Raw genomic sequence first — 57,671 nt, forward strand, 5'->3', positions numbered from 1 at the left:
AGCAACCCTCGTTCAACACCGCCAGTGTAGGGCGAACCACCTCACCGCCGGCATCCAGAAAGGACATACGGTCTTACAACAGAACGACGCTGTTGCCACGACCTCATTTTCAGCGGCATCGCCTCAGGCCAAATAACGTGCCGCAAGCTCGGAATAGCTGTAGCGCCTGGCGACCGCGATACGCTCAGCTGGCGGACGCCCTGGGGCGGCAAGGGCGGATGCAAGCGCCCTGGCAAGCCCAGCAGCATCATCCGGCTCGCATCTTGTAGTCACCAGCTCGCCAAGGCCAGACAACGCGGTGGCCTCGCACGCAATCACGGTGCGCGGCGCGAACAAGCAATAATCGAAGAGCTTGTTCGGGCTGATGCCGTAATCATAAAGTGAATTCTTGTGGAATGACACGACAGCACAATCCGACGCATGCAGCATGGCGTGGACAACTGATCGATCTACTTCGTCCAAGAATTCGACGTTCGGCAGATCTGCGGCCCGCTGCTCAAGCGATTCCCGCGAGCCACCGGAACCGATCAGGACAAACGAGATGTCCGGGTTTGTCTTGGCTGCAACGCGGGCCGCATCGACTATGACTTCCATTGCATTCGGAGGACCCATCCCGCCTGCATAAAAGACGACCCGCCGACCCTGCGCCTTTGCTCGGGTAATTCGAGTGAGTTGCGAATGCGTTACCGCCGTGATCTCAAGGGCCCTTTGTATCTCCTCATCGGAAACCCCGTTTGGGATCCAAGTGAACTTGTTTGCCGCCAGCCCACGTGATCTCATATGTACTTCCGCATTGGCAAGCAGGCAAACAACATGGTCTGCCGACCGATAGGCGCGGCGCTCCTCCCAAGCGAGCACCTTCACGAGCGGATGCCAAGCCGGCGTCATGCCGAGAGCGACAATGCTCTTCGGCCACAGATCGCGCACTTCCACCCAAAATTTAGCATTGAACCTCCGAGCTACTTTTTCAGCGGCCCGAACGAAGAAAAGATGCGGACTTGAGGCGATGACAAGATCCGGCTTGCCGAAAAGATTCGCGATCCCGTTCGCGTTGAGGCGAAGGCGAGGTCCGAAGTACAAGTTGTTCCGCAGCCGGCCCAGACTTTCGTTGCCATACCGGGGCGTATCCAGAAACCAGAAGTCGACCCTCCCGATACGCTGCGCTCCCGGAGTTCGTGGCTCCATATGCAGATGATGAAAGGCCGCGCTCACCACGACCACCCGATGGCCCATCTTTGTCCAGGCATCGGCCAACCAGAACGGCCGCCAATGACGTCCGAGCCCCGGTCCTCCCGCGAAAGGATGCACCATCCAAATGTTCATGTTCGCTTTAGCAAAAGGAAAAGGCCTATCTTGCGAAGGCAGGACTCTTCATTGCTGTCCCCTCGCGCGGTCCTGTTTGATTGACTTGGAGTCAAGAGATGCTGCAAACCTTATGAAGCTTCGACCTCGAAGTGCTCACCCCAGAGCGCCACACAGTAAAGCCTCCAACGCATGCCGAGATCGAGACGATGGAAGCGCCCTTTGAGCGCCTTCATATTGACGTAGCGGGTCAGCAGACGACTGTCCATTACCTTAGCATACATAACGGGAGAATGTCGGGTGAGCCAAAGCTGGTCGGGTGCGGCGAAGCCGATTTTATCCTTTCGCCAACGGATGGTTGTCGGTAATTCGTCCCGCATGGCCTCGCGGAGTGGCCACTTTGTCCAGCCGCGATGCAGCTTTACGCGCAGGGGAAGGCCAAGCGCAAATTCAACGAAACGATAGTCCAGGAACGGCAGTCGCGTCTCGACGCCGAAACGCATGGAATTCTTGTCCTCAAATCTGAGCAGCATAGGTAGGTTCGATTCCGTTATCTCCAGAATCTGCATCGCCAACGCATCCCTCGTATGGCGCGCAAAGCGACGCAAAGCTTGCGGCAATTGCGGCTTCTTCAAAAACCTGTACTGCCAGCGGTAAAAGGCCTCCCGGATTCCAGCCGAACTGACGCCAAGCAGATATATAGTTAGCCAGCCAATCGACGTACCGGCCTTCACAGCATCGGCAAATCCGGAACAGAACCCTCGTATGCCGTCGCGCCTCAAATACTCCAGCAGCCAAGCGGCATAATACCGGCGGTATCCCAGCAAGGTCTCGTCTCCGCCCTGGCCGTCCAGCAGGACGATGACGCCGTTCGCGCGAGCGGTCTGCATGACCTGATACTGCATCATGATCGAAGGACCGCCAAACGGCTCCTCCTGAACTTCGAGCAATTTTGCTGCCGTCGACGCAAAATCTTCGTAGGTAGGTTCGGTGCATAACCAGCTCAGCTTGGACTTGGTTGCGATTTCGGCGGCGTAGTTCATCTCGTTGTTGCTCGCCTGCTGGCTTACAGCCGTGATAGCAAAAAAGGCTTCGTTGGAGCCCAGCGCGTAGTGCCGTGCGGCAAGCGTCGCGACGCTCGAACTGTCCAGCCCGCCTGAGAGACAAGTTCCCACCCGCACGTCAGAGCGTAGGCGTAACTTCGTTGCGTCATCGAGCAGGTCCCTCACTGCACCGGCCACTTCATCGCGCCTGACATCAACGATGCGGGTGGCGAGCGAATAATAACGCTCAACGCGCAGCCGCCCTGTTGCGACATCGACGCGCATCAGATGCCCGGGTAGAAGTTTGTCGATGCCCTTGAAAAAGGTGCGACTGGTGTGATCGGTCAAGCCGCAAACCAAGAAATCGTTCACGAGGTCGTCGTCAGCAATCGGCCGCCCGATTAACGGAAGCAGTTGGCGGATCTCCGACCCAAATGCGAACTCGCTATCGGTATCGAGATAGTAGAACGGCTTAACACCAAAGCGATCGCGCGCGCAAAAGAGCGTGTTGTCACGCTCATCGAAAATGGCGAAAGACCACATCCCGTTGAAGCGATCGAGACACTTTTCGCCCCAACAAACATAGGCTGCGAGCAGGACCTCGGTATCCGAACCTGTCTCAAAAGCAAATCCGAGCCGCTGCAACTCGCCGCGCAGCTCAAGGTAATTGTAAATCTCGCCGTTATAGGTGATCCAGATCGGATAGCGCCTATCCCGCATGGGCTGGGCGCCGCCCGCGCTCAAATCGATGATCGCCAGCCGCCGGTGACCAAGGCCAACATTTCCGCAGACCCTCACGCCACGACCGTCAGGGCCCCGGTGAGCGACAAGGTCCGTAAGCCGATCGACCAGGTCGACATCGACAGCCCCAATTTTGCTAACAAGGCCAAATATGCCGCACACGCGTCCGCCCAATCAAAATCGAAAGCTCGCAAAGCGAGTGGCGCTGCCATGAGCGGCGCCCCGAAGCTCTCTATTCCGGTCCAGCACAATGCCTGTCAACCACCGCTCAAAACGACTTCTAGCGTGTTCACACGATGAACGTCAACAGGTAGACCGAGAAGCGCCCTTCGTTGGCGAACGGTTCATTCGCCGGGATTGAGGCTTATCATGCCGGTTATGATAAATTACAGGTTTCAAAAAAAGGAAGCGCCTCACTAGAGCCGCCACAGCCGATGTTCGGACCCGAACTACTACATTGGAACTAGGACATCCGAATTTGTGTGAGGAGTGCCCACAACGGGGCAAATACTGCATCTGCACGACGGAGCAGAGGTGCGTGCAAGGCGACTTTGATCTTCAAACCATCGGTCTCAATGGTCGTGGAAAAGCACTATAGCTTGGAAGCCGTCGCGGCTAGGCTCGGCGAGCTGTACGTTGAAACAGCAGGCCTACCGCATCACCTGAACGCGGAGCTAAAGATCCGGATTAAAAACCTGAAGGCGCACTGTTTAGAAGCTACAAGGAAGCTTCAGTAAGAAACCATATCAAGCCAGACATTCTTGGCCTCGATAGAACACCTCTAACGGTATAAAATGCGAATACTACACGGCCCCGTCAACGTGGGTAACCAACCTTGGGTCTTGTCGCGCGCCGAACGTCGTCTCGGCGCGTCGAGCGATTTGGTCACGCGCAGCGAAACGTGGCTAAGATACCCTGCAGACACAGTACTGTCACCGCTCGGAGCACGATTTGGCGAGACTGCAATGCGCAGCGTCGGCTTCGGACTACGACATCAATGGAATTACGACGTCCTTCATTTCTATTTTGGCCAGACGTTCTTGTCACCGGGATTTCCCCTCTCTGAGAATGCAGCACTGAACAAATTCCTGAGTTATCTAACGACGAGCGATCTTCGCGCAGCACGCCGTTTGGGCAAGAAACTATTCATGACCCTGCAAGGTTGTGATGTCCGCCTTGCGAAGGAGGGTAACGCAAGAAATGCCTGGACAATGTGCGCTCCAGAGCACTGCGATATGTATCAGCGATGTGTCGACATCCTCGACAACCGGCGCCGCTACTTAGTGAACGAGGTACTACCGCTTTTCGATCACGTCTTCTATCTCAACCCGGAACTCGGCCATGCCGTACCGAATGGCCAATTTCTGCCCTACGCAAATGTGGAAATCGAGAAATTCGCAGTCGAACCGCCTTCTCGCTTCGGTAAGCCGCGAATTGTCCACGCTCCGAGCAATGCGTCGATCAAAGGCACCCCAATGATCTTGGAGGCCTTGAGACAGTTGCAATCAAGTCATGACTTCGAGTTAATTTTGGTAGAAAAAAAGACGCACGAGGAGGCTCTTGCTCTCTATCGGTCCGCTGACCTAGCGATCGATCAGGTATTAGCGGGTTGGTACGGAGGTTTTGCCGTCGAAACGATGGCTATGGGCAAGCCTGTCGCCTGTTACATTCGCGATAATGATTTGAGGTTCGTTCCCGAAGCTATGAGGCGAGAAATGCCGATCTTTCACGTAACCCCTGCTAATCTCGTCAAGGACCTCGGTGCCATTCTAGACCGACGATCGGAATGGGAAGCCCGTGGGCAAGATGGGCGTCGATACGTCAAGAGGTGGCATAATCCCGAACACATCGCCAAAGCAATGCTTCGCGCCTATGCAGCCCGCGACAACGGTTTTCAGCTAGAGCCGGATAACACTTGAGACCGCTACATATATTGCCGCGGCAAGCGAATTGGCGACCATTTTGGGTTGTTGGCGCTCTGTGCAAGGACCCGGACATGCGGTTACGCGCGCCGCGCGCCGCACACCACGATCCAGTGCTCTGAACGATGATAGTGCTTTTGCAGTGAGGGACGCCGGCTCGGCTTGACGATGCTGCGCTTGACTTGGTGTCGCTCGCCATTGTTGACCGACTGGTAGCTACCCCAGGGACGGTGCACCTTGAGGTGATCTACGGTGACCTGTGGTGCCGTCGTCGTCAGGCTCGCCACCAGGCGCTCCAGACCGTTGGCATCCTTTTGGCGCGAGACCAACACGGCGTCCTGGGTCGCGAATACGGCGAGATCATCGACGCCTTTCAGCGCCACCAGCGCGCTTTATCGGTGGAGACACTGCAGTTGCGGGAATCCTCGAACACCGCCGGGCCTTGCGAGGCGTTGCCCTGTCCATCCTTCTGCGACAATTCCCACACTGCATGCCACTGACCTGCCACTGAATTTTCATCCAGCGGCAGTTAGAGTCTCGGGGTTTTGTACGCCAAGTGGCGTGGTGGGCCGACATCCGACCACAACCGGCACGACGGCAGCGTGCGCGGCTTTTTCCATCACAGCATAGTCGATCGAAATCACTTTGGCAGTCCCAAAGGCATCGGTGTTCAGCGCTATAAAGCCGAGATCGCACCCCGCCTTGGCGACGGAATGCACGACGGCCTCTACGCTTCCACTGTCGAGCCACGATGCCTCGAAAGCTGTCTGCGGCATAGGCAAGAGAGAAGCAGCATGCTGCGATGTGCACGCAGAGAAGCAGAGCGAGGGCGACCGGGAATTACGACCACGGGGACGCCGAGGTTGGGTGGACGGCAGGCGGATTGTTCATGATCGTTCTTTGGCCCACCGGGACAGGGTGCGAGATTGTCGGACCAAGGCTATTGAAGAGCAAGACCTTGGAAGTTTGAACAAACCCCTAAGTGATGTGAGTTCGGCGGAAGGCGGAAGCACGCTCCAGTACTTGCTACACGCTAGCCGTCGAAATACGATGCTGCCCTGGTGTAGGCAAATATCAAGCAATCCGAGAGGGGCAGTGGCTTGAGCGTGGAACTGCCGTTTTCCCGCGCCTGAAGATGGCCAGCGAAACAGACCCGAAGCTTCCTGATCGACTTGATCTATCGAGAGTTTTGTGAATATGACAGGTCGAAATCGTGCGCATGCTCTACAGTTTCTTCTTTGATCTCGCCTCTAGGAGTTTCGATGATAAGATTTGGCTTGCTCGGCTGCGGTCGCATCGCCAAGCGTCACTCCGACCTACTGGGTGGCAATAATATTGAAGGTGCGAGCCTCGTGGCGGTCTGCGATCCCATTCGCACGCGCGCCGATGCGATCGCTGGGAAGTTCGGAGTTGTGGCGCACTACGACATTAACGAGATTCTCGCGCGCAAGGACATCGATGCAGTCGCCGTGCTGACGCCGAGTGGCTTGCACCCGCAGCATGTGATTGCCTGCGCCAAGGCGGGCAAGCATGTGGTTGTCGAGAAGCCGATGGCGCTGCGGCTGCAGGACGCCGACGACATGATCCGGGCCTGCGACCAGGGTGGCGTCAAGATGTTCATCGTCAAGCAGAACCGTTTCAATGTGCCTGTTGTCAAGGCGCGCGAGGCGCTCGATGCTGGGCGATTCGGCAAGCTCATCCTGGGCACGGTGCGCGTGCGCTGGTGCCGTGATCAGGCCTATTATGATCAGGACGGCTGGCGCGGCACCTGGGCCTATGACGGCGGCGTGCTAACCAATCAGGCGAGCCACCATGTTGACATGCTGGAGTGGTTCTTCGGCGATGTCGTCAGCGTGCATGCGCGCGCGACCACGGCGCTTGTCAATATCGAAACCGAGGACACCGCCGTCGCAACACTGAAGTTCCGCAACGGCGCGCTCGGAATCATCGAGGCGACGACCGCCGCGCGGCCGACCGACCTCGAGGGCTCGCTCTCGATCCTCGGCGAGAGGGGGGCAGTCGAGATCTCCGGTTTCGCCGTCAACCAGATCCGGCACTGGCGCTTTGTCGAAGAGCTTCCGTCGGACAAGGAGGTCGTCGAGAAGTTCTCGGTCAATCCGCCGAATGTTTACGGCTTCGGCCATCAGGCCTACTACCACCATGTGGTCGATTGCCTTGTCAACCAGCGCGCGGCGCTGGTTGACGGCCTCGAGGGCCGCAAGAGCTTGGAGTTGATCTCCGCGCTCTACGAGTCGATTGAAACCAGTGAGGAAATAGCGCTGCGATTTACGCCGAAGCTGGGCCGGCTGGGTATCGCGTCGTGAACCGTCCGGACGTGCATCAGGTCGGCGTTCGGGACGTCGAGTTCGGCTCGCGTATCAAGATCGTCGAGCCGTGCAACCTTTACGGCTGCAGGATTGGAGACGATTGCTTCGTCGGTCCTTTCACCGAGATCCAGAAGGGCGTCGTGATCGGCGCGCGCACGCGAGTGCAGTCGCATGCCTTCGTTTGCGAGCTGGTGGCCATCGGTGAAGACTGCTTCATCGGCCACGGCGTGATGTTCGTCAACGACACGTTCTCGACGGGCGGTCCGGCGCGGGGGCGCAAGGAGTTGTGGCGCGATACCGCGATTGGAAACCGGGTTTCGATAGGGTCCAACGCCACGATCATGCCGGTCAGGATCGCCGATGATGTCGTCATCGGCGCCGGATCGGTTGTCACCAAGGACATCACCACGGCCGGCACCTATGCTGGCAATCCCGCGCGACGGCTTCTAGCGGGCCGATAGGGGACGACCGATGCCGGTGCCGTTTGCCGACCTGCAACTGCAATATCAGACCATTAAGGTCGAGATCGATCGTGCAATCGCCGGCGTGATTCGCGACAATGCTTTCATCCGCGGCAGTTATGTCGACGCCTTTGAGCGGGAGTTCGCCGAAGCAGCCGAAGTTGCACACTGCGTCTCGTGCGCCAACGGCACCGATGCGCTTTATTTCGCGTTGAAGGCGATGAAGGCGAAGCCGGGTGACGAGGTGATCACCTCGGCGCATTCCTGGATCTCGACCGCGGCGATGATCACGCATTCGGGCGCGACGGTCGTATTCTGCGACACCGACGCCGCGACCTTCACGATCGACCCGGTGGCGATCGAGGCCGCGATCACGCCGCGCACGGTTGGCATCATTCCGGTGCATCTCTACGGCCAGCCGGCCGACATGGATGCGATCATGGCGATCGCGCAGAAGCACGAGCTCTGGGTGATCGAGGACTGCGCACAGGCGCATCTCGCCCGCTACAAGGGGCGCATGGTCGGAACGTTCGGCGAGGTCGCGACCTATTCGTTCTATCCCGGCAAAAATCTCGGGGCGATGGGCGATGCCGGCGCCGTCGTCACCAACGATGCAGCGCTCGCGGAGCACATGACGATGCTGGCGCGCCACGGTGGCCTCGTGAAGCACCAGCACAATATCGAGGGCGTCAACAGCCGGCTCGACGGGATGCAGGCGGCCATCCTTTCGGCCAAGCTGCCGCATCTCGCCGCCTGGACCGTGGCGCGGCAAGATGCCGCGAAGATCTACGATGCCGGCCTCAACCAGATCGCGGACATCGTGGTTCCCGAGGTCGCGTCCTCGCGCGATCACGTCTACCACCTCTACACGATCCGCCATCCGCGCCGCGACGCGCTGGCGGCGCACCTCAACGCCAACGGCGTGCAGACCGCGATCAACTACCCTACGGCGCTGCCGTTCCTGCCGGCCTATGCGCGCTTCGGCCATCGTCCCGAGCAGTTTCCGAACGCGCATCTCGATCAGGGCCAGATCCTCTCGTTGCCGATGTTCGCCGAGATCACGCGTGAGCAGCAGGACGAGGTGATCGAGCTGGTTCGCAAGTTCTAGGGGCTCGCTCGAAAGCGCTCTCTAGCGGCTCGCCCGGATTCTTGCGACCATGTCGCGGTAGCCCGCCAGCGCAGTGTCTCGGCTCGGTATCGAGACGCCGGCCATTTTGCGGCGATAGGCAATGGTCCAGACGTTCGCGGCGGCCAGGAGCTCGGTCAGGTGCTCCGCGGACACAGGATCGAGCAGCGTCACGTTGGGCAGCCTTTCGGCCGCCTGAAGGTCCTTGAGCAGGTCCAGCCCACGCCCCAACCGGACAGCATGAAGTGGATGTTGGCTTCATTCCGGAGGACTCTGGCAGCTTCGAACACGGTGCGCGGATCGTGCGTAAATCCGAGATTGCCCGACAGGCCGACCACCGATGCGCAGCGTCGCGCGGCCTGAATTGATTGGATGGCGCCAGTTCTTCTCGGGCGCAACGCCAGGATATTTTCACGAGCAGCGGAGGAACATCGCGGCCGACCGCCACGATGCCATCCAGCGCCCTGAACACGATGCCGTTGAAGAGGCGCAACAGCCTGTTGATCGGAGATCTCGCGCCGATGAAGCCGGCCGCCTCGAGCGCCTGGGGGGGCAGGTCGTAGATCAGCAGCGCGGTCGCCGCGCCGCGCAATCTGGCGGCGAGCACCACGGCGTAGGGCAGCGTAAAGGGCGTCGTCACGCAAAACACCAAGTCGTCCCTGTGCGCCCGTCGCAGCACGGAATAGAACATCGAAGCGGCGAGAGCGACGACGGCGAGCGCCCGCCACACGATGGCATGCTTTCCGGACGGCTCGCTGCTCAGCTCGATCACGAACGGATTCGCAGCCGAGGGGGACACGGATCCCTTCATTGCCGATAACAGGACGGCTCCGAGTCGGCCGCGAAGGCGCCCGCGATCTTGCCGAGATAGGTTGCGGTCGAGCTGGGCTCCGGCGGACAGACTTGGGTGGCGCCATGATCACCCTCTTGAACGTCTCCCGATGGGGCGGCTTGTCGGGCTTGGGCTCGGACGGCATCGTGTCAAAAAAATGCTTTCGGTCGTGATCTGGAGACCGCTGTGTAGGTGATCGCGTCACGGGCCTCAAGCACCTTGACCGTTTGGTCAGGCCCGGCGCCGGCCGCTCTCAGCCTGTCGGCAGCAGCGGCTTCAGGAACAGTTCCAGATTGTGACCCGAAAACAGATAACCCTTCAGACCGGCGGCGCGCGCCGCTTCGAGGTCGGTCGGCTGATCGCCGATCAGGAAGCTTCGTCCGGTGTCGACGGGAAAGCGCTGGAGCAGGTCGGTGATCATGCCCGGCGAGGGCTTGCGTCGATCGCTCGCTTGTCGATACCGCTTCACGGTGCCTTCGGGATGGTATGGGCAGTATTCGAAGGCATCGATGCGGGCCCCGATCTTGGCGAGCTCATCCGCCATCCAGTCGTGCAGTGCGCGGACATGCGCCTCCTCGTAGAGGCCTCTTGCGACGCCTGACTGATTGGTCACGACAAAAGCGAAGTAGCCGAGATCGTTGACGGCCTTCACCGCCTCGCGCGCACCGTCGATCCAGACCAACTTGCCGGCTTCGAACAGATAGCCGATGTCCTTGTTGAGGACGCCATCGCGATCGAAGAAGACGGCCGGCCGGCTTGCCTTATCTTCGGGAGAACTGTTCATCTGATCGTGCTGGTTGGGGTGGGGGGCTGCTGCCGATCTCCAATAGCACAATGTGACGCCATCGCCGTTCCCGGGCAGCGAGTGCTTCGAGCCCGTCCAATTGTCAGGGGAGGGGCTGGAAGCGCTTGATTTCGAAGTTCTCGAACAGGATCATCAGAGACGAGAGGTTCGACGACAGCCTCCGGATGTTCCAGTCGAGCATGATGTTCTTTGCGCCGACCAAGCTTGGTGGAAGCCGATCGCGCGCCAGGCGGTTCAATAATAGGCCTTGGCAGGATCTGTATCGATCAGCAGCCGCGCCAGTTCGTGCATGGCGTGGGCGTGGCCGCGCTCGGCGGCGTATCGGAACAGGGAGATCGCCTTCGTCTCGTCGCGCTTGACGCCGATGCCGTGGCTGTAGGCCAGGCCCAACGTGTAGCTGACTTCCGCGATCGCGGCGGTCGGTTCGGTCTTCAGCAGCTGAACCGCCTTCGTTTGGTCCCTGGGGACGCCTAGCCCGTATAAATAGAGCTTCGCCAATTCAAGCCGCGCCCCGGGGACAGTTATCGCCTTCTGCACGTGATCTACCGCTCCACAATAATCTTGCTTGCCCCCGCGAGGTCGCAGCACGTCAGGGCCCAATCGGTCTCCTGCCGGGGGAAATCGGGATCGGTGTCTTTCCGCGGTAACTGCCTCGTCAACCACCAGAGCGGTCGGGCTCCGTTCAGCAGGTGTGAGCGCGGAGCCGGTTCGTGAGCTCGGACTGGTCGAAATCGACGGATTCTGGTCCTCCGACTGCGGTGACGCGCAGATGTGCAAGCAGCCACAACGGGCCGATGCCATCCAGATGATTGGCGTCCAGCGTTCCCGGCAGTTTCATCTGCACGCCGTCCGGCGTGCGTTCGACCGGCATCCACGATGCCCACGGCGCCAGCCCGTTTTTCATGTCGAAGACGTAGCTGGACTCAGCGTGCGCCGGCACCGTCGTCAACATGATTGCCGCAGTGAGCAGCAGGTGTTTCATTCTCGACTCAGCCGGGGTGATGCAAGGGGCAGTCAGTAGGGCGTAAGCGGAACGGTCGGACAACTTAAAGAATGTCAATGTACATTGCTGGAATGCGGCGCATTCGAGGCATTCGCGTCTCGATTGCAATATCCTGAAACAATCGGAGGTAGAGTGATGTCGAATAATCATGAATGTGCACGGAGGCGTGCACACACAGGCGATCCTCAGCGTCTCTCGATCGCGACCAGGTTTGAATCCTGCGCGTTTGAATCATAGTGGAACGTCTTGCCACGGAGCTGGGCCGGCCTCTCGACGAACCGATAGAGTGCGAGACAGAACAGGATGGCCACGGCTGCGGAGACGATCATGAGCATCGCATCTGATACCGTCTGCAATCGTTCCACCGATCCTCGAAACAGGTAGAAAACCACACCCTTGGCCGGCGTGTGGAACAGGTACAGCGAATAGCTGATCATTCCAAAGAACCCGAGCACCCTGGAGCGCAGGAGCGATTTCGTTCTTCCGTCTCCAGGCTGCGTCGCCAGGATCAGGATGAGGCCGTACATCAAGGCCAGATAGAGATGCGACATAATAGAGCACCTGGTGACCCGTGGCCGATCGCAACGACCATGCATAGAAGGGCGCGACCGATGCCAGCAGCACGCACGTCCATCGGATCGCCTTGATCTGCGCGAAAATCCTGACCCGCACGGCGTCGCTACGGTAAGCGACGGCAATCACTGCTCCGATTGCAAGGCCGTCGAGGCGCAGCGGTGTCATCACGTAAGGCCCATACAGATCGCTCGGATTGGCCCAGAAATAGAAGGCACGCGCAGAAGCGGAGGCGAGGCCGATTGCAAGCAGGATGGAGAGCAGATGTCGGCGCGGCACGCACCAGACGAGAAGGGGAATGACGAGATAGAACTGCTCTTCGATTGCCAGCGACCATGTGCCGGTGATGGTCGCGGCCTCGGCTCCCTGGGTCGAGACGAAGAACCAGTTCTGGATGAACGTCAGCAAGGCCCATACCGGAACCTGCGAGCCGAGGTAGTAGCCCGTGCCGAAGATCCGTGTGAGCAGATAGAAGCCGAGGATCAGGATGAGATAGGGCGGCAGGATTCGAAGGGCCCGTCGCGCGTAGAAGGTGGAAAAATAGCTGCCGCTCTCCCTGTGATCACTCAGAATGCCGACGATCAGGAATCCGGACAGGACGAAGAACAGGTCGACGCCGGACTGGCCGAAGATCGAGAACCTCCATATCAGGTCGCTGATCGCACCCTTCGTGGGATCGATCAGCATCACCGAGTGCCAAACAGTGACCAGGAGGATCGCGCAGCCGCGCAGTCCGTCGAGTTCGGGTATTCGTTTCTCTGCGTTCATGCCTGCCCGCGTCAACACCGGCGGAACCTACCCCGCAAGAATCGCGTTGATCAAGCTGAATAGCGGAAGGCCGGCGTCCGTCCTACCGCTCGTCCGCGATCACCTTGCCGTCGTTCGGCAGCGAGCCTGCACCGACCAGTTCGACATTGCCGCCGAGCTTGGTCACCGCGCGCAGGGTTGCTGCAAGATCCGTCTGCAGGGTGCCAGACGAGGACGCGCATTCGGCCTTCAAGATCATCGCGTCGGTCTCGCCGGCGCGCGTGACCACGAGGCGCAGCCGTCCCAGCTCGGGATGACGCTTGCCGATCTCGGCGATCTGCTCGGGGCGCACGAACATGCCCTTGACCTTGGTGGTCTGATCGGCGCGGCCCATCCAGCCCTTGATACGCATGTTGGTGCGTCCGCACGAGCTCTTGCCGGGCAACGCCGCGGTCAGGTCCCCGAGCGCGAGGCGAATCCAGGGATGATGCGGATCGAGCGAGGTGACGACGATCTCGCCCACGTCGCCTTCGGCCACCGGATCGCCTGTGCCGGGCTTGACGATTTCCAGGATCAGATCCTCGTTGACGGTCATGCCCTGGCGCGATGGCGTTTCGAACGCGATCATGCCGAGATCGGCGGTGCCGAAGGCCTGATAGGCGTCGATGCCGCGCGACCTCATCTCCTCCTGCAATGATTTCGGAAACGCCGCGCCGGAGACGAGCGCGCGCTTGATCGAGGAGACATCGCGGCCAGCCGCTGCGGCGGCGTCGAGCAGGATCTTCAGAAAGTCGGGCGTGCCGCTGTAGCCGATTGGGCGATAGGCCTCGATCAGCTCGAACTGCTGCTCGGTATTGCCAGGACCGGCCGGGATCACCGCGCAGCCAAGCGCGCGCGCGGAGGAATCGACGATGAAGCCACCCGGGGTGAGGTGATAGCTGAATGCGTTCAGCACCACGTCGCCCTGGCGAAAGCCGGCGGCAAACAGCGCCCGCGCGCCGCGCCAGGGATCGGCCTGGCACCCCTCCGGCTCGAAGATCGGTCCGGGTGAGGTGAACAGCCGGGCGAATGAGCCGGGCCCGTTCGCCACGAAGCCGCCGAAGGGCGGCGCAGCCTTGTGCAGGGCGGGCAGTTCGGACTTGCGCAGCACCGGCAGGCGCGCCAGTGCCTCCCGGGTGGTCACGGACCCCGGGTCGATGCCCTGGAGCCGCTCGGCGTAAGCGGAGGCGACGATCGCGTTGCGCAGCACCTCCGGCAGCCGGGCGAACAGCGCAGCCTCGCGCTCGGCCGGATCGCGCGTTTCAAAGGCGTCGTAATGCTCGGTCATGGCGGGTCCTTCAGAAGATTCGCACGGGTTGCGCGCCGCCCGGCGCGTGCTATCAGACGGCGACCATCGCTGTCGGGACCGACCCAGGGAACACAATGGCCGACGTACACAATGTTGCAGCGGACGAAGTCGCCGGCGTCGTCGCAAGGTTGAAGCGCCGCATGATCGATCATGCGCTGCCGCTGTGGTCGACGACGGGGTGGGACAGCGCGGCCGGCGGCTTCGTCGACCGGCTGCACCAGGACGGGAGCGCAGATCGGGCCGCGCCGCGCCGCGTGGTCGTGCAGGCGCGCCAGATTTATTGCTACGCCAAGGCCGCGCAGATGGGCTGGTACCCGGAGGGCCGCGCCATCGCGCTGAAGGGGCTGGACTACCTGCTGGCCAGGGCCAAGGCGCCGGATGGCCGGCCGGGCTTCGCCTACAGCCTGACGCCGGAAGGCGGCGTGCTCGACCCGCTCCGCGACACCTATGGCCACGCCTTCGTGCTGCTCGCTCTGGCGACCGTCCACGGTCTCGACCACGATGCCCAGGTTCGCGCGGAGATCGACGCCCTGCTGTCGTTCCTTGACACGCAATTGCGCTCGCCGCACGGCGGATTCCAGGAAGGGCTGCCGCCCGCGATGCCGCGCCGGCAAAACCCGCAGATGCACCTGTTCGAGGCGATGATCGCCTGCTTCGACGCGACCCACGATCTGTCGTTCCAGAACCGCGCCGGCGAGTTCTTCGCGCTGTTCCTCGCCAACCTCTACGACAAGCAGACCCGCGTTCTGGGCGAATATTTCGAGGAGGACTGGTCGAAGATCCAGCCGGTCAGCGTCGAGCCGGGACACCAGGCGGAGTGGGTGTGGCTGTTGAAGGGCTTTGAACGCATCACCGGCTGCCCGACCGGGCGGCCGCGCGGCGAATTGCTCGCATCGGCGCTGCGCTATCGCGATGCGGCCACCGGCTGCCTGGTCGACGAGGGCAACGCCGAGGGCGGCATCCGCCGCGACACGCGGCGGCTGTGGCCGCAGACCGAGCTGGCGAAAGCGTGGATCGCGCAGGCCGAGGCGGGCGAGAGCGATGCGGCCGACGAGGCGCGCAAGGCGCTCGTGCTGCTCGAGCGGCACTACCTCAGCCACCCCGTGACCGGCGGCTGGTATGACCAGTTCGACCGCGAAGGCAAATCGCTGGTCGCCACGATCCCTGCGTCGTCGTTCTATCATTTGCTCTGTGCGGCCACGGAAGCCGAGCAGGTGCTGGGCTAGAACCAACGCGTTGTCCTGACGCATCTTCACGTCGATCGATCCCATCTGGCTCGACTGCCTGCGGCCTCACAGCCAGCGCTTGCGCCGCTTGAAGCTCTTCAGGTTCTTGAAGCTCTTGCGCTGGTCGCCGGCGCCGCCGAGGTAGAATTCCTTGACGTCCTCATTGTCGCGCAATTCGTCGGCGGAGCCGTCGAGCACCACCTTGCCCTGCTCCATGATATAGCCGTGGCTCGCGACCGAGAGCGCGGCGCGTGCGTTTTGCTCGACCAGGAGGATGGTCACGCCGAGATCGCGGTTGATCTCCTTGATGATGGCGAACACTTCCTTCACCAGCAGGGGCGACAGCCCCATCGACGGCTCGTCCATCAGGATCATCTTCGGACGCGCCATCAATGCGCGGCCGATCGCGAGCATCTGCTGCTCGCCGCCCGAGAGATAGCCGGCAAGTCCGGTGCGCTCCTTCAGGCGCGGGAAATACCTGAACACCATGTCGATGTCGCTGGCGACCTCGTTGTCGCGGCGGGTGAAGGCGCCGAGCCGCAGGTTTTCCAGCGACGTCATGTCGGCGACGATGCGGCGCCCCTCCATCACCTGGAAGATGCCGCGGCGCACGATCTTGTCGGGATCGATGCCGTTGATGCGCTGACCCTCGAACAGGATTTCACCACGCGTGACCTCGCCGTCCTCGGTCTTGAGCAGGCCGGAGATCGCCTTCAGCGTCGTCGACTTGCCGGCGCCATTGGCGCCGAGCAGGGCCACGATCGCGCCCTTCGGCACTTCGAGGCTCAGGCCGCGCAACACCAGGATGACGTCGTCATAGACCACCTCGATGTTGTTGATGCCGAGCAGCGGCGGCGGCGGGACGGCCGTCGGCGTCGGGCGCGTGGCTGTTGCGATGTCAGTCATCCTTCGATCACCCTCGGCTGTCGTCACCCGCGAAGGCGGGTGACCGAGTATTTCAGAGACGCCAGCGATCAAACGCGGAGCCGCGGCGTTCTGGGTCCCCCGCTTTCGCGGGGGATGACGACTTATCTTGAGGCTGCGCTGGCGGCAGCCTCACCAACCTCACCACCCGAACCATTCCGGCTTCCGCGGGAGCTCGACCGTCTTCACCTTTTCGAGCTTGATCGTGCCCTTGGCCATCAGGTCGTTGATGTTGCCATCGGTCGCGCCCGAGACCTTCGCGCGGTAGAGATCGACCTTGAGCGTGCCGCGGTGGTCCTTCTCGGTCCAGGTCGAGGGATTGCAGACATCTTCCATGCCTGCCGGCACCCAGTCCTTCTTCTGGTAGAAGGCCTTGGCGACGTTCTCGCCGGTGGCGCCACCGTTCTTGGCGGCCCAGTCGAGGGCTTCCTTCATGTACAGCGCGCTGCACACCGCGGCGATGTAGTGCACCGGGCGATAGACCTTGCCCGACGGATCCGACATCCTGGAGATCTCCATCACCGTCTTCATGCCCGGGGCGTTGCTGGCCCAGGCGACTGCGGTACGCAGCGGGAAGATCACGCCGTCGGCGGCATCGCCCGCGGTCTTGGCGGCATTCTCATCCATGCCCCAGACGTTGGAGAGGAACTGGACGTCGACGCCGGCGGTCTTGCAGGCCTTCATGACCGAGATGTTGGAAGCTGCGGTGTTCCCAAGATAGGCGTAGTTGGCGCCGGAGCTCTTCAGGCTCAGGCACTGCGCCGAATAGTCGCCGGGCGCGAGCGCGAACACCAGCGGCGGAAGCACCTCGAAGCCGAGTTCGGTCGCGAGCGCTTCGCCCGCTGCCTTCGGGGCGTTCGGGTAGGGATGGTTGGCGCCCATGTGGACGAACTTCGGCTTGCCGGGCTTGCCCTTGGCCTTCCAGTCCTCGGCCGCCCAGGTCAGTTCGGCGCGCAGCGCGTCCGAGTAGCTCGGGCCGTAGAAGAAATTATACGGCGCCGGCTTGGCCTTGCCGCTGGTGCCTTCGGGGTCGGTCAGCGCCGCGGCGTAGGAGCCGGAGATGTCGGGGATCTTGTCCTGGGCGAGGAAGCCGGTGAGCGCCTCGGTATCCGCGGTGCCCCAGCCCATGATCGCCGCGACCTTGCCGTCGGGCGCCGACCACTTCTTGTACAGCGCAATCGCGCGCGGCACTTGGTAGCCATAGTCGGTGCTGTCGACGTTGAGCTGCTTGCCACCGACGCCGCCGTTCTTGTTGACCCACGCGAAGGTGTCGACCACACCCTGGCCATAGGGCGTGCCGACATCGGACGTGCCGCCCGAGAGGTCCTCCAGGTGACCGATCGCGATCTGCGCCTGTGCCGTCGCGGCTGCGCTGCCGATCACGAGCGCAAGGGAGACCGAGCTCAAAAGGGACTTGATCTTCATATTTCGTTTCCTCCTGTTATTCGTTGAATCGAGCTTATCGGTTGTGTCGCGCTCAGTGCGAGAACGGGTAGAGTTTCCAGTAGGTCTTGATCTGCCGCCAGCGATGCGCGAGCCCGTCGGGCTCGAACATCAGGAAGCCGATGATGATCAGGCCGATCGCGATCTCGCGCAGGAAGGTGATGTTGTTGTTGAGCTGCAGCGCCTTGTCGATGGCGCCGCCCTTCAGTGCCGCGCTCAGCCATTCCATCGATTCCGGCAGCAGCACCACGAAGGCTGTGCCCATCAGCGTGCCCATCACCGAGCCGGTGCCGCCGATGATGACCATCGCGAGGAACAATACCGAGCGCTCGATGCCGAAGCCTTCCTGCGAGACGACGAGCTGGTAGTGCGCATAGAGCGCGCCGGCGATGCCGGCGAAGAAGGCGGCAAGCCCGAACGACAGCGTCCGGTACTTGGTGAGGTTGATGCCCATGATCTCGGCGGAGAGGTAATGGTCGCGGATCGCGACCAGCGCCCGGCCGTCGCGCGTGCGCATCAGATTGGTGACGAGCAGGTAGCAGACCACGACATAGGCCAGCACGACGTAGAAATACTGTTTGTCGCCGCGGAACGTGTAGCCGAAGATCGAGAACGGGTTGGCGCTGGCCGGTACCGAGCCGCCGGAGAACCATTCGGCGCGGGAGAAGAAGTCGAGCAGGATGTATTGCGCGGCAAGCGTCGCGATAACGAGGTAGAGCCCCTTCAGCCGGGCCGCCGGCACGCCGAAGATCAGCCCGACCAGCGCCGTGATGACGCCGGCCAGTGGAATAGCGAAGAACACCGGGATCGGCGCATTGTTGGAGATGTAGGCCGAGGTGAAGGCGCCAAGCAGGAAGAAGGCGGCATGTCCAATCGAGATCTGTCCGGTGAAGCCGACCAGGATGTTGAGGCCGAGGGCTGCGATCGCGAATATACCGATCTGGATCGCGATCGACAGCCAGTAATTGGTCAGCAGCATCGGTGCGAAGCAGGCGAGAGCAATGCCGGCGATCGCGAAATTGCGGCTGGTTGCGGTCGGAAAGATCGTGGTGTCGGCCGCGTAGGTCGTGCGGAAATCGCCGGACGGGATCAGGGTGCGCGCTGTCATCGGTCAGATCCGCTCGATATCCTTGGTGCCGAACAGGCCGTAGGGCTTGATCATCAGGATGATGATCAGCACGTAGAACGGCGCGATCTCGTAGAGATTGCCCCAGTGCAGATACTCGCTGTCGACATATTGGGCGACGTTCTCCAGCAGCCCGATGATGACGCCGCCGAGCACGGCGCCGCCGACCGAGTCGAGCCCGCCGAGGATCGCAGCCGGGAACACCTTGATGCCGTAGGCGGAGAGGCCCGACGACACGCCGTTGACGACGGCGACGACGACGCCGGCGACCGCCGAGACCGTCGCCGAGATCGCCCAGGCCATCGCGAATACGCTCTTGACGGAAATGCCGAGCGACTGCGCAACCTGCTGGTTGAAGGCGGTTGCGCGCATCGCAAGGCCATACTTGGAGGCGCGGAAGAACCAGGCCATGCCGACCATCATGGCGAGCGACACCACGAGGCTCATGACGTAGACGGTCTGGATCTGCAGTCCGAACAGATTGACCGCCTGGCTTTCGAACACGCGCGGAAACGGCTGCGGGTTGACGCCGAAGATCCACTTCAATGCAGCCTGGAACACCGTCGACAGGCCGATCGTCACCATGATGACCGAGATGATCGGCTCGCCAATCATCGGACGCAGGATCACGACCTGGATCGCGATGCCGAAGATGAACATGAACACGAGGGTAACAGGCATGCCGATCCAGAACGGCAGCTGATATTTCGTCAGCAGCGCCCAGCACACCCAGGCGCCAATCAGCAGGAGCTCGCCCTGAGCGAAGTTGACGACCTGCGTCGCCTTGTAGATCAGCACGAACGACATCGCGACCACGCCATACAGCGTGCCGACCACGAGGCCGTTGACGATGAGCTGGATCAGGAACTGGGTGTTCATGGGGTGTTGCCAGGTTTGCTGCTCGTGATCGCCGGGCTTGACCCGACGATCCATCGCGCAAGCGGAACAAGCCCGCGCGTGACGACTGAGTACGCGGTGATCGCCCGGATCATTCCGCGGCCTCCGCGGTCACGGCGCGGCCGAGGTCGACGACCTGCAGCGTGGTGCGGACGCGCTGGGTGGTGCCGTCCTGGAAGCGGATCACGGTGTCGACGGGGATGCTGGGCCTGCCGCGATAGACCGCGTCGATGATGTCGGCGTATTTTTCGTTGATGACGCCGCGGCGAACTTTTCGGGTGCGGGTCAGCTCGCCGTCATCGGCATCGAGCTCCTTGTAGAGCAGCAGGAAGCGCGAGATGCGCTGCGCCGGCGGCAGCGTGGCGTTGACCGTCTCGACCTCCTTCTTCAGCAGGGCGTAGACCTCGGGGCGCGAAGAGAGGTCGGTGTAGGTCGTGAACGAGATCCGGTTCTTCTCCGCCCATTTCGAGATGATCGAGTAGCGGATGCAGATTATCGCGGCGAGCGCGTCGCGGCCGGCGCCGAGCACGACGGCTTCGGCGACGTAGGGTGAGAACTTCAGCTTGTTCTCAATATATTGCGGTGAGAATCGCTCGCCACGCGCGGTCTCGGCAAGATCCTTGATGCGGTCGATCACCACCAGCTGCTTGTTGTCGTTGTAGTAGCCGGCATCGCCCGAATACATCCAGCCGTCCTTGATGTCGGCGACCGAGGCCTCGGGATTCTTGTAATAGCCGAGGAACATGTTGGGATGGCGCACCACGATCTCGCCGACGCCGTTGACGTCGGGGGTGTCGACCCGGATTTCGATGTCGTCGGCCATCGGAATGCCGGTCGTATCGGGGTCGACCTTGCCTGGAGGATGCAGGGTGTAGGCGCCGAGCAGTTCGGTCTGGCCGTAGAGCGTCCGCAACGGCACGCCCATGGCCTGGAAGAACTTGAAGGTGTCGGGCCCGAGCGCAGCACCTCCGGTCGCCGCCGAGCGCAACCGGGTGAATCCCAGCCGGTCGCGCAGCGCGCGGAACAGCAGCTTGTCGGCGAACAGCGAGCGCTTGCCCTGGCCAAGCGCCGCAAGTCCGCTCTTCATGCCGGCATCGTAGAGCTTCTGCTTGAGGGGCGAGGCGTCCATGACGCCGGCACGGACGTCGGCGGCGATAGATTCCCAGACCCGTGGCGCGAACAGCACGAAGGTCGGCGCAATCTCGCGGAAGTCGTTCATCATGGTGTCGGGCTCTTCGACGAAGTTGACCTTCATCCGGCAGAGCAGCCCTTTGCCGAGCGCGTAGACCTGCTCCATGATCCAGGGCAACGGCAGCACAGAGACGTATTCGTCGTCCGGGCCCTTCGGATCGAAGGCGAGATAGGTCGCGCAATGCCGCAGCACCCGTCCCGCGGCGAGCATTGCCAGCTTGGGATTGGCCGTGGTGCCCGAGGTGGTACAGAGGATGGCGACGTCCTCGCCATTGGTCGCGTCGACCAGTCTGTCGTAGAGGCCAGCCTCGCGCGCGGCGCGATTGCGGCCCATCGCGACCAGCTTGCTCGCCTCCATCAGTCGCGGGTCGTCATACTTCCGCATGCCGCGCGGATCGGAATAGACGATGTGCTTGAGGTGCGGCACGCGATCGGCCAGTCCGAGCAACTTGTCGACCTGCTCCTCGTCCTCGGCGAACACCAGCTTCGCCTCGCCATAGTTCAGGAGATAGGCGGCTTCCTCGTCCAGCACGTCGCGATAGAGGCCGAGGCTCATGGCGCCGATCGCGTGCGTTGCGATCTCGGCCGCGACCCAGTCCGGCCGGTTGTCGCCGATAATGCCGATTACATCGCCGCGGCCGAGGCCGAGCTCGACCATGCCGAGCGCGAAATCGTGGCTGCGGGTCTGGTAGTCGTTCCAGGTGATTTCGCGCCACAGCCCGAAATCCTTCTCGCGGAGCGCGATCTCGCTGCCGTGCTCCTTCGCGTTGAGCCGCAGCATCTTCGGAAACGTGTCGGCCTGCGCGGCGCGTCCGGCATAGTCCATCATGCGGCGCTCTCCGTCACCGCCGGCTTGTCGTCGGGATCGACGCGCACCTCGTCCTCTTCGCCGAGATAGGCGCGCTTGACGTGAGGATCCGAGAGCACGGTCGCCGGATCGCCCTCGGCGATCTTGCGGCCGAAATCCAGAACCATGACGCGATGGGAGATGTCCATCACGACGCCCATGTCGTGCTCGATCATCATCACCGTCATGCCGAACTCCTCGTTGAGATCGACGATGTAGCGCGCCATGTCCTCCTTCTCCTCGAAGTTCATGCCGGCCATCGGTTCATCGAGCAGGATCAGCTGCGGCTCCAGCGCCATCGCACGCGCGAGCTCGACGCGTTTGCGCAGGCCATAGGAGAGCGTGCCGGCGGTCGCCTTGCGCACCGACTGCAGGTCGAGGAAGTCGATGATCTCCTCGACCTTGCGGCGATGCTCCAGCTCCTCGCGGTGCGCGCCGGTCAGCCAGTACAGCGGCCCCGTGATGAAATTGTTCTTCAGGAGGTGATGGCGGCCGACCATGATGTTGTCGAGCACGCTCATATGATGGAACAGGGCGAGATTCTGGAAGGTGCGGCCGATCCCGAGCGAGGGCCGCGCGTTGGGGTTAAGGCCGGTGATGTCCTTGCCGCGATAGAACAGCTGACCTTCGGTCGGGCGGTAGCGGCCCGAGATGCAGTTGACGATCGAGGTCTTGCCGGCGCCGTTCGGGCCAATGATGGAGAACAACTCGCCCTCCTTGACGCCGAAGCTCACTTCGGTCAGGGCGCGGACGCCGCCAAAGCGCAACGAGACGCCTCGCACCTCGAGACTGTAGACCACCCTGTTCCCTCCAGATACGGCGCCTGGCGCGCTCTTTATCCATGGTTCGAAACCATAGCGCCGATCTTACATGGGCCGCCGCGGCGAGACCATCCGACTTCACGATGCAGGGTGCCTGGCGGCGTTGCTCGCCCCGATCACCGACGTCATGCGCGGTAAAGCCGCACCCACTTGCATGTCCCAACTCGCATCATCGGCCATCGGCGACCCATCGACGGTCGCGCGCGGCGTGAGGCGAGGTGGCTCTCAATACGAGAAAGCGGTAGGTTGAATTGTCATGTGCCCGACAATTGGTCAGGAAATTTTCGCTGGCATTCCACGCCATCATCCTTGATCGAAACGATGTTGTTGCGGTGCACCATTCGGGGGATGTCGTCGCTCGCATGATTGCTGCTGATTACCTCAAGCGCATTGCGGTCTGGTCGCGCGAACTGACCGAGCAGGAAATCGAGATCGCGCGCGCCGGCATTTCCGAGAAGTCGTATCGTGCCAACGAATTCATCTTCATGCGCGGCGACAATTTCCAGTACTGGACGGGCGTCGTCACCGGGCTGGCGCGGATGGGCATCGTCTCGCGCGGCGGCAAGGCGGCGAGCTTCGCGGGCCTCACCGCCGGCGCCTGGTTCGGCGAGGGCACGGTGCTGAAGAACGAACTGCGGCGCTACGACGTGGTGGCGCTGCGCGATACGCGGCTCGCCATGATGGATCGCCGGACGTTCGTCTGGCTGTTCGAGAACAGCGTCGGCTTCAACCGCTTCCTGGTGGGCCAGCTCAACGAGCGGCTCGGCCAGTTCATCGCGTTGGCCGAATATGGCCGCACGCTGGATGCGACCGCACGGCTGGCGCGCTCGATCGCCTCGCTGTTCAATCCGATACTCTATCCGGACCTGACGCGGCACCTGGAGATCACCCAGGAGGAGATCGGCGCACTGTCGGGCATCTCCCGTCAGAACGCCAACCAGTGCCTGAAGCGGCTGGAGCGGGAGGGGCTGCTCCGGCTCGAATATGGCGGGGTTACCATCATCGACGTCGACCGGCTGCGCCGCTATGGCGAGTGAGCCGGGGGTGGCCTCGTGGTTCGGGTTTAACTTGCTGATTTCAAACGGCTAATGCCCATTAGACTTGAGGCGGGGCGGATGCTACAGAACCGCTCCGTCGGGATCGCGCGGATCGCCGCGCCCTCTGGAGAAGACATGACAGCTCAGGATTCGAAACGGCGCGTGGCGCTGATCACCGGTGTTACCGGGCAGGACGGGGCCTATCTCGCCGAATACTTGCTTGGCCTCGGCTACACCGTCCATGGCGTGAAGCGCCGGTCGTCTTCGTTCAACACGGCGCGCGTCGATCACCTCTACCAGGACCCGCACGCCGGCAACGTGCCGTTCCTGATGCACTACGGTGACATGACCGATGCGACCAACCTGATCCGGCTGATGCAGCAGATCCGGCCGACCGAGGTCTACAATCTCGCCGCGCAGAGCCATGTCGCGGTGAGCTTCGAGAGCGCGGAATACACGGCTAACGCCGACGCGATCGGCGTGCTGCGTCTCTTGGAAGCGATCCGCATCCTCGGCATGGAAAAGGAGACGCGGTTCTACCAGGCTTCGACCTCGGAGCTCTACGGCCTGGTGCAGGCAGTGCCGCAGAAGGAAACCACGCCGTTCTATCCGCGCTCGCCCTATGGCGTCGCCAAGCTCTACGGCTACTGGATCACGGTGAACTACCGCGAGGCCTACGGCATGTTCGCCTGCAACGGCATCCTGTTCAACCATGAGAGCCCGATCCGCGGCGAGACCTTCGTGACGCGCAAGATCACGCGCGGCGTCGCCCGCATCGAGGTCGGGCTGGAGGACACCATCTTTCTCGGCAATCTCGAGGCCAAGCGCGACTGGGGCCACGCCCGCGACTATGTTGAGGGCATGCACATGATCCTGCAGGCGGACGCACCCGACGACTTCGTGTTGGCGACCGGCGAGACGCGCTCGGTACGAGAGTTCATCGAGCTGGCATTCGCCGAGGTCGGACGGACCATCGAATGGCGCGGCAAGGGCGTCGAGGAAACCGGCGTCGACAAGGCGTCCGGCAAGACCCTCGTTCGGATCGATCCGACCTATTTCCGTCCGACCGAGGTCGACCTCTTGATCGGCGACGCCAGCAAGGCGCGCGCCAAGCTCGGATGGCGGCCGAAAACCCCGTTCGCACAGTTGGTGAAGGAAATGGTGGCCGGCGATCTCGCCGAGGCCAGACAGGACGCCGCCAATGGCAAGCACTCCGTTTGAACTGAAGGACAAGACCGTCTTCGTCGCCGGCCACCGCGGCATGGTCGGCTCGGCGTTGATGCGCCGGCTGGCGCGCGAGGAGGCGGAACTCCTGACGGTGTCCCGCAGCGAGGTCGACCTGTGTGACCAGGCCGCCGTGAATGCCTGGTTTGCAGCCAGGCGGCCGCGGGCGGTGTTCCTCGCCGCTGCCAAGGTCGGCGGCATCGTTGCTAATAACACGCTGCGCGCCGAATTCCTCCACGACAATCTCGCGATTTCAACCAACATCATCCAGGCCGCCCATGCCAATGGCTGCGAGAAGCTGATGTTCTTCGGCTCCTCCTGCATCTATCCGCGCCTGGCGCCGCAGCCGCTGCGGGAAGATTCGATGCTGACCGGGCCGCTGGAGCCGACCAACGAGCCCTATGCCATCGCCAAGATCGCCGGCATCAAGATGGCGGAAGCCTATCGCAGTCAGTACGGCTCCGATTTCATAAGCGTGATGCCAACCAATCTCTACGGTCCCGGCGACAATTACCATCCCGAATACAGCCACGTCGTCGCCGCGCTGATCCGCCGCTTCCACGAGGCGAAGCTGTCGGGCGCGGCGAGTGTCGTGGTGTGGGGCACCGGTACGCCGCGGCGCGAATTCCTCTACGTCGATGACCTCGCCGACGCCTGTATCCATCTGATGAAGACCTATTCTTCACCCGAGCTGGTCAATATCGGAACCGGTGAAGACATCGCCATTACCGAATTCGCCCGTGCCGTTGCGGCCGCGGTGGGCTATCGCGGCGAGATCCACTTCGACGCCTCGCGCCCCGACGGCACGCCGCGTAAGCTGCTCGACGTCAGCCGCTTGGCAAAACTCGGCTGGCGCGCATCGACCTCGCTCGAGGATGGCATCCGGCTCGCCTATCAGGCCTATCTGCGGGAGACTAAGCAGGCGGCGGAGTAGGGGACCGAGCTCTCCCCACCGTCATCGCGAGCGAAGCGAAGCAATCCATGCCTCCGCTTGCTGGGGTATGGATTGCTCCGTCGCTTCAGCGCAAATTGCCTTGCAGTTTTGTCGCGAGCTCCTCGCAACGACGGCGGTTGCCGTCTATCCTGTCGCTCGCGGTGGGCTCTTCGCCAGCGCCGTTGCCATTGCTGAGATCGTTCGCCGATAGATGTCCGCGTCGAAGCCATGGGCCTGCATGCGACATTACGGCGATTGACGCGGGAGGGGGCGCCGAGTGCCGCCGAGCAGCAGTTTGACAGCCTGACTTTCACGGCTAATAGTTTGCCAAGAATGTATCTCTATATCACGCGGCTTTTATCCCCAGGAGAAGACATGCTATGGGGAGATGCCCGGGGTTCGCGCCAATCGCTCCGAGTTTTATGCAACACGATTGAAGATGAAAATGGATCCGAATGTGCTCGGATGGCCGAGACCAAAGGCTTATTGGCTGGTTGAGAGCTACGTTCGAGAACTTCATCGTAATTTTTCCGCGTAGCATCTCGCTCGTTTGGATCAATTGGCTGCTAAAGTGGTGCCGGAGATCGCCTCGTGATCAACTATTTGATCCCCGCACATTTCTCCTTTGACAGTAGTCCACGTAGCTCCCTATTATTGAAAGTTGCTTGCTCCATGAATTGCTCTTGCTTGCCGCCCCGCTCGTCAGTTTCTGTCGTCGGCAATTCGCTGGATGGATGCGCCATGGACAAGATGAATGTAGACAATCTAGCGCAGGTTTCCCTTCGGGAAATTCGCTCGGAGCAGTTTTCCGCTTACGAATCAATTATTCTGACAGGGCAAATGCCGGCAGAGGACGTTCTCAAGTTTATGCAGGAGAATCCTGTTTTCGCTCGGTGGTACCGTGAAAGGCGAGCGATATAACATTTGCCGCTTTTTGTGCGTACCGATCCGACTCGCCAGAGGCCGAGTTTTGTGCCTTCAAGAGGCAGCTTTGCAAATAGAGCTCATCTCCGTACCGATGCGCAAGCCTTCCGATCAATGTGGACGTAACGGACGCTGAAGCCTCAGCCTACAAGGGCTTCGATTTCGCATGAACCTTGCAAGTCTACCCAGCGTTTTGATTGGTAGCAAAGGTTGTGTTGGCGCCCTATTGACGACGCTGTTTGGCGAAAATTCAAACTTGTTTGAGAATGGCGGCCGATTCGCTCGTTGAGCGCAAAATTTGCGCGGAATTAGCGGCGAGCATGTCAGCAACTTACCGCTCGTGGCGGGCTCTTCGCCAGCGCCGTTGCCATTGCCGAGATCAGCGGCTTCATGAAGAAGGCGTCGTTCGCCGGATAGATGTCCGCGTCGAGGCCATGGGCCTGCAATTCGTCCGACACGACCGGCCCGATCGAGGCGATCGGCGTTGTCTTCAATCCGTAGCGCAACCGATCTTCACAATGATGCGCCTTGGCGACGTCGATCAGGCGGCGGACCTGGCCGGAACTCGTGAGCGCGATTGCATCGATGCGGCCCTGCGCCATTTCGTTGATCGCAGTGACGATGTTGGCGTCGGCAACCTGCGCGTCATAGACGTAGGGCAGCACCGAATCGACCTCCGCAAGCTGCGCCGTGATGGCGCCGATCAGCCGGCCGTGATCCTTGTCCGGATAAAGCTGCAGGCCGAGGCGATGGCCCCTGAGGTCGAGCTTCGAAAGCATCTCGGCGATGCCTTCCGAGGTCGGCTTCTCCGTCGTCATCTGCGGCTCCAGACCGATCTCGCGCAGCGCGCGGCCGGGCTTCGGGCCGCGGGCGAATTTGCGCGCCCTGGCGAGGCCGCCGACGAATTCCGCCTCGAGCCCGATCCGCCGCACCACCTTCATGAGACGCCGCAGGCCTTCGCCGGTCATCAGCACGAGGTCGTCGAGCGGCCGCTCGACTGCCCGCCGGATCCAGGCCTCGATCGGCGCCGGGTCGGGTGCATCGTGGATCGTGAACATCGGACATTGCAGCACGTCCGCGCCCTGATCGGTGAGCAGGCGGGAGAACTGCGCCTCTTCGCGGGTCTCGAGGATCAGAATGCGATAGCCGTTCAGCCGGTCAGCCATGATAGTGCCTTAACGAACATTGCCGTCATTTGTTCGATTTGAACCCTGCGGCAGGATTGGCGCAAGAGCGTCGGCGGTGATAGACGAGGGCCGTAATTCGCCGTTTCGCGCTCCTGCACAAGTCTTGGTCAATTTGCATGCTCGACCATCAGATCGTTCTCACCCTGTCCTGTCCGGATCGTCCGGGGATCGTCTCGGCGGTCACGACCTTCCTGGCCCATAACGGCCAGAACATCCTGGATGCCCAGCAATTCAGCGATATCGAGACTGGCAAGTTCTTCATGCGGGTGGTGTTCACCGCGGCGGACCTTGTGGTCGAGTTGGCGGCGCTAAGGACCGGCTTTACGGCGATCGCCGAGCGTTTCGGCATGGAATGGCAGATGCGTGACCGCGCCAGCCGCCGCCGCGTGATGCTGCTGGTGTCCAGGTCCGATCATTGCCTGGTTGATATCCTCTATCGCTGGCGCACCGGCGAGCTCGAGATGATCCCGACCGCTGTCGTCTCCAACCACCCGCGCGAGAGCTACGGCGCGCTCGATTTCGGCGACATCCCGTTCCATTATCTGCCGGTGACGAAGGAGACCAAGCGTCAGCAGGAAGACGCGGTGTGGAAGCTGGTCCAGGACACCCAAACTGATCTCGTGGTGCTGGCGCGCTACATGCAGATCCTGTCGGACGAGATGTCGGCGCGGTTGTCCGGCCGCTGCATCAATATCCATCATTCATTCCTGCCGGGCTTCAAGGGCGCCAAGCCATACCATCAGGCCCATGAGCGCGGGGTCAAGCTGATCGGCGCCACCGCGCATTACGTCACCAGCGATCTCGACGAGGGGCCGATCATCGATCAGGACGTCGAACGCATCAGCCATCGCGACACCCCTGGGGATCTTGTGCGCAAGGGCCGAGACATCGAACGCAGGGTGCTGGCGCGCGCTATTCGCTGCCATCTCGCCGACCGCGTAATTCTGAACGGGCGCAAGACCGTGGTGTTCGTCGATTAGCCTTCTCGAGGGGCCTAATGCACGGCGTCCTGCGAGGTCGATGTCGACGTCGTCGCCGGCTTGGTCGCAGCCTTGGGCTCATCGCCGCGCTCGGCGGCAGGTAGCAGGCGCTTGCGCTCCCGCTCCTTCATGAACGCGTCGTATTCGGGCGTTCCCTGCCGTGGCGGAATGTCGGCGGGTTCGCCGCCGGCCCAGACGGGGAGAACATAGCCGGCTCCGGCCGCGAGCTTCTCGTTGATCGTGCTGCATCCACTGAGCGCGGAGGCCGCGAACACGAGCGCGGTCATGACAAGGATATGGCGGATGCGGTTTGGCATGGGGGCAGGATAGGATGCTTGTCTTTCAGGATGTTGGATTTGAGGCGCGACGCTTCTTCCCCAATTGTGCTGCTTTGTTGACAGCCTCATTCCATTTGTACAATCGTACAAATGGCGATCGGCGAATCCCGGATCGCGTGGTGTTGCATTGGCGGTTGAGTTTCGTCCTGCGTTGATGGTATCATAATACTATATGGATTGTCCTCGCCGGGGCTCAACACTCGCCCATCGTCCGATTGACAATGGGGCAGGGGAAGACGCCATGTCGCGTTGCTGCTTGGCTGCAAAGCACGTGGGTCAACCAACGTAAGGCAGGGCCGGGGGCTCGGTTCGAGAAGGCTGCAAGGGGGAGGAACGTTCATGTTCGATCGTCGCAAGATGTTGCTGTGGGCCGCCACGACGGCCGCCATCCCGGCGCTCTGCGCCGCCGCGCCGGCGCGCGCGGAGGATGCCGTGAAGATCGGCCTGATCTTGCCGATGACCGGTGGCCAGGCGTCGACCGGCAAGCAGATCGACAACGCCATCAAGCTCTACATGCAGCAGAAGGGCGACACCGTCGCCGGCAAGAAGATCGAGATCATCCTGAAGGATGACGCTGCGATGCCCGACAACACCAAACGCCTCGCCCAGGAACTGATCGTCAACGACAAGGTCAGTTTCATCGCCGGTTTCGGCGTGACGCCGGCGGCGCTGGCCGCCGCGCCCCTGGCGACCCAGGCGAAGATCCCGGAAGTCGTGATGGCGGCCGGCACCTCCATCATCACCGAGCGGTCGCCCTATATCGTGCGGACCAGCTTCACCCTGGCGCAGTCCTCCACCATCATCGGCGACTGGGCCGCCAAGAACGGCATCAAGAAGGTGGCGACGCTGACCTCCGACTACGCGCCGGGCAACGATGCGCTGAATTTCTTCAAGCAGCACTTCACGGCCGGCGGCGGCGAGATCGTCGAGGAGGTCAAGGTCCCCCTGGCCAATCCCGACTTCGCGCCGTTCCTGCAGCGCATGAAGGATTCTAAGCCCGACGCGATGTTCGTGTTCGTGCCGGCCGGGCAGGGCGGCAACTTCATGAAGCAATACGCCGAGCGCGGCCTCGACAAGAGCGGCATCAAGGTGATCGGACCGGGCGACGTGATGGACGATGACCTGCTGAACAACATGGGCGATGCGGCGCTCGGAGCGGTCACGGCGCATCTCTATTCGGCAGCGCACCCGTCGCAGATGAACAAGGATTTCGTCGCCGCCTACAAGAAGGCGTTCGGCAACCGCCCGGGCTTCATGGCGGTGAGCGGTTATGACGGCATCCACTTGATCTACGAGGCGCTCAAGAAGACCAATGGCAATACCGATGGCGACAAGCTGATCGAGGCCATGAAGGGGATGGCGTGGGAGAGCCCGCGCGGCCCGATCTCGATCGATCCGGAAACCCGCGATATCGTGCAGAACATCTATATCCGCAAGGTCGAGAAGGTGGACGGCGAGCTCTACAATGTCGAGTTCGAGACCTTCAACGCGGTCAAGGATTCCGGCAAGACCAAGAAGTGACGAGGTCGCCTTTGCCGGGCACATGCTCCGCGCTTTCCCCGTCATGGCCAGGACAAGCCCGGCCATGACGATGTTTTGGATGTTCCCGGGGTAGTCTCTGCTATGTTTCCCTGCACGAGCTGATCCATGGCCTCTGTCCTCACCAACCTGTTCGACGGCGTCGCCTATGGCATGCTGCTGTTCGTGCTCGCGTGCGGACTTGCGGTGACGCTCGGATTGATGAACTTCATCAATCTCGCGCATGGCGCCTTCGCTATGGCGGGCGGCTATGTCTGCGCCGTGCTGGTGAACAATTCCGGCTGGCCGTTCTTCGCCGCACTGCCGCTCGCCTTCGTCGCCAGCGCCGCGATCGGCGTCGTGCTGGAGCGCACGCTGTATCGCCATCTCTACGTCAGAAGTCATCTCGACCAGGTGCTGTTCTCGATCGGCCTTGTCTTCATGTCGGTGGCGGCGGTCGACTACATGATGGGATCGTCGCGGGTCTTCATCAAGCTTCCGGCGGCGCTGGAAGGCCAGATCGATCTGTTCGGTGTCGGCATCGGCCGCTACCGGCTGATGATCATCGTGATCTGCGGCCTGTTGACGGTCGCCCTGCAGCTCATCCTGGCCAAGACGCGGTTCGGCAGCCGCCTGCGTGCGGCGGTCGACGATCCGCGCGCCGCGATCGGGCTCGGCATCAACGTGCCGCAGGTGTTTGCCTTTACCTTTGCATTCGGTTGTGGCCTCGCCGGCCTCGGCGGTGCCCTCAGCGCAGAGATCCTCGGGCTCGATCCGTACTTTCCGCTGAAGTTCATGATCTACTTTTTGATCGTTGTGACAGTGGGCGGCTCCTCGAGCATCACCGGCCCGTTCCTTGCCTCGCTCCTGCTTGGCATCGCCGATGTCGCGGGGAAATATTACGTGCCGAAGATGGGGCCGTTCGTGATCTACACAGTCATGATCGTGATCCTGATCTGGCGCCCGAACGGCCTGTTCGGCCGCACCGCCGCGCGTTGAGCCCCGACATGACTGCGCTTTCCGACGTCTCCTCCCATGCAGTGGCCAGCGCGCGCTGGCGGATCAGCGAGGTCGCGTTCTGGGTGCTGGCGCTGGCCTGCGCCTTCCTGTTCCCGTCGCGCTATCTGATCATGACCGACATCGTTCGGCTCGGGCTCTTCGCGCTGTCGCTCGATCTGATCCTCGGCTATGCGGGCATCGTCTCGCTCGGCCACGCGGCGTTCTTCGGCGTCGGCGCCTATTCCGCCGGACTGTTGGCGCTGCACGGCGTCATCAACGAGCCCGTGATTGCGCTCATCGCCGCCGGTCTCGTTGCGGCGGTGCTCGGCTTCCTGACCAGCTTCCTCGTTATTCGCGGTGTCGACCTGACGCGGCTGATGGTGACGCTCGGCATCGCGCTGCTTCTGGAGGCGCTGGCCGAGCGCTTTTCCGATATCACCGGGGGCACCGACGGCCTGCAGGGTATCGAAATGCAGCCGATTCTCGGGCTGTTCGCCTTCGACATGTTCGGCAAGACCGGGTTGTTCTATTCGCTGATCGTGCTGTTCATCCTGTTCCTGCTCGCGCGGCGGATCGTGCATTCGCCGTTCGGCCTGTCGTTGCGCGCGATCAGGAATAATCCGCTGCGCGCGGCCGCGATCGGCATACCGGTCAATCGCCGGCTGATCGCGGTCTACACGCTCGCCGCGTTCTACGCTGGCATCGCCGGCGCGCTGTTCACCCAGACCACCGCGCTCGCCTCGCTCGACGTCTTCGCCTTCGAGCGCTCCGCCGACCTGATGCTGCTGCTCGTCATCGGGGGCACCGGCTATCTCTATGGCGGCCTGATCGGCGCCGTCGTGTTCAAGATGCTGCAGGAATTGTTTCAGAGCATCACCCCGCAATACTGGCTGTTCTGGATCGGCCTCGTGCTGGTCGTGATGGTGATGGTCGGCCGCGCGCGCATCCATCGCTGGGTGCTGTTCGTGCCAAACCTGATCATCCGCCAGTTTGCAGGACGCAAGGCCGTCGTCGCCATTCCCGAGAGGGACGCGTCATGACAACAGCCCTGGAAACCCGCGGCCTCGAGAAATCCTTCGGCGGCCTCCGCGTCACCCGCGACCTCTCGCTGAAGGTGACGCAGGGCGCCCGCCATGCGCTGATCGGGCCGAACGGCGCGGGCAAGACCACTGTGATCAATCAGCTCACCGGCGTGCTCAAGCCGAACAGCGGCCGCATCCTGCTCGAAGGCGCCGACATCACCGATCTTCCGGTGCACAAGCGGGTGCTGCGTGGCCTGTCGCGGACCTTCCAGATCAACCAGCTCTATGCCGACCTCTCTCCGCTCGAGACCATCGGGCTGGCGGTGTCCGAACGGATGGGGCGCGGCGGCGACTGGTGGCCGCGGATGGGGACGCGCGACGGCGTCAACGCGGAGATCGCCGAGATTCTCGCGCACTTCCATCTGCTCGACGTCATGACCGAACTCACCGCAACGCTGCCTTACGGCAAGCAGCGCCTGCTCGAGATCGCGGTCGCCATCGCCGCCAAGCCGCGGGTGCTGCTGCTCGACGAACCCGCCGCCGGCGTACCCGAGAGCGAGCGCCACGACATCCTGGCCGCTGTCGCTGCACTGCCGCGCGATGTCACTGTGCTCCTGATCGAGCACGACATGGATCTGGTATTCTCCTTCGCCGACCGCATCTCGGTGCTGGTCAATGGCGGCCTGCTCACCGAAGGCGCGCCCGACGAGGTCGCACGTGATCCGCAGGTCAAGGCAGTCTATCTCGGTGAGGCGGCCGATGCCTGATCTGCTCTCGATCCAGGGCCTGCGTGCCGGATATGGCGAGGCGGTGGTGCTGCCGGGAATGACGCTCGCACTAGCCGAGGGGCAGGTGCTGGCGCTGTTGGGGCGCAACGGCACCGGCAAGACCACGCTGATCAATTCGATTGTCGGCATCGTCAGGCGTTTCGGCGGCAGCGTCGCGCTCGCAGGCACGGACATTACGACACTGCGGCCGGACCAGCGTGCGCGCGCCGGCATCGGCTGGGTGCCGCAGGAGCGCAACATCTTCCGCTCGCTGACGGTCGAGGAAAACATGACCGCGGTGGCGCAGCCCGGGCCGTGGACGGTCGGACGCGTGTACGAGATGTTCCCGCGGCTGAAGGAGCGCCGGGGCAATTTCGGCAACCAGCTCTCCGGCGGCGAGCAGCAGATGCTGGCGATCGGCCGCGCGCTGACGCTGAACCCGAAAGTGCTGCTGCTCGACGAGCCGACCGAGGGACTTGCGCCGATCATCGTTGCGGAACTGCTGAGGGCGATCGGAACCATCACGCGCTCGGGTGGCATCTGTTCGATCATCGTCGAGCAGAATGCGCAAAAGATTCTCGGGCTCGCCGACCGCGTTGTAATATTGGAGCGCGGCACGATCGTGCACGACGCCGCAAGCAGCGCGCTGAAGGCCGATCCCGCCGTTCTCGAGCGCCACCTCGGCGTCTCCGGCGCCAAGAAGCATTGATCGAAGCACTGATCTCAGGGAGTTGACCATGCAGCGAACCAAGCCTCCATTCCGCGCCGACGAGGTCGGCAGCCTGTTGCGGCCGGCCAAGATAAAGGAAGCCCGCGCCAGGCTCGAGAAGGGCGAAATCTCGGCCGACGAGTTGCGCAAGGTCGAGGACATGGAGATCGAGAAGGTCGTGCACAAGCAGGCCTCGATCGGCCTCAAGCTCGCCACCGACGGCGAGTTCCGCCGCTCCTGGTGGCACTTCGATTTCCTCAGTCACCTGACCGGCTGCGAGCTGTTCCATCCCGACACGGGCATTCAGTTCGCGGGCGTGCAGACCCGGCACGACGCGATCAGGGTGATCGGCAAGCTCGATTTCCCCAATCATCACCCGATGCTCGATCATTTCAGATTCCTGAAGAAGTACGCCGACCAGGCGCATGTCACGCCGAAGATGACGATCCCCTCGCCAGCGGTGCTGCACTTCCGCGGCGGCCGCAAGCTGATCTCGAAGGACGTCTATCCTGATCTCGAGGAGTTCTACCAGGATCTCGGCCGGACCTACCGTAAGGCGGTGCAGGCGTTCTACGAGGCCGGCTGCCGCTATCTGCAATTCGACGACACGGTGTGGGCCTATCTCTGCTCGCAGGAGGAATTGCAGAAGTCGCGCGACCGCGGCGACAATCCCGACGGGCTGCAGGAAATCTACGCCCGCATCATCAACTTCGCGATCGCCGATCGCCCGTCCGACATGGTGATCACGACGCATGTCTGCCGCGGCAATTTCCGCTCGACCTGGATCTCGTCCGGCGGCTACGAGCCGGTCGCCGAGACCATGCTGGCGGGCACCAACTACGACGGCTACTTCCTCGAATATGATTCCGACCGCGCCGGCGGCTTTGAGCCGCTGCGCTTCCTGCCCAGGGGCAACAAGGTCGTGGTGGTCGGCGTCATCACCTCGAAATTCGGCGAGCTCGAGAAAAAAGACGACATCAAGCGGCGACTGGAGGAGGCGGCGAAGTTCGCACCCATCGAGCAGCTCGCTGTGTCGCCGCAGTGCGGCTTCGCCTCGACCGAGGAGGGCAACATCCTCTCCGAGGAAGAGCAGTGGGCCAAGCTGCGGCTCGCGGTCGAGGTCGCGAACGAGGTGTGGGGGAAATAGCCTCTGCTGTTTCTTCCCTGCGTGGACGCATGGATTGCTTCGCGTCGCTCGCAATGACGGGGATAGACCAGTGCTTCATTTCTCCGCCAGATAGACCTCGCCGAGCAGCGACGAGTTCGACCACGGCACCTGCTTGCCCCTGGTTGCGGCGACGACCTCGGCGCGGACCCGCGTCAGCATCTGCTGCACCTCGAGGCCGGGCGTGCCGATATGGCGCGACAGTGCCGCCGAGAACGGGCTGTTGGCGCCTTCGCCGTCGAGCGCGACCTTGCCCGGCGCGGTCGCGAACGCGATCAGCGTCCCTGCGCCGAGCGTCGAGCCGGCCCCGAGCGAGGCCGGCGCGGCGAGGCCCGATCCGGCCTCGATGCCGCGACTGGGGCCTGCGGTGGCGACCTGCGGCCCCATCGGATTGTTGCGGCAAGCATCGAGGATCACGATGTTGGTGCGGATCTGGTCGTCAAGCCCGGCCAGGATCGTATCCATGTCGACCATCGCATCGGTGATGCGGCCGCCGGCCTTGAATTCGATGTCGACGGGCACGAGGTAGTTGCGGCCGTCGATCTGCACGCCATGGCCGGCGTAGTAGACCACCGCGATCTGCGACTGTGCCGCCTCGCGCAGGAACTCGTGGATCGTGGTCTGCATGTCATTGCGATCGAGATTGATGCCTTCGGTGACGGCGAATCCGATGTCGCGCAGGTTTTTTGCGATCGCACGAGCGTCGTTGGTCGGATTGGGCAGCGCGGTCACATGGGCATAGGAGCCGTTTCCGATCACCAGCGCGACGCGCCGGCCGGTCGCCGCGGCCTGCGCCCGCGCTGCAGGCGGAGTAGCCGTTGCAGCAGCAGGCGCGCTCGCAGCCGGTTTGGGGCTCGGGCTTGCCTCGGCGGCAGGCGGGGCGGCTGCGGCCTTGCGCGGCGCTGCGTCCGCCTCCTTGAGCAGCGCGAGCCGCACCTTCGCGGTGGCCTGGTTGGACTTGCTGCCGGCATCGGAGGCCTGGCCTTCGAGGGCGGCGGCATAATCCTGCCTGGCATGCTCGGCGTCGCCCCTCGCCTCGTGGGCGAGGCCGCGCTGGGTATAGGCCGAGATCAGCACGCTGCCCGGCGGCGTCATGATGTTGGCAGGGGCTTTCGCCTTCGCCAGCCGGATCGCCTCGGTCGCATCTGAAATCGCGCGGTCGATGTCGCCCCTGGCGCGCCAGATCACGGCGCGATTGATCAGCGGCTGCGGCAGCGACGGATCGATCCGGATGGCTTCGTTGATGTCGGTCAGCGCACCGTCGAGCTCGCCGAGCGCCTGCTTCGAGATGCCGCGGTTCTGATAGGAGAAGGCCGATTTGGGGTCGGCCTTGATCGCGGCGTCATAGTCGGCGATCGCCCTGGTGAAATCGCCCTTGGCGCGCCAGGCGTTGCCGCGATTGTGGAAGATGATGCCGCTCGGCGGCCCGATGCGCAGCGCGTCGTCGAAGTCGGCGATTGCGATGTCGTACTCGCCCTTGTCGTAATAGGCCGAGCCGCGCAGATTGTAGATGGCGACGCTGGGCTTGAGGCGGATCGCCTCGGTGGCGTCGGCAATCACCTGCGGGTAGTTGCCCTTCTTGTTCCAGCCGACCGCGCGCCAGAAATATATCGTCGCGAGCTTCTCGCCGGAAAACACCTTCAGCGCGATGATCTTGCTGCAGGCAGCGATCATCTGGTCGGCCGGCGTGGTCTCGGTGGTGCAGAGTGGGCCAAGCTGCGAGGGTGACTGGCCGAGGCAGGGTGCGGCCCACAACACAATGGCAACCAGGGCGGGGATCAGGAGCAGGCGGCGCATGTGTCATCCAGGGGCAGAGGTTTGCGACAATCGGGCGACAGATGGCCGCCGATAGATGTTTTGTGATCTGACCGCAGAGGGGGTTCAATTGGTGGGAAATTGGTGATAAGAGGTCGGTTCCTGCTAACTCTGCCCACTTTCGTCCCACCCGTCGCCCCGCCCAATCCAGGCCCCATGAAGAACGACGAAATCCTCAGTCAGATCACGGATTTCTGCCGTCGCAGCGACATGGCGGAGACGACGTTCGGCCGCCGTTCCGTCAACGACGGCAAGCTTGTGCACCGGCTGCGCGAGGGCAAGCGCATCACCATCGACACGCTCGATCGCATCAACGGCTTCATCGCCGCGTCGACGCCGGGCGGGATGGCGCCGCCCCGCGGCCTTGTCGTGCCGCCGGAGAAGCGCGACCCCAGGGGCAATTTCCGCTTCTTCGAGAACCGCCAGCGCTACCTGCTGTTTGTCCACACCTGCAGCGAGAAGCGGGTCATCGCCGACCGGGTTGCGCTGGAATTGTCCGCTATCCAGCCGCGGCCGCCGGCGCTGCGCGTGTTCGACGCCGGGATGGGCGACGGCACCGTGCTGACGCGCGTGTTGCGCGCCATGCATGTTCGCTTTCCCCACATGCCGTTCTACGTGGCCGGGAAGGAACTGAGCCTGGAAGACGTCCGGCTGACGCTGGGCAAGGTGCCCGACCGTCTGCTCGAGCACCCTGCGACCGTCTTCGTGTTCACCAACATGTATTACGCCGAGGCACCCTGGCTGGCGCCCAAATCCTCGGCCGCCGCCGCCAGCATGATCTGGCACGAGGTGCCGTTGCGCGGAGGCTCGTCGGGCGAATTCGAGGCGCAGATCGCAGACCTTGGCCCATTTCTTGAGCAGAATTGGCGTGCCAATGTCAGCCCGCGAACCGCCATGCCGATCTATGAGCGTCCGGTGGCGCTGGTGCTGTACCGGGACGACCACCGGTTCCTGCTCGATTCCATCATCCCTCGGGCCGGCAAGACCGAGGCCAATTTCGATCTCGTGATCGCCTCGCAGCCCTATCGGGCCAAAGCCTCGGTGAATTTCCGTGCCAAACACATCATCGCGCCGCTGGCGCGGGCGTTGCGCGGCGGCGGACGCCTGATAGGAATCCACTCCCACGGCCACGATCCGGGGCTTGAAATCATTCAAGCCGTGTGGCCCGGGGAAAACCCTTTCGCCGTCAATCGCCATGAGATATTGCGCGCTGTGAAGTACGAACTGGGCGCGGCCGGTCGCGAGCTCAACTTTAATGCATACGCCGATAACCGCTCGATCTTTCGATATGATATGGAGGCGCTGCCGAACGAGGTGACCGGTTCGATCGGAACCTCCACGGCCTTTGCAGCCTGGAACGCGGCGGTGTATGTCGCCCAGATTGAAGACGATCGGTTGACCGACATGACTGACAGCGCGAGGACCCTCGATGCAACCCGAGAGGTTCTGCGCAGACACAACGGGCTCTGGTTCTACGACGAATCCTACGTCATCTCGCGTCGTCGAGACTGACATTCCATGACACCCCATGACAACCACCGCCGGAATGGCGATCACTGAGAGGTTTTGCTGATGCGCGCGTCCTATCTGTTCACCAGCGAGTCGGTTTCCGAAGGCCATCCGGACAAGGTCTGCGACCGCATTTCCGACGAGATCGTCGATCTGTTCTATCGCGAAGGGCCGAAGGCCGGGATCGACCCCTGGCAGATCCGCGCAGCGTGCGAAACGCTCGCCACCACCAACAAGGTGGTGATTGCCGGCGAAACCCGCGGCCCGAGTTCGGTCACCAACGACCAGATCGAGGGCGTGGTTCGCTCTGCGATCAAGGACATCGGCTACGAGCAGGACGGCTTCCACTGGGAGAAGTGCGACATCGAGATCCTGCTGCATCCGCAGTCGGCCGACATCGCTCAGGGCGTCGACGCGCAGCAGCCGGAGAACAAGGAAGAGGGCGCCGGCGACCAGGGCATCATGTTCGGTTACGCCACCAACGAGACGCCCGACTTGATGCCGGCCCCGATCTTCTACGCCCACAAGATCCTCCGGCTGATCTCCGAAGCGCGCCACTCCGGCCGCGAGAAGGTGCTGGGTCCGGACTCCAAGAGCCAGGTGACCGTGCAGTACGAGAACGGCAAGCCGGTCGGCGTCCGCGAGATCGTGGTCTCGCACCAGCATCTGGTCGAGGACATCTCGTCCAAGCAGATCCGCGACATCGTCGAGCCCTATGTGCGCCAGGCGCTGCCGAAGGAATGGATCAGCGACAAGACGATCTGGCACATCAACCCGACCGGCAAGTTCTTCATCGGCGGTCCCGACGGTGACTCCGGCCTCACCGGCCGCAAGATCATCGTCGACACCTACGGTGGGGCGGCCCCGCATGGCGGCGGTGCGTTCTCCGGCAAGGACCCCACCAAGGTCGACCGCTCGGCGGCCTATGCCGCGCGCTACGTCGCCAAGAACGTCGTCGCGGCCGGCCTCGCCGACCGCTGCACGTTGCAACTCGCCTATGCGATCGGCGTGGCGCGTCCGCTGTCGATCTACATCGACACCCACGGCACCGGCAAGGTGGCGGAGGATCAGCTCGAGAAGGCGGTCGCCAAGGCGATGGACCTGACCCCGCGCGGCATCCGCAGCCATCTCGACCTCAACCGCCCGATCTACGCGCGCACCTCGGCCTACGGCCATTTCGGCCGTACGCCGGACAATGAGGGCGGCTTCTCCTGGGAGAAGACCGATCTCGTCGAGCCGTTGAAGCGCGCGCTGTAACGCCTGCATCGTTCCGGGTCGCTCGCGCGAGCGGGCGAACCCGGAATCCCTCCATCATTTCCATTGTCCGGGTTCGCCTCCTCGAGGCGCCCGGCAACGACCAGCTCAACAACAGGACGCTCTCATGAACGCCCCCACGAAGCCCGGCTTCACCGACTACATCGTCAAGGACATCACGCTCGCCGATTTCGGCCGCAAGGAGATCTCGCTCGCCGAGACCGAGATGCCCGGCCTGATGGCCACCCGAGAGGAGTTCGGCCCGAAGCAGCCGTTGAAGGGCGCGCGCATCGCCGGCTCCCTGCACATGACGATCCAGACAGCGGTCTTGATCGAGACGCTGGCGGCGCTCGGCGCCGACATCCGCTGGGTCTCCTGCAACATCTATTCGACCCAGGACCACGCGGCGGCCGCGATCGCCGCCGCCGGCATCCCGGTCTTCGCGGTCAAGGGTGAGACGCTCGCCGAATACTGGGACTACACCGCAAGACTGTTCGACTGGCACGGCGGCGGCACTCCGAACATGATCCTCGACGACGGCGGAGACGCCACCATGCTGGTGCATGCGGGCTTCCGCGCCGAGCAGGGCGACACGGCATTTCTCGACAAGCCGACCTCCGAGGAGGAGGAGATCTTCTACGCGCTGGTCAAGCGCCTGCTGAAAGAGAAGCCGAAGGGCTGGTTCGGCGCGATCGCCAAGAACATCAAGGGCGTCTCGGAAGAGACCACCACGGGCGTGCATCGCCTCTACGAGATGGCCAACAAGGGCACGCTGCTGTTCCCGGCGATCAACGTCAACGACAGCGTCACCAAGTCGAAATTCGACAACCTCTATGGCTGCCGTGAATCGCTGGTCGACGGCATCCGCCGCGGCACCGACGTGATGCTGTCGGGCAAGGTCGCGATGGTTGCGGGCTTCGGCGACGTCGGCAAGGGCTCGGCGGCCTCGCTGCGTCAGGCCGGCTGCCGCGTCATGGTCTCCGAGGTCGATCCGATCTGCGCGCTGCAGGCGGCGATGGAAGGCTACGAGGTCGTGACGATGGAAGATGCCGCGCCCCGCGCCGACATCTTCGTCACCGCGACCGGCAACAAGGACATCATCACCATCGACCACATGCGCGCGATGAAGGATCGCGCCATCGTCTGCAACATCGGTCACTTCGACAACGAGATCCAGATCGCCAGCTTGCGCAATCTGAAGTGGACCAACATCAAGCCCCAGGTCGACGAGATCGAATTCCCCGACAAGCACCGCATCATCCTGCTGTCGGAGGGGCGCCTCGTGAACCTCGGCAATGCGATGGGCCACCCGTCCTTCGTGATGTCGGCGTCCTTCACCAACCAGACGCTGGCGCAGATCGAACTGTTCGCCAACAACAAGGACGGTCAGTACGACAAGAAGGTCTACGTGCTGCCGAAGACACTCGACGAGAAGGTCGCGCGCCTGCACCTCGCCAAGATCGGCGTCAAGCTGACCGAGCTGCGCAAGGATCAGGCCGACTACATCGGCGTCAAGCAGGAAGGCCCGTACAAGGCGGACCACTACCGCTACTGATCCGCGTCCGTTGCGATCGACACTCGAAAGCCCCGGCATCGTCCGGGGCTTTTTGTCAGGGCGGCAGCTGTCGAGGGCGCATCGGCGCGGCCTATCCGTTGTTTGGCGTATATGCGGCAGCGGCGGAACCGGCGATCGTGGCCGGAGGGTTAACGCCGGATTAACCGGCGGCGCATAGGCTTCCCGGGTCGAGGCTGCAGGAGGACCTGGTCCCATGGAAGCCCAGAGGATTGCGGTTGACGCCGTGGTTGCGCTGACCGATTGCGACCGTGACGCCGTCATCGCCTTCATCCGCAAGCTCTATCTCGCCGGCGTCCGCGACCCCAAGCGCCTGACTTTCAAGGGCCTGCAGGCGCTGCGCGGGTAAGGGGTCCGATTCACATATCAGACAACGGTGTCATCACCCGCGCATATGCGGGTGATCCTGCATCCAGAGGCGGCTGGCTTGAGCCGATGGGCCGCGACATACTGGGTCGCCCGCTTTCACGGGCGATGACAATTGTGGGTGGGGACACAGTTTCGCATTCTCGCGACATGATTGCCCGAGCCTTGTCTTTCGTTTCGCCCTCATCGAGGAGAGGGCGCAGGGAAAGCCGGGTGCCGATCGCACCCATGGGCCCCGTGCAATGTAGAAAGCACGGGGGTAGGACCACAGGTGTAACCGGAAACAACCCGGCTTCCCTGCGCGATGGGTTACGGCTTATACGTACTCTCCCCGGTGAGACTGGGCTTTCTTGTCACCGCTTCCGCAAAGACGCTTGCGCGTCTTGCGAGAGGACACCTGCCACCAGGGCGTCAGGCCTGCACGATTTCGCCGTCCGCCTCATGCGCTCTCGTCAGCCACGCATGCGGCGTCCACCGCATCCCACACCACGTTCGTGACGATCGCGAGCCGCCCCTCAATCGGGTGGGACGGGCGGAATTGAACATCTGATTTGCCCGACGGCGAAAGCGAAATCTTTTTCTGCCCAAATCACGTTGATAATTCGAATGAATTTCGTCTCGTTGCGCATCGCGTCTCGCTTCCGCGAGCGCTCGCGGTCAGCAGTTCCAGTATAGGAGCCACCCTTCACTTTCGGTGAGCGAATGCTTACAACAATCAAGACGGCCCCGCGGCTGGGGGTGTGATCCGGATCGTGCCGCGGAGCCAATTTGCGACCAAAGGGGGATTTCGCTGACATCGATGCGCTCTCGCCATCCTCCCTCGGGGGAGGGAGGCCGATAGCGTCGACCGGCTGCGATCTTAGATCGACATGTTGAGACAACTCTTCGCGCCGCAGCTCGTCATTCTGTATGTGCTGGTGGCTTCCACTCTCTACGTTCACTTCCGCGGCAAGCAGCGGCTGCGCTTCGCGCGCCAGCTCGGCGACCACCCGACCTACCTCGCGCCCTACAACGTGCTGATGTATGCGGGCTCGGCCGTGCCCAACACGCCGGTGATCCCGGTCGAGCAGTTTCCCGAGCTGAAGAAGCTTGGCGACAATTGGGAAACCATCCGGGACGAGGCCACCCGTCTGTTCGACGAGGGCTTCATCCGCGCCGCCGCCAAGAACAACGACTGGGGCTTCTATTCGTTCTTCAAGAGCGGCTGGAAGCGGTTCTATCTGAAATGGTATGACGACTTCCTGCCGTCGGCGCGCACGCTGTGCCCGAAAACGGTCGAGCTGCTCAACTCGATCCCGAGCGTGCACGGCGCGATGTTCGCGATGCTGCCGCCGGGAGGCAAGCTCGGGGCGCATCGCGATCCCTTCGCCGGCTCGCTGCGCTATCACCTCGGTCTCGTCACGCCGAACTCGAACAAGTGCCGCATCCTGGTCGACGGCGTCGAATGCGTCTGGCGCGACGGCGAGGCCTTCATGTTCGACGAGACCTTCATCCACAGCGCCGAGAACACCACGGACGTCAACCGCATCATCCTGTTCTGCGACGTCGAGCGTCCGATGAAGTACGGCTTCATGACCCGAATGAACCGCTGGGTCAGCCACAACATCGTCAAGGCCTCGGCCACGCAGAACGTCGACGGCGAGCATGTCGGCGCGCTGAACAAGGTGTTCGGCAAGCTCTACGAGATCCATCTCGCCAGCCGCAAGGTCAAGGAGTGGAATCGCAACGTCTACTACACGCTGAAGTATTCGGTGACCGCGCTGATCCTCGGCCTGATCGTGGTGTCGGCGCTGCGGTGATTGCGGCAGCAAGATAGCTCGGGGCAAGGAAAAGGCCTGGAGCTCGCTCCAGGCCTTTTTTCTGAGACGCATAGACCCGGGGCTAGTGGCGCGATGCGCTCAGAACTGGGGCGTGAGCTGCGAGACGTAGCGGCGGGAATCAGTCGCGTTCGAAAACCCTGGCGCCGGGATAGACGCGCCTGGCGTACGCGACGACCCACTCCCGGTCCTGAGTCTCCAGGAACGGAGTCCGGATCTTGCACGACCCGACAATGAGGTGCCACAGGCCATTAAGCTTCTGAATGTTGACGATCATTTGAGTGTTCCTCAACGAACCCGCAGTCCAGCAGACGCTTTGTTCTCGTAACAGTCTTGCAATTCACACCCGGGAGCAGTGATCCTGATCACGCAACTCGCGCCCGCCTAAAGAGGATTGCTATCGTTGGTCGCGCCTCCGGAGCGGGAAGTTCGAGGCTAGGGCAGCCGCGAGTATCGAGAGGCTCGCTCCATCGCTCAATTGTACGAGCGTAAGCACAGGGCATGACAAGGTTCAGAGAGGCCATACCAAGGTATATCGACGTCTGTCCGGAGCTGGGGCGTGTCGGGCGACGTTCAACCTTGCCGGGCACGATGTCCTTCGCTCTCCGATCCGTTACACTGGAGTGATACAGTCCCGTCAGGCATTCCGCACCGAAGGGACCTCGTCATGTCGGAGACATCAGGAGCTTTCGCGACCACTGCGCTGAGCGGCTACGAGCTGCTGGCCGATCCGCAATTGAACAAGGGCACCGCGTTCTCCGAGGCCGAGCGCGACGCGTTCGATCTGCACGGCCTGCTGCCGCCCAGCGTGCTGACGCTGGACGAGCAGGTGTCGCGCCGGCTCCAGGCGCTGCGCGGCTACGAGACCGATCTCGAGCGCTATGCCTTCCTGCGCGAGTTGCAGGATACCAACGAGACCCTGTTCTACGCGCTCCTCGTCTCCAACCTGGAAGAGCTGCTGCCGATCGTCTACACGCCGACCGTCGGCGAGGGTTGCCAGCACTTCAGCCGCCTGTTCCGCAAGCCGCGCGGCCTGTTCCTCAGTATCCCGCACAAGGGGCGGATCGATCGGATCCTCGCGCACCCGCGCTTCGACAAGGTCGAGGCAATCGTCGTGACCGACGGCGAGCGTATCCTCGGCCTCGGCGACCAGGGCGCCGGCGGCATGGGCATCCCGATCGGCAAGCTGGCGCTCTATACCGGTTGCGGCGGCCTGCACCCCGCGACGACGCTGCCGATCCTGCTCGACGTCGGCACCGACAATCCGGACTGCCTCGCCGATCCGCTCTATATCGGCTGGCGCAACGAGCGCGTCCGCGGCCAGGAGTACGACGACTTCATCGAGGCCTTCATCTCGGCCGTGGTGAAGCGCTGGCCGCGCGTGCTGCTGCAATGGGAGGATTTCGCCAAGAACAATGCGACGCGGATGCTCGATCGCTATCGCGACCGGCTCTGCACCTTCAACGACGACATCCAGGGCACCGCGGCGGTCGCGACCGGCGCTCTGCTCGCCGCCATCAACGTCACGGGAGTGCCGCTCACCGAACAGCGCGTCGCCGTGCTCGGCGCAGGCTCGGCCGGCTGCGGCATCGCCAGCCAGATCCGCGCCGCCATGCGCGATGCCGGCCTCTCCGAGCGCGAGGCGGCGACGCGCTTCTTCATGGTCGACCGCGACGGGCTGCTGCTCGAGGGCATGACCGGGCTTGCCCCGTTCCAGCTTCCCTTCGTCCAGAACAGGCAGGCGATCGGCGACTGGAAGCTCAGCCATCCCGACAAGATCGGGCTGCTCGACGTCGTGCGCAACGCCCGGCCGACGGTGCTGATCGGCGTGTCCGGCCAGGCCGGCGCCTTCTCCGAGCCGATCGTCCGCGCGATGGCGGAGGCCAACAAGCGGCCGGTGATCTTCCCGCTGTCGAACCCGACCTCGCGCGAGGAAGCAACGCCCGCGGATATCGAGGCCTGGACCGAAGGGCGGGCGCTGATCGGCGTCGGCAGCCCGTTCCCGCCGATCACGCGCGACGGCGCCCGCTTCAAGGGTCGACCAGACCAACAACTCCTACATCTTCCCAGGTGTCGGCCTCGGCGCGCTGGCGGTCGGCACCAGCCGCGTCAGCGACGGCATGTTCATGGCCGCTGCGAAGGCGCTGGCGAGTTCCTCGCCGGCACGAGACAACCCCAAGCACAATCTGCTTCCGCCGGTCAGCGCACTGCGCGAGGTCGCGGAGAGCGTCGCGCTCGCGGTCGCGCTCCAGGCGCACAAGGAAGGGCTCGTCACCGACGTTGCGATCGACCAGATCGAGCAGCGCATCCGCGCCAAGATGTGGACGCCTGGATACATCCCCTATCGCCGCACGGCCTGAGCGCCAGCAGCAGCGCCTGCGCAAGGCGAAAGCCCCGGAGCCAGAGCACGGGGCTTTCTCATTGTTGCGAGATGCGCCTGCGTCAGAGGTCGAGGTCGTCGAGGTGATTTGCGCCTCAAGCGGGAGTGCGTTCGACCAAAGTTCTAGCCCCTGGTTCCAGTTCCGCTGGAACTGTCGGAGATGCTGGATCGTTTGTGATCAAACGACCGAACCAACCATCTTCGCGGGGGCCTGACCGAGGGAGATGCTCCCATGGCAACGCTTGGCCTCGACGCCACCCAACTCAGCCCATCCGAGCATCAGCTCCAGCTTCGTCGGGCTGTGATCGCGTCCACGATCGGGACCGCGATCGAATGGTATGATTTCTTCCTCTACAGCACCGTCACCGGTCTCGTATTCGCAAAGCTGTTCTTTCCGCATTCCGATCCTTGGGTCGGCACGCTGGAGGCGTTCGCGATCTATGCGGTCGGATTCGTAGCCCGCCCGATCGGCGCGGCTATCTTCGGGCATTACGGCGACCGCATCGGCCGCAAGTCGACGCTGATCGCGACGCTGCTTCTGATGGGACTGGCGACGGCGGCCGTCGCCGTGGTGCCGACCTATGCGAGTGCCGGCATCTGGGGCGCGGTGATCCTGACCGTGCTGCGGTTCATCCAGGGCGTCGGCGTCGGCGGTGAGTGGGGCGGCTCGGTCCTGATGTCGATGGAATGGGCGCGCAACAACCGCTCGCGCGGGTTGATCGCCTCGTGGCCGCAATTCGGCGTGCCCTGCGGCCTGTTCATCGCCAATCTCGCCGTGCTGGCGTTCAGCCAGATGTCGGGCGACAAGTTCCTGGCATGGGGCTGGCGGATTCCGTTCGCACTCAGCCTCATCCTGGTCGCCGTCGGCCTCTACATCCGGCTCGGCATCATGGAAACGCCCGTGTTCTCGAAGTTGCTGGCCGAGCGCCAGGTCGACCGCACGCCGATGCTGACGGTGATCAGGGAGCATCCAACCGAGATCCTGCTGTCGGCGTTCGCGCGCATGGCTGAGCAGGCGCCGTTCTACATCTTCACAGCCTTCGTGTTTTCCTACGGCATCGGCACGCTTCATTTCACGCGGGACCTGTTGCTGACGGCGGTGCTCGCCGCCTCGGTGGTGTCGTTCGTCTCGATCCCGGTGTTCGGGTACGTGTCCGACCAGATTGGCCGCAAGAACATGTACATGATCGGCGCCGTCGTAACCGGCGTGTTCGGCTTCATCTACTTCGCCATGCTCAATACCGGATCCGAGCCGATCGTCTTCCTAGCGATCGTGCTGTCACTGATCCCGCACGACATGCTGTATGGGCCGCAGGCTGCGCTGATCGCCGAGAGCTTCACCGGACGCTTGCGCTACAGCGGTTGCTCGCTCGGCTATCAGCTCGCCTCCGTGATCGCCGGCGGCCCCGCGCCGCTGATCGCGGCGTGGCTGTTCGGCGTCTACAAATCCGCGACTGCGATTGCGATCTATATCGCGGTCTGTGCGGTCATCACCCTGATCGCGACGGCCTTGATGACCGACTACACCGGCAAGGACATCAACGCTGCGGATGCGCATCCGCAGCGGAGCTGAGTTCAATGGAGGGCCTGACATGATGAAATGGCGGAGTGAATCGGCGCTCGATGTCTACAATCTCGTGGTCGCGATCTTCCTGCTCGCCGCGCCCTGGATGTTCGTGCGCGCCAATCCGGCCGCGGCGATCGATCTCAGGCTGAGTGGTGCGGTGATCGCGCTGCTGTCGCTGGCGGCGATCGTCGCGTTTTCCGTCTGGGAGGAGTGGATCAATCTCGCCGTCGGCTGCTGGCTGATCGCCTCGCCTTGGCTGCTCGGCTTCGCCCACAGCCGCGCGATGCATTTCAGCATCGCAGCAGGGGGCGTGGTGATATTCATGTCCCTGCTCGAGCTTTGGCTCGAATACGAGAAGACCCATCTCGGCCCTGCCGCGTCGCACGTCACCGAGAGGCACTAGCTCCAGGTTCTTGACGCGTTTTCCTTACGCGTCGCTCGAAAACGCAGTGGAAGGCCCGTACAAAAAGAAGGTCGACACAAGAGAGCCCCGGACGCGACGTCCGGGGCTCTTGCCTGTCCGTGAACCGTAACGGCTCGTCCTATTCCGGCTTGCCGATCGACACCTTCAGCGTGCCGACACCGTCGACGCCGCACTCGATGACGTCGCCGGGCTGCAGCTGCGACACGCCGGCCGGCGTGCCCGTCATGATGATGTCGCCGGCGGCGAGCTTCACCTGCTGGGACAGCTGCCAGATGATCTCGGGCACGTTCCAGATCAGCTCGGTGAGGTCGCCCTTCTGGGCTTCCTTGCCATTGACGGTGAGCCAGATCTTGCCGCTGGTCGGATGGCCGATCTTCGCGGCCGGCTGGATCGCGGAGCAGGGCGCGGAATGGTCGAACGACTTGCCGATCTCCCACGGCCGCTCCTTCTTGCGCGAGGCAAGCTGCAGGTCGCGGCGGGTCAGGTCGATGCCGACGGCATAGCCGTAGACATGCTCCAGCGCCTTGTCGGCCGGGATGTTCAGCCCGCCGCTCTTCAGCGCGACGACGAGCTCGACCTCGTGATGCAAATCCTTGGTCAGCGGCGGATAGGGGATGGTGGCGCCGTCGGCGACCAGCATGTCGGCATGCTTGGCGAAGAAGAAGGGCGGCGCGCGCTCGTCATTGCCCATCTCGCGGATGTGCTCGAGATAGTTGCGGCCGACACACCAGATGCGGCGGACCGGGTAGATGCCGCCCTCGCCGACGACGGGAAGCGAGGCCTGCGGAGGAAGCGGGATGACGGAGGACGCGACGTTCATGAGATGGTCTCGCTGCTCGTGAGGGAAATGGGTCTAGCCCGTCGCGCTGATCGGCGCCAGCGCCGGCGGTGTGTCATGGTGGTGCTGCAGCCGGAAGAACGAGGCGTAGCGGCCGCCGCGGCGCAACAGCTCCTCGTGGCGCCCGCGCTCGACGATCTCGCCGCCCTCGACCACGAGGATGGCGTCGGCATGCATGATGGTGTGCAGGCGGTGCGCGATCACGATCGTGGTGCGGTTCCGGCAGAGATGCTCGATCGCTTCCTGCACCTGCTTCTCGGATTCGGAATCGAGCGCCGCAGTGGCCTCGTCGAGCAGGATGATCGGCGCGTTCTTGATCAGCGCGCGGGCGACCGCGATGCGCTGGCGTTGGCCGCCAGAGAGCTGGGTGCCGTGCTCGCCGACCGGCGTGTCGTAGCCGAGCGGGAAGCTCATGATGAAGTCATGGGCGCAAGCCGCCTTGGCCGCCTCGACGATCTCGGCCTCGGTGGCGCTATCCCTGCCGAAGGCGATGTTGGCGCGGATGGTATCGCGGAACAGGTAGACGTCCTGCCCGACATAGGCGGTCTGCCGGCGCAGCGATTTTCGCGACACCGCCGAGACCGACTGCCCGTCGATCAGGATCGTGCCATCAGTCGGCTCGTAGAAGCGCAGCAGCAGCGCCAGCACGGTCGACTTGCCGCCGCCGGAGGGCCCGACCAGCGCGGTGACCTTGCCCGGCTCGGCAGTGAAGCTCATGTGGTTCAGCACCGGCTCACCGGGGCGATAGGCGAAGGAGACGTCGCGCAACTCGATCCGCGCGTCGGTCAGCTTCAGCTCCGGCTTGTCGTCGTCGGACTGCTCGCTCGCCGGGCTGTCGACCACCTCGAGCAGCATCCGCGCACCGACCAGCTGGCTGTTGAGATCGATGTTGAGCCGGGCCAGCCGCTTGGCCGGCTCGGTCGCCATCAGGAACGCGGTCAGGAAGGAGAAGAACTGGCCGGGCGTGGCGCCGAGCGCCACCACGCTGTAGCCGCCATAGAGCAGGCAGCCGGCCACCGCAAAGCCGCCCAGCATCTCCATCAGCGGATTGGAGCGGTTGGCGACCCGCGCCATCTTGTTGGCGTTGCGCTCGACGGTCGCGATGTGATCGTCGATCCGCTGCTGCATTGTGTCTTCGAGCGTGAACGCCTTTACGGTGCGGATGCCCTGCAGCGATTCCTGCATCGTCTCCAGGATGTCCGCGGTGCCGGTGAACTGGTTGTAGGCGAGCCCCTTGATCCGTTTCACCAGCTTGCGCAGCACGAGCATCGCCGGCGGCACCGCGACGAACCCGATGATCGACATCAGGGGATCCTGCCACACCATCACGCCGAGCATGCTGATCAGCATCAGGAAGTCACGGCCGATCGCATTGACCAGCATGTTGAGCACGTCGGTGATCGACCTGGCGCCGGCGGTGAGCCGCGCCAGGAACTCGGACGAATGCCGCGTCGAGAAGAAGCCGATGCTTTCGCTCATCAGCTTGGCGAACAGCCGCCGCTGGTTGCCGGCGAGGATGGCATTGGAGATCTTGTTGAGGATCACCATGTGGCCGTAGGTCGCCACGCCCTTGATGAACAGCAACACGCAGGTGACGCCGGCGAACATGGCGATGCCGGGGACGTTCTTGTCGACATAGGCCTGGTTGATGACCTGACCGAGCACGTAGGTCGCCGCCGCGGTCGAGCCGGCCGCAACGGCCATCAGGCCGAACGCCATCAGGTAGCGCCGCCAGTAGGTGATCCCCTGTTCCAAGACCAGGCGGCGAATCAGGATCGCTGCGCCGTAGGGATCGTCGGTGATTTTCTTTGGAAACTGGGCCATCCGCGTTCCATTGACGGCGTGGCGCGGCCAGCCGTCAGGGTTGCGGAGACTCCTTGCCCGCTTGGCGGGGCTTTTTCAAGCCCAATAAAGGCTTGATCTTTAGGCCGATTCTGCCTGAAACGGCAGCCCGCCGCGTTCCCGGAACAGCTTCTCCTCCCAGGCCAGTGCATGGGTGGCGATGGTCTCGAGATCGTCATAGCGCGGCGTCCAGTCGAGCAGCGAGCGGACGCGCGTCGTGTCGGCGACCATGGTCATGATGTCGCCAAGCCGGCGCGGCGCGTACGACACCGCGAAATGGCGCATCGAGACGCGGCGCACCGCCTCGATCGTCTCCAGCACCGAATAGCCTCGGCCATAGCCGCAGTTCAGCGTCACCGACTGTCCGCCGCCACGCAGATAGGACAGCGCGGAGCGATGCGCCTCGACGAGATCGCTGACATGGATGAAGTCCCTGATGCAACTGCCGTCCTGGGTCGGATAGTCGGTGCCGTAGACATCGATCTTGGCGCGCTGGCCGGTCGCGGCCTCGACCGCGATCTTGAGCAGATGCGTGGCGCCGACGGTGGCAAGCCCGACGCGGCCTTTCGGATCGGCGCCGGCGACGTTGAAGTAGCGCAGCACGACGTAGTTCAGGCCGTGTGCAGCGGCCGTGTCATGCAGCATGATCTCGGTCATCAGCTTCGACGAGCCGTAGGGCGACAGCGGCCGGGTCGGCGCGATTTCGGGTACCGGCACCTGGTCCGGATTGCCGTAGACGGCGGCGGTCGAGGAGAAGATGAAACGAGCAACGCCGCCTTTCACCGCCGCGCTGAGCAGGCTTCGCGTCGTCATGGTGTTGTTGCGGTAATAGCCGAGCGGATCGCGCATCGAATCCGGCACCACGACCGAGCCGGCGAAGTGGATGATGCTCTCGACCCGGTGTTGCGCGATCACGCCCTCGACGAGGTTCTCGTCGCCGGCATCGCCGATGAACAGCGGCACGCCCTCGGGCAGGAAGGCGGAGAAGCCTGTGGAGAGATTGTCGATCACGACGACGCTTTCGCCGGCATCGACCAGTGCATGAACCATGTGACTTCCGATATAGCCGGCGCCGCCGGTCACGAGCACGGTCATGGTCAAAGTTCTCCCGATGTCTTCAACGCGGGATGCTACCGATGACGGGGTGAAGAGGGGGTTTCGTCGCGGTCGAACTGGCCACTATGATTAATGTTGCGTATAGGAACTGGCGCGAAACGGAGACTTGCGTGCCGATCGAGAACGAATCCGCTGATGACTTGCAGCTCATCGTGCCGAATCTGCACAGGCGCTATTCCGGCGTCACCGCGACCAACCGCATGGTCGCGCCGAAGCTCGCAGGCATGCTCCGTGCGGCGTGGCTCGGCTCGCACCGGCCCGACGGCATTGCCGCGATGGGGTTTCGGGATCTGATGTTTCTGTGGCGGCGCGCGACGCCAGTGATCTGGCACGCGCGGCGCAACGACGAGATGATCGCGGGGCTGGTCCTGCGTGCGCTCGGCTGGCCGCTGAAGCTGGTATTCACCTCGGCGGCGCAGCGGCATCATACCTGGCTGACGCGCTGGCTGATCCGCAACATGGACGCGATCATCGCCACCAGTCCGCTGTCGGCCTCCTATCTGAAACGGGAAGCGACCGTCGTGATGCATGGCGTCGATACCGACAGCTACGCGCCGCCGGCCGATCGCGCTGCGGCCTTTGCCGAGAGCGGATTGCCGGGGCGTTATGCGATCGGATGCTTCGGCCGGGTGCGTGCCCAGAAGGGCAGCGACGTGTTCGTCGATGCGATGTGCAAATTGCTGCCGCGCTATCCGGACTTCACCGCGGTGATCGTCGGCGCCGTGGTACCGGAACAGCAGGCGTTCGCCAATGATCTGAAGCGGCGCATCGCGGCGGCCGGCCTGCAGTCGCGCATCATCATCACCGGCGAGCTCGACATCGAGGACGTCGTGCGCTGGTACCGGCGGCTGACGATCTACGCCTTCACCTCGCGCAACGAAGGCTTTGGGCTGACATTGATCGAGGCAATGTCCGCGGGCGCGGCGCTGGTGGCGTCGCGCGCCGGCGCCGCCGAATTCGTCGTCGAGGACGGCGTGACCGGCGTTCTGACGCCATCAGGCGATGCCGATGCGCTTGTCGCGGCGCTGGAGCCTTTGATGCGCGATCCTGCGGCAGCAAGCGCGATGGGCGCGCGGGCTCGGGCGCGGGTTGTGGACAAGTTCAGCCTCGGTGCCGAAGCAAAAGCGATTGCCGCGGTCTATCGCACGTTGATCTGAGCCAAGATGCCTTGGGCGGTATCGACGATTTCGACGGCCGCGATGTCGCGCATGCAGCGATGGTCGTTCATCGTGCAGACGGTACGCTGGCAGGGCTGGCACGGCAGCTTGCTCCTGGTCTGCCGCACCGTCGCGGCGAGGCCGTTGAGCGGGGCCCAGAGGTAGGGATCAGTCGGGCCGAAGATGCCCATGGTCGGCGTGCCGATTGCAGCGGCGATATGCATCAGCCCGGAATCGTTCGTGATCGCGACGCTGGCCGCCGCCATCGCCAGGATGCCGTTGCGCAGATCGGTGCCCGTGAGGTCGCGGACCCGGGCGCCGCCTGTCGACGTGATCTCCTGCGCCAGCGCCTTCTCGGCCGGACCGCCGACGACCCAGACATCAAGGGCCCGTTCGGCAAACAGGCGCGCGGCCTCCGGATAATATGTCCAGCGCTTCGAGGCGCCGACCGAGCCCGGCCCCAGCGCGATCGCGGAACCGTCGCCGAGGTTGTTGGCCTGGCGCCAGCGCGCGACCTCATCGGCAGGGACCTCGAGCTGCGGCACCGGCCATTCCGGCGGCAGCGCTGCGCCATCGGGCAGCGCCAGCGCCGCGTTCTTGTCGATGAAGCGCGGCAGCTTCTTCTCGCCCCAGCGCATTGCATTGATCAGGCCGAACCGGGCCTCGCCGAAGAACCCGACCCGCTCGGGGATGCCGGCCAGCGCAGGCGCGATGGCCGCCTTCCAGGTTCGCGGCAGCACCAGCGCCGTGGCATAGGCGCGTGCGCGCAGCTCGGCCGCCAGCGCCCATTGCCGTGCGAGCGCGAGCCGGCCGCGCGGCAGGTCGATCACGATACCCTTGCGGACGCCGGGCATGTAATCGACCAGCGGCGCGCACTGGCGGGTGACCAGCAGGTCGACCGGACGGTGCGGCCAACGCTTCCTGAGCACCCGGACCACTGTGTGGCCGCGTACGAAATCGCCGATCCACATATAGGGCACGACCAGGATCGGACTCGCCTTAGAGCCATCCTCGGTCTCGATCCCTAATATTGAATCTGAATTCATATCTAAGTATGTGCCAGGCCGCACCGATCGGGCCCTGTCGGTAACCGGTTCGCATCAGGAGGTAAAGCCGGCGTTGCCTGCGGCGCGGGAGTGGGGCAAAGGTGACGGTCGCAATGGGTATGGATGGAACTTTGGGCAGGATTTCGTCATGTTTCTGGTAACCGGCGGCGCCGGTTTTATCGGATCGAACGTGGTCGCCGCGCTGAACGAGGCCGGGCGCAGCGACGTCGTGGTTTCCGATATCCTCGGGCATGACGGCAAGTGGCGGAACCTGGCCAAGCGGCAGCTGGCCGATTTCGTTCCTCCGGCGGCACTGCTGGACTGGCTCCGCGGGCGGCATCTCGACGCCGTGGTCCATCTCGGGGCGATCTCGGAGACCACGGCGACCGACGGCGATCTGGTGATCGAGACAAATTTCCGCCTTTCGCTGCGGCTGCTCGACTGGTGCACGGCCAATACCACGCCGTTCATCTACGCTTCATCGGCGGCGACCTATGGCGACGGCGAGCAGGGCTTTGCCGACGATCCCTCGGTTGCGGCGCTGAAGCGGTTACGCCCGATGAACCTCTACGGATGGAGCAAGCAACTGTTCGATCTCGCGGTCGCCGAGCGCACGGCGAAGGGCGAGCGACTGCCACCGCAGTGCACCGGCCTGAAATTCTTCAACGTGTTCGGCCCGAACGAATATCACAAGGGCACGATGATGAGCGTGCTGGCGCGCCGCTTCGACGACATTAGGAATGGCCGTGCCGTGCAATTGTTCAAGTCGCATCGTGACGGCATCGCCGACGGCGACCAGCGCCGCGACTTCATCTATGTCGACGACGTCGTGCGGGTGGTGATGTGGCTGCTCGCGACGCCAAAGGTCAGCGGGCTCTTCAACGTCGGGACCGGCAAGGCGCGCAGCTTCAAGGACCTGATCGTTTCGGCCTACGGCGCGCTCGGCCTTGCGCCCAACATCCAGTATGTCGACATGCCCGAGCAGATTCGCGGCAGCTACCAATATTTCACCCAGAGCGAGGTCGATCGCCTCAGGCGCGCCGGCTACAATGGCGGCTTCACCCCGCTGGAGCAGGCGGTCGACGCCTATGTGACGGGGTTTCTCGACCGCGCCGATCGCTATCGCTGAGGCACCGATGTTCGATTTTGAAGTCCTCTCGCAAGCGATCTCCGGCCAGACCGTGCTCTGCATCGGCGACCTCATGCTCGACGAGTTCGTCTACGGAGAGGTGTCGCGGATCTCGCCGGAGGCGCCGGCGCCCGTGATCGCGGTCAGGCGCAGCGAGACCAATATCGGCGGCGCCGGCAACGTCGCGCGCAACATCGCCTCGCTCGGCGGACGCTGCATCTTCGTCGGCCTGATCGGCGACGACGCCGCCGGCGTCGCGCTCGCGGCGGCGCTGGCCGGGGAAAGTGGCATCGAAAGCGTGCTGGTGCGCGATGCTGCGCGTCCGACCACGCGCAAGGTCCGTTTCGTCTCCGAGCATTTCTCCACCCACATGCTGCGCTCCGACTGGGAGCTCGCCGCACCAGCCGCGCCCGAAATCGAGCAGCAGCTGATCGACGCGATCCTGCCGCTTCTGGCGCGCGCCGACATCGTGCTGCTGTCCGATTACGCCAAGGGCGTGCTCACCGCGCGTGTGATCCGCAACGTGATCGACGCCGCGCGCCACGCGAAGAAACGCGTGATCGTCGACCCCAAGAGCGCCAATCTCGCGATCTATCGCGGCGCCACGGTGCTGACGCCGAACCGCAAGGAATTTGCCGAGGCGACCCGCAGCCGCGCAGACACACAGGAGAGCATCGCGCAGGCCGCGCCCGACGCGATTTACCTCGCCGATTGCGAGGCAATGCTGGTGACGCAGGGCGAGCACGGCATGACGCTGGTGACGCGATCGGGCGAGGCCGTGCATGTGCCTGCGCTGCCGGTCAAGGTGCGCGATGTCTCGGGCGCAGGCGATACGGTCGCCGCGATGCTTGCGCTTGCGCTGGCCGGCGGCGCCGACTGGGAAGGCGCGCTGCGGATGGCGAGCGCGGCCGCCGCCGTCGCGGTCGGCAAGACCGGCACCGCCGTGGTCACGCCGGAGGAATTGCGGCGCAGGATCCTGCCGCACGCCTCGCTCGCGGCCGAGGACAAGATCGTCGCGGCCGGCGGCGACATCGACGCTCATCTGGCGGACTGGCGGGCGCAGGATTTGCGCATCGGCTTCACCAATGGCTGCTTCGACATCCTGCATCCCGGCCACGTCGGGGTGCTGACCGCGGCGCGCCGCGCCTGCGACCGTCTCGTCGTCGGCCTCAACAGCGACGCCTCGGTGAAGCGGCTGAAGGGCGAGGGGCGTCCGGTGCAGGACGCCCGCGCCCGTGCCGAAGTGCTGGCGGCGCTCGAAGCCGTCGACCTCGTCGCGATCTTCGAGGAGGACACGCCGATCAACCTGATCACGAAAGTGCGGCCGAGCGTGCTGGTCAAGGGCGGCGACTATACCCGCGAGCAGGTGGTCGGTCACGAGATCGTCGAAGCCGCCGGCGGCGAGGTGCTGCTGATCGACATCCTGCCCGGCCACAGCACTACGTCGCTGGTCGATCGCGCCCGCGGAGGCGGGGCGTGAGCGCGCACTCGGCCAACGAGAAGGCTGCCACACTGCCGATCTGGCGCGATCCAGCCCGCTGGCGAACGACAAGCGACGTGGTCGCAATTTTGATCGCGCTATCGTTGCCCTGGTCGACGTCGCTCGTCGGCATCTTTGGTGTGGTCCTACTGATCGTCATCACTCCGACGCTCAACCTGCCGGTGTTCTGGACTCTATTGAAGCGGCCGATCAGCGCAGCGCCTGTTGCGCTGTTTGTCCTCGCGCTGACAGGTACGTTGTGGTCCGACGCTGCCTGGGGAGCGAGACTGTATGCAGTCGGGCCGACGGCTAAACTCCTTGTCCTCCCGTTCCTGATGTATCATTTCCAGTTTTCGACACGCGGAAACTGGGTGTTGGTTGCTTTCCTAATCTCGTGCGCGCTACTTATGCTGATGTCCTGGCTCGTGCTGCTGCATCCAGAACTTTCGCTCAAGCCGCCAGACTTCGCAGAGCGCGGCGTCTTCGTCAAAAACTACATCGACCAGAGTCAGGAATTCACGCTGTGCGCGGTCGCACTCGCCTACCCGGTCGTGACGCTGCTACGGGAAAAGCGGGTAGCGATGGCTCTGCTGCTGATCGCTGTGGCACTCGGTTTTTTTGCAAATATGGTTTTCGTGGTGGTGTCGCGGACTGCGGTTGTCACCGTTCCAATCTTGTTTGCGGTGTTTGCACTGCTCCATCTGCGGTGGCGCAGCATCGCCTTGCTGATGTGCGCGGTCGTCTTGCTCGCCGTGGCGGCTTGGTTTTCCTCGCCACACTTGCGTTGGACAGCCGAGACATTTACCCGTGACTACAGGCTCTACAAGGAACAGAACATTCCGACCTCGA

At 63.2% G+C, this 57,671-nt stretch carries 50 protein-coding genes and 2 pseudogenes (1 of these 52 running past the window's edge); 28 read left to right on the forward strand and 24 right to left on the reverse strand.

The window, feature by feature from the left end:
• Positions 1-123 precede the first annotated feature (123 nt).
• A complete protein-coding gene (locus JQ586_RS31445) occupies positions 124-1,254 on the reverse strand; it encodes a glycosyltransferase family 4 protein (RefSeq protein WP_212398520.1) in 1,131 nt (376 codons plus the stop codon).
• Between the two features lie 179 nt (positions 1,255-1,433).
• Complete coding sequence (asnB, locus tag JQ586_RS31450) at positions 1,434-3,260, reverse strand: asparagine synthase (glutamine-hydrolyzing) (RefSeq protein ID WP_212398521.1); 1,827 nt, start codon at positions 3,258-3,260, stop codon at positions 1,434-1,436.
• A gap of 791 nt (positions 3,261-4,051) precedes the next feature.
• Between asnB and JQ586_RS31455 the strand changes: the two genes are divergently transcribed.
• Positions 4,052-5,005 (forward strand): hypothetical protein, encoded by a 954-nt coding sequence (locus tag JQ586_RS31455; protein ID WP_212398522.1) that lies wholly within the window; start codon positions 4,052-4,054, stop codon positions 5,003-5,005.
• Between the two features lie 89 nt (positions 5,006-5,094).
• Here the strand turns inward: JQ586_RS31455 and cpsB are convergent.
• Positions 5,095-5,718, reverse strand: a pseudogene (gene cpsB, locus JQ586_RS31460) (mannose-1-phosphate guanylyltransferase/mannose-6-phosphate isomerase); the annotation flags it as partial.
• Between the two features lie 552 nt (positions 5,719-6,270).
• Here cpsB and JQ586_RS31470 point away from each other — a divergent pair.
• Genes JQ586_RS31470 through JQ586_RS31480 form a run of 3 tightly spaced genes read left to right on the forward strand, consistent with a single transcriptional unit; the run spans position 6,271 to position 8,904 of the window.
• Positions 6,271-7,332 (forward strand): Gfo/Idh/MocA family protein, encoded by a 1,062-nt coding sequence (locus tag JQ586_RS31470; RefSeq protein ID WP_212398524.1) that lies wholly within the window; start codon positions 6,271-6,273, stop codon positions 7,330-7,332.
• Positions 7,329-7,796 carry an acyltransferase gene (locus JQ586_RS31475; protein ID WP_212398525.1) on the forward strand — a complete coding sequence of 156 codons (468 nt, stop codon included), beginning with the start codon at positions 7,329-7,331 and terminating at the stop codon, positions 7,794-7,796. Before JQ586_RS31470 ends, JQ586_RS31475 begins: the two co-directional genes overlap by 4 nt.
• 10 nt (positions 7,797-7,806) lie before the next feature.
• The gene (locus tag JQ586_RS31480) at positions 7,807-8,904 is read left to right on the forward strand and encodes a DegT/DnrJ/EryC1/StrS aminotransferase family protein (RefSeq protein WP_212398526.1); all 1,098 of its coding nucleotides are present in this window, start codon (positions 7,807-7,809) and stop codon (positions 8,902-8,904) included.
• Positions 8,905-8,925: 21 nt separating this feature from the next.
• Here the strand turns inward: JQ586_RS31480 and JQ586_RS31485 are convergent, their stop codons facing one another.
• From JQ586_RS31485 to JQ586_RS31515, 7 genes are all read right to left on the reverse strand, one after another.
• Positions 8,926-9,153: a hypothetical protein gene (locus JQ586_RS31485; protein WP_212398527.1), complete on the reverse strand. Its 228-nt coding sequence runs from the start codon at positions 9,151-9,153 to the stop codon at positions 8,926-8,928.
• A gap of 854 nt (positions 9,154-10,007) precedes the next feature.
• Positions 10,008-10,538, reverse strand: coding sequence for an HAD family hydrolase (locus JQ586_RS31490; protein WP_212398528.1), 531 nt, complete (start codon positions 10,536-10,538; stop codon positions 10,008-10,010).
• Positions 10,539-10,641: 103 nt separating this feature from the next.
• On the reverse strand, positions 10,642-10,797 hold the full coding sequence (locus JQ586_RS31495) for a hypothetical protein (RefSeq protein WP_212398529.1): 156 nt from the start codon (positions 10,795-10,797) through the stop codon (positions 10,642-10,644).
• Entirely contained in the window at positions 10,794-11,096 is a 303-nt protein-coding gene (locus tag JQ586_RS41365) for a hypothetical protein (RefSeq protein ID WP_312017041.1), read from the reverse strand. Before JQ586_RS41365 ends, JQ586_RS31495 begins: the two co-directional genes overlap by 4 nt.
• A 145-nt stretch (positions 11,097-11,241) precedes the next feature.
• Positions 11,242-11,541: a hypothetical protein gene (locus JQ586_RS31505; protein ID WP_212398530.1), complete on the reverse strand. Its 300-nt coding sequence runs from the start codon at positions 11,539-11,541 to the stop codon at positions 11,242-11,244.
• 252 nt (positions 11,542-11,793) lie between these two features.
• A complete protein-coding gene (locus JQ586_RS31510) occupies positions 11,794-12,903 on the reverse strand; it encodes an acyltransferase (RefSeq protein ID WP_212398531.1) in 1,110 nt (369 codons plus the stop codon).
• Positions 12,904-12,985: 82 nt separating this feature from the next.
• Complete coding sequence (locus JQ586_RS31515) at positions 12,986-14,209, reverse strand: phenylacetate--CoA ligase family protein (protein ID WP_212398532.1); 1,224 nt, start codon at positions 14,207-14,209, stop codon at positions 12,986-12,988.
• A 95-nt stretch (positions 14,210-14,304) separates the two neighbouring features.
• On the opposite strand from JQ586_RS31515, the gene JQ586_RS31520 reads away from it, so the two are divergent.
• The gene (locus JQ586_RS31520; RefSeq protein ID WP_212398533.1) at positions 14,305-15,456 is read left to right on the forward strand and encodes an AGE family epimerase/isomerase; all 1,152 of its coding nucleotides are present in this window, start codon (positions 14,305-14,307) and stop codon (positions 15,454-15,456) included.
• A 66-nt stretch (positions 15,457-15,522) separates the two neighbouring features.
• Here the strand turns inward: JQ586_RS31520 and JQ586_RS31525 are convergent, their stop codons facing one another.
• The 6 genes from JQ586_RS31525 to JQ586_RS31550 form a co-directional block, all read right to left on the reverse strand.
• Positions 15,523-16,362: an ABC transporter ATP-binding protein gene (locus JQ586_RS31525; RefSeq protein WP_212398534.1), complete on the reverse strand. Its 840-nt coding sequence runs from the start codon at positions 16,360-16,362 to the stop codon at positions 15,523-15,525.
• 159 nt (positions 16,363-16,521) lie between these two features.
• A complete protein-coding gene (locus JQ586_RS31530) occupies positions 16,522-17,805 on the reverse strand; it encodes an ABC transporter substrate-binding protein (RefSeq protein ID WP_212398535.1) in 1,284 nt (427 codons plus the stop codon).
• Between the two features lie 52 nt (positions 17,806-17,857).
• Positions 17,858-18,931 (reverse strand): branched-chain amino acid ABC transporter permease, encoded by a 1,074-nt coding sequence (locus JQ586_RS31535; protein WP_212398536.1) that lies wholly within the window; start codon positions 18,929-18,931, stop codon positions 17,858-17,860.
• Positions 18,932-18,934: 3 nt separating this feature from the next.
• Positions 18,935-19,828: a branched-chain amino acid ABC transporter permease gene (locus JQ586_RS31540; RefSeq protein WP_212398537.1), complete on the reverse strand. Its 894-nt coding sequence runs from the start codon at positions 19,826-19,828 to the stop codon at positions 18,935-18,937.
• Between the two features lie 109 nt (positions 19,829-19,937).
• On the reverse strand, positions 19,938-21,866 hold the full coding sequence (locus tag JQ586_RS31545; protein ID WP_212398538.1) for a long-chain fatty acid--CoA ligase: 1,929 nt from the start codon (positions 21,864-21,866) through the stop codon (positions 19,938-19,940).
• A complete protein-coding gene (locus tag JQ586_RS31550; protein WP_212398539.1) occupies positions 21,863-22,684 on the reverse strand; it encodes an ABC transporter ATP-binding protein in 822 nt (273 codons plus the stop codon). The genes JQ586_RS31545 and JQ586_RS31550 overlap by 4 nt, the downstream gene beginning before the upstream one ends.
• 383 nt (positions 22,685-23,067) lie before the next feature.
• Here JQ586_RS31550 and JQ586_RS31555 point away from each other — a divergent pair, with 383 nt between their 5' ends.
• The 3 genes from JQ586_RS31555 (at position 23,068) to JQ586_RS31565 (ending at position 25,900) form a co-directional block, all read left to right on the forward strand.
• Positions 23,068-23,742 carry a Crp/Fnr family transcriptional regulator gene (locus JQ586_RS31555; protein ID WP_212398540.1) on the forward strand — a complete coding sequence of 225 codons (675 nt, stop codon included), beginning with the start codon at positions 23,068-23,070 and terminating at the stop codon, positions 23,740-23,742.
• A gap of 135 nt (positions 23,743-23,877) precedes the next feature.
• The gene (gene gmd / locus JQ586_RS31560) at positions 23,878-24,963 is read left to right on the forward strand and encodes a GDP-mannose 4,6-dehydratase (protein WP_212398541.1); all 1,086 of its coding nucleotides are present in this window, start codon (positions 23,878-23,880) and stop codon (positions 24,961-24,963) included.
• Positions 24,944-25,900, forward strand: coding sequence for a GDP-L-fucose synthase (locus JQ586_RS31565; RefSeq protein WP_283815503.1), 957 nt, complete (start codon positions 24,944-24,946; stop codon positions 25,898-25,900). The genes gmd and JQ586_RS31565 overlap by 20 nt, the downstream gene beginning before the upstream one ends.
• A 1,247-nt stretch (positions 25,901-27,147) precedes the next feature.
• Here JQ586_RS31565 and JQ586_RS31570 read toward each other — a convergent pair.
• The gene (locus JQ586_RS31570) at positions 27,148-27,990 is read right to left on the reverse strand and encodes a uroporphyrinogen-III synthase (RefSeq protein ID WP_212398542.1); all 843 of its coding nucleotides are present in this window, start codon (positions 27,988-27,990) and stop codon (positions 27,148-27,150) included.
• Between the two features lie 137 nt (positions 27,991-28,127).
• Between JQ586_RS31570 and purU the strand changes: the two genes are divergently transcribed.
• A complete protein-coding gene (gene purU, locus JQ586_RS31575; RefSeq protein ID WP_212398543.1) occupies positions 28,128-28,991 on the forward strand; it encodes a formyltetrahydrofolate deformylase in 864 nt (287 codons plus the stop codon).
• Between the two features lie 14 nt (positions 28,992-29,005).
• Here the strand turns inward: purU and JQ586_RS31580 are convergent, their stop codons facing one another.
• Positions 29,006-29,278, reverse strand: coding sequence for a hypothetical protein (locus tag JQ586_RS31580; RefSeq protein ID WP_409411034.1), 273 nt, complete (start codon positions 29,276-29,278; stop codon positions 29,006-29,008).
• 390 nt (positions 29,279-29,668) lie between these two features.
• Between JQ586_RS31580 and JQ586_RS31585 the strand changes: the two genes are divergently transcribed.
• The 6 genes from JQ586_RS31585 (at position 29,669) to JQ586_RS31610 (ending at position 35,491) form a co-directional block, all read left to right on the forward strand.
• Entirely contained in the window at positions 29,669-30,850 is a 1,182-nt protein-coding gene (locus JQ586_RS31585) for an ABC transporter substrate-binding protein (protein ID WP_212398545.1), read from the forward strand.
• Positions 30,851-30,976: 126 nt separating this feature from the next.
• Complete coding sequence (locus JQ586_RS31590; protein ID WP_212398546.1) at positions 30,977-31,846, forward strand: branched-chain amino acid ABC transporter permease; 870 nt, start codon at positions 30,977-30,979, stop codon at positions 31,844-31,846.
• Positions 31,847-31,854: 8 nt separating this feature from the next.
• Positions 31,855-32,886, forward strand: a complete 1,032-nt coding sequence (locus tag JQ586_RS31595) for a branched-chain amino acid ABC transporter permease (RefSeq protein ID WP_212398547.1) — start codon at positions 31,855-31,857, stop codon at positions 32,884-32,886.
• Positions 32,883-33,635, forward strand: coding sequence for an ABC transporter ATP-binding protein (locus JQ586_RS31600; RefSeq protein ID WP_212398548.1), 753 nt, complete (start codon positions 32,883-32,885; stop codon positions 33,633-33,635). The genes JQ586_RS31595 and JQ586_RS31600 overlap by 4 nt, the downstream gene beginning before the upstream one ends.
• Positions 33,628-34,344: an ABC transporter ATP-binding protein gene (locus JQ586_RS31605; protein WP_212398549.1), complete on the forward strand. Its 717-nt coding sequence runs from the start codon at positions 33,628-33,630 to the stop codon at positions 34,342-34,344. The genes JQ586_RS31600 and JQ586_RS31605 overlap by 8 nt, the downstream gene beginning before the upstream one ends.
• Positions 34,345-34,372: 28 nt before the next feature.
• Positions 34,373-35,491, forward strand: a complete 1,119-nt coding sequence (locus tag JQ586_RS31610) for a cobalamin-independent methionine synthase II family protein (protein ID WP_212398550.1) — start codon at positions 34,373-34,375, stop codon at positions 35,489-35,491.
• A 75-nt stretch (positions 35,492-35,566) separates the two neighbouring features.
• On the opposite strand, the gene JQ586_RS31615 is transcribed toward JQ586_RS31610, so the two are convergent.
• Positions 35,567-37,306, reverse strand: coding sequence for a caspase family protein (locus tag JQ586_RS31615; RefSeq protein ID WP_212398551.1), 1,740 nt, complete (start codon positions 37,304-37,306; stop codon positions 35,567-35,569).
• Positions 37,307-37,480: 174 nt separating this feature from the next.
• On the opposite strand from JQ586_RS31615, the gene JQ586_RS31620 reads away from it, so the two are divergent.
• The 5 genes from JQ586_RS31620 to JQ586_RS31640 all read left to right on the forward strand — a co-directional run bounded on the left by JQ586_RS31620 (position 37,481) and on the right by JQ586_RS31640 (position 43,825).
• The gene (locus JQ586_RS31620) at positions 37,481-38,836 is read left to right on the forward strand and encodes a hypothetical protein (RefSeq protein ID WP_212398552.1); all 1,356 of its coding nucleotides are present in this window, start codon (positions 37,481-37,483) and stop codon (positions 38,834-38,836) included.
• 60 nt (positions 38,837-38,896) lie between these two features.
• On the forward strand, positions 38,897-40,090 hold the full coding sequence (metK, locus tag JQ586_RS31625) for a methionine adenosyltransferase (protein WP_212398553.1): 1,194 nt from the start codon (positions 38,897-38,899) through the stop codon (positions 40,088-40,090).
• Between the two features lie 124 nt (positions 40,091-40,214).
• A complete protein-coding gene (ahcY, locus tag JQ586_RS31630; RefSeq protein ID WP_212398554.1) occupies positions 40,215-41,642 on the forward strand; it encodes an adenosylhomocysteinase in 1,428 nt (475 codons plus the stop codon).
• 214 nt (positions 41,643-41,856) lie between these two features.
• Positions 41,857-42,009, forward strand: coding sequence for a hypothetical protein (locus JQ586_RS31635; RefSeq protein WP_212398555.1), 153 nt, complete (start codon positions 41,857-41,859; stop codon positions 42,007-42,009).
• A gap of 886 nt (positions 42,010-42,895) precedes the next feature.
• Positions 42,896-43,825 (forward strand): aspartyl/asparaginyl beta-hydroxylase domain-containing protein, encoded by a 930-nt coding sequence (locus tag JQ586_RS31640; RefSeq protein ID WP_212398556.1) that lies wholly within the window; start codon positions 42,896-42,898, stop codon positions 43,823-43,825.
• A 139-nt stretch (positions 43,826-43,964) separates the two neighbouring features.
• On the opposite strand, the gene JQ586_RS31645 is transcribed toward JQ586_RS31640, so the two are convergent.
• Entirely contained in the window at positions 43,965-44,120 is a 156-nt protein-coding gene (locus JQ586_RS31645) for a hypothetical protein (protein ID WP_212398557.1), read from the reverse strand.
• Positions 44,121-44,510: 390 nt separating this feature from the next.
• Here JQ586_RS31645 and JQ586_RS31650 point away from each other — a divergent pair.
• The 4 genes and pseudogenes from JQ586_RS31650 to JQ586_RS31660 all read left to right on the forward strand — a co-directional run.
• Positions 44,511-45,815: pseudogene (locus tag JQ586_RS31650) on the forward strand (NAD-dependent malic enzyme); the annotation flags it as partial.
• Positions 45,816-45,930: 115 nt separating this feature from the next.
• Positions 45,931-46,203: a malic enzyme-like NAD(P)-binding protein gene (locus JQ586_RS41205; RefSeq protein ID WP_283815504.1), complete on the forward strand. Its 273-nt coding sequence runs from the start codon at positions 45,931-45,933 to the stop codon at positions 46,201-46,203.
• 252 nt (positions 46,204-46,455) lie between these two features.
• Positions 46,456-47,796, forward strand: coding sequence for an MFS transporter (locus JQ586_RS31655; RefSeq protein ID WP_212398558.1), 1,341 nt, complete (start codon positions 46,456-46,458; stop codon positions 47,794-47,796).
• A 19-nt stretch (positions 47,797-47,815) separates the two neighbouring features.
• Positions 47,816-48,193 carry an SPW repeat protein gene (locus JQ586_RS31660; protein WP_249148449.1) on the forward strand — a complete coding sequence of 126 codons (378 nt, stop codon included), beginning with the start codon at positions 47,816-47,818 and terminating at the stop codon, positions 48,191-48,193.
• A 139-nt stretch (positions 48,194-48,332) separates the two neighbouring features.
• On the opposite strand, the gene JQ586_RS31665 is transcribed toward JQ586_RS31660, so the two are convergent.
• From JQ586_RS31665 to galE, 3 genes are all read right to left on the reverse strand, one after another.
• On the reverse strand, positions 48,333-49,034 hold the full coding sequence (locus tag JQ586_RS31665; RefSeq protein ID WP_212398560.1) for a fumarylacetoacetate hydrolase family protein: 702 nt from the start codon (positions 49,032-49,034) through the stop codon (positions 48,333-48,335).
• Positions 49,035-49,067: 33 nt separating this feature from the next.
• Positions 49,068-50,876: an ABC transporter ATP-binding protein gene (locus JQ586_RS31670; protein ID WP_212398561.1), complete on the reverse strand. Its 1,809-nt coding sequence runs from the start codon at positions 50,874-50,876 to the stop codon at positions 49,068-49,070.
• A gap of 99 nt (positions 50,877-50,975) precedes the next feature.
• Complete coding sequence (galE, locus tag JQ586_RS31675; RefSeq protein WP_212398562.1) at positions 50,976-51,989, reverse strand: UDP-glucose 4-epimerase GalE; 1,014 nt, start codon at positions 51,987-51,989, stop codon at positions 50,976-50,978.
• Positions 51,990-52,075: 86 nt separating this feature from the next.
• Here galE and JQ586_RS31680 point away from each other — a divergent pair, with 86 nt between their 5' ends.
• Positions 52,076-53,167: a glycosyltransferase family 4 protein gene (locus tag JQ586_RS31680; RefSeq protein WP_212398563.1), complete on the forward strand. Its 1,092-nt coding sequence runs from the start codon at positions 52,076-52,078 to the stop codon at positions 53,165-53,167.
• Here the strand turns inward: JQ586_RS31680 and waaF are convergent.
• Entirely contained in the window at positions 53,149-54,213 is a 1,065-nt protein-coding gene (gene waaF / locus JQ586_RS31685) for a lipopolysaccharide heptosyltransferase II (protein WP_212398564.1), read from the reverse strand. The genes JQ586_RS31680 and waaF overlap by 19 nt on opposite strands.
• Before the next feature lie 148 nt (positions 54,214-54,361).
• Between waaF and rfaD the strand changes: the two genes are divergently transcribed.
• The 3 genes in view from rfaD to JQ586_RS31700 are tightly spaced (at most 7 nt apart) and all read left to right on the forward strand, a layout consistent with a single transcriptional unit that may run on beyond the window.
• Positions 54,362-55,342, forward strand: coding sequence for an ADP-glyceromanno-heptose 6-epimerase (rfaD, locus tag JQ586_RS31690; protein ID WP_212398565.1), 981 nt, complete (start codon positions 54,362-54,364; stop codon positions 55,340-55,342).
• Positions 55,343-55,349: 7 nt separating this feature from the next.
• Positions 55,350-56,822 (forward strand): D-glycero-beta-D-manno-heptose-7-phosphate kinase, encoded by a 1,473-nt coding sequence (gene rfaE1, locus JQ586_RS31695; RefSeq protein ID WP_212398566.1) that lies wholly within the window; start codon positions 55,350-55,352, stop codon positions 56,820-56,822.
• Positions 56,819-57,671, forward strand: the 5' portion of a protein-coding gene (locus JQ586_RS31700; RefSeq protein ID WP_212398567.1) for an O-antigen ligase. 419 nt of this gene lie beyond the right edge of the window; only the first 853 of its 1,272 coding nucleotides appear in the window; its start codon is at positions 56,819-56,821; the stop codon falls past the right edge of the window. Before rfaE1 ends, JQ586_RS31700 begins: the two co-directional genes overlap by 4 nt.

The sequence above is a fragment of the Bradyrhizobium jicamae genome (assembly GCF_018130215.1).
Classification (GTDB): Bacteria; Pseudomonadota; Alphaproteobacteria; order Rhizobiales; family Xanthobacteraceae; genus Bradyrhizobium; species Bradyrhizobium jicamae_A.

Bases quoted from the DNA above. Each gene is read 5' to 3' on its own strand.
- JQ586_RS31455 (WP_212398522.1), top strand. From the start codon at position 4,052: ATGCGCAGCGTCGGCTTCGGACTACGACATCAATGGAATTACGACGTC.
- JQ586_RS31470 (WP_212398524.1), top strand. From the start codon at position 6,271: ATGATAAGATTTGGCTTGCTCGGCTGCGGTCGCATCGCCAAGCGTCAC.
- JQ586_RS31480 (WP_212398526.1), top strand. From the start codon at position 7,807: ATGCCGGTGCCGTTTGCCGACCTGCAACTGCAATATCAGACCATTAAG.
- JQ586_RS31490 (WP_212398528.1), bottom strand. From the start codon at position 10,538: ATGAACAGTTCTCCCGAAGATAAGGCAAGCCGGCCGGCCGTCTTCTTC.
- JQ586_RS31505 (WP_212398530.1), bottom strand. From the start codon at position 11,541: ATGAAACACCTGCTGCTCACTGCGGCAATCATGTTGACGACGGTGCCG.
- JQ586_RS31510 (WP_212398531.1), bottom strand. From the start codon at position 12,903: ATGAACGCAGAGAAACGAATACCCGAACTCGACGGACTGCGCGGCTGC.
- JQ586_RS31515 (WP_212398532.1), bottom strand. From the start codon at position 14,209: ATGACCGAGCATTACGACGCCTTTGAAACGCGCGATCCGGCCGAGCGC.
- JQ586_RS31520 (WP_212398533.1), top strand. From the start codon at position 14,305: ATGGCCGACGTACACAATGTTGCAGCGGACGAAGTCGCCGGCGTCGTC.
- JQ586_RS31525 (WP_212398534.1), bottom strand. From the start codon at position 16,362: ATGACTGACATCGCAACAGCCACGCGCCCGACGCCGACGGCCGTCCCG.
- JQ586_RS31530 (WP_212398535.1), bottom strand. From the start codon at position 17,805: ATGAAGATCAAGTCCCTTTTGAGCTCGGTCTCCCTTGCGCTCGTGATC.
- JQ586_RS31535 (WP_212398536.1), bottom strand. From the start codon at position 18,931: ATGACAGCGCGCACCCTGATCCCGTCCGGCGATTTCCGCACGACCTAC.
- JQ586_RS31540 (WP_212398537.1), bottom strand. From the start codon at position 19,828: ATGAACACCCAGTTCCTGATCCAGCTCATCGTCAACGGCCTCGTGGTC.
- JQ586_RS31545 (WP_212398538.1), bottom strand. From the start codon at position 21,866: ATGATGGACTATGCCGGACGCGCCGCGCAGGCCGACACGTTTCCGAAG.
- JQ586_RS31555 (WP_212398540.1), top strand. From the start codon at position 23,068: ATGATTGCTGCTGATTACCTCAAGCGCATTGCGGTCTGGTCGCGCGAA.
- gmd (WP_212398541.1), top strand. From the start codon at position 23,878: ATGACAGCTCAGGATTCGAAACGGCGCGTGGCGCTGATCACCGGTGTT.
- JQ586_RS31565 (WP_283815503.1), top strand. From the start codon at position 24,944: ATGGCAAGCACTCCGTTTGAACTGAAGGACAAGACCGTCTTCGTCGCC.
- JQ586_RS31570 (WP_212398542.1), bottom strand. From the start codon at position 27,990: ATGGCTGACCGGCTGAACGGCTATCGCATTCTGATCCTCGAGACCCGC.
- purU (WP_212398543.1), top strand. From the start codon at position 28,128: ATGCTCGACCATCAGATCGTTCTCACCCTGTCCTGTCCGGATCGTCCG.
- JQ586_RS31580 (WP_409411034.1), bottom strand. From the start codon at position 29,278: ATGACCGCGCTCGTGTTCGCGGCCTCCGCGCTCAGTGGATGCAGCACG.
- JQ586_RS31585 (WP_212398545.1), top strand. From the start codon at position 29,669: ATGTTCGATCGTCGCAAGATGTTGCTGTGGGCCGCCACGACGGCCGCC.
- JQ586_RS31590 (WP_212398546.1), top strand. From the start codon at position 30,977: ATGGCCTCTGTCCTCACCAACCTGTTCGACGGCGTCGCCTATGGCATG.
- JQ586_RS31595 (WP_212398547.1), top strand. From the start codon at position 31,855: ATGACTGCGCTTTCCGACGTCTCCTCCCATGCAGTGGCCAGCGCGCGC.
- JQ586_RS31600 (WP_212398548.1), top strand. From the start codon at position 32,883: ATGACAACAGCCCTGGAAACCCGCGGCCTCGAGAAATCCTTCGGCGGC.
- JQ586_RS31605 (WP_212398549.1), top strand. From the start codon at position 33,628: ATGCCTGATCTGCTCTCGATCCAGGGCCTGCGTGCCGGATATGGCGAG.
- JQ586_RS31610 (WP_212398550.1), top strand. From the start codon at position 34,373: ATGCAGCGAACCAAGCCTCCATTCCGCGCCGACGAGGTCGGCAGCCTG.
- JQ586_RS31615 (WP_212398551.1), bottom strand. From the start codon at position 37,306: ATGCGCCGCCTGCTCCTGATCCCCGCCCTGGTTGCCATTGTGTTGTGG.
- JQ586_RS31620 (WP_212398552.1), top strand. From the start codon at position 37,481: ATGAAGAACGACGAAATCCTCAGTCAGATCACGGATTTCTGCCGTCGC.
- metK (WP_212398553.1), top strand. From the start codon at position 38,897: ATGCGCGCGTCCTATCTGTTCACCAGCGAGTCGGTTTCCGAAGGCCAT.
- ahcY (WP_212398554.1), top strand. From the start codon at position 40,215: ATGAACGCCCCCACGAAGCCCGGCTTCACCGACTACATCGTCAAGGAC.
- JQ586_RS31635 (WP_212398555.1), top strand. From the start codon at position 41,857: ATGGAAGCCCAGAGGATTGCGGTTGACGCCGTGGTTGCGCTGACCGAT.
- JQ586_RS31640 (WP_212398556.1), top strand. From the start codon at position 42,896: ATGTTGAGACAACTCTTCGCGCCGCAGCTCGTCATTCTGTATGTGCTG.
- JQ586_RS31645 (WP_212398557.1), bottom strand. From the start codon at position 44,120: ATGATCGTCAACATTCAGAAGCTTAATGGCCTGTGGCACCTCATTGTC.
- JQ586_RS31655 (WP_212398558.1), top strand. From the start codon at position 46,456: ATGGCAACGCTTGGCCTCGACGCCACCCAACTCAGCCCATCCGAGCAT.
- JQ586_RS31660 (WP_249148449.1), top strand. From the start codon at position 47,816: ATGATGAAATGGCGGAGTGAATCGGCGCTCGATGTCTACAATCTCGTG.
- JQ586_RS31665 (WP_212398560.1), bottom strand. From the start codon at position 49,034: ATGAACGTCGCGTCCTCCGTCATCCCGCTTCCTCCGCAGGCCTCGCTT.
- JQ586_RS31670 (WP_212398561.1), bottom strand. From the start codon at position 50,876: ATGGCCCAGTTTCCAAAGAAAATCACCGACGATCCCTACGGCGCAGCG.
- galE (WP_212398562.1), bottom strand. From the start codon at position 51,989: ATGACCGTGCTCGTGACCGGCGGCGCCGGCTATATCGGAAGTCACATG.
- JQ586_RS31680 (WP_212398563.1), top strand. From the start codon at position 52,076: ATGATTAATGTTGCGTATAGGAACTGGCGCGAAACGGAGACTTGCGTG.
- waaF (WP_212398564.1), bottom strand. From the start codon at position 54,213: ATGAATTCAGATTCAATATTAGGGATCGAGACCGAGGATGGCTCTAAG.
- rfaD (WP_212398565.1), top strand. From the start codon at position 54,362: ATGTTTCTGGTAACCGGCGGCGCCGGTTTTATCGGATCGAACGTGGTC.
- rfaE1 (WP_212398566.1), top strand. From the start codon at position 55,350: ATGTTCGATTTTGAAGTCCTCTCGCAAGCGATCTCCGGCCAGACCGTG.